Here is a 57,671-nt window from a genome sequence, read left to right on the forward strand (position 1 = left end):
ACAAGATGCCGGCCAACCAGTACTGGGAGGTCTGGGACAAGGCGCCCTGGGGCTATACCGCCTGGACGCACCGTCCCCTCGGCACCATGGTGCTCGGCCTGGGCTACCGCGCCGGCGTGCCCTGGAACGAGAGCGCCTACAACAACCCGAAGTTCGACGCCGCTCTCGACGATGCCGAGGCCACCCTCGACGTCAACGAGCGCAAGAAGAAGATGGCCGTCTGCGAGAAGATCCTCCAGGACGACGCCATCATTCCGCAGCCCTTTTGGCGCTCGGTCTTCAAGGCGGCCAACAAGCGGGTCAAGGGGCACCAAACCCATCCGACGCTGTACCACCAGTTCCACAACGTGTGGCTGGAGGGGTAACGGGCTAAGCCGCGGTGGCTTGGACAGGGGCGGCCGGCCGGTCGCCCCTGTCTTCCACGGCCGGATCGCGTACACCGGCCGACTCGCCCTGCCGAGCACCGGAGACCGACATGACACAACTGATTCTGCGGCGGGTGGGCATGATGCTCCTCATCATGCTGGTGGTGGCGCTGCTTCTCTTTCTCATGAACGAGGGCGACCCCCGGCTTATCGCGCGCAGCGTCCTCGGGCCCTACGCCCAGGACCAGCAGCTCGACGCCTGGATCGCCCAGCACGGCTACGACCGGCCGATCATGGTCCGCTACTTCGATTGGATCGGACGCGTGCTCTCCGGCGACCTGGGCGATTCCATCATCTACAAGCGGCCGGTGAACGAGATCTTCTGGGACCGGCTCGGCAACACCGGCATCCTCGCCGGCGTGACCTTCGTGGTCATGGTGGTGGTGGCGCTGACCCTCGGGGTGCTGGCGGGCATGAAGGAAGGCTCGGCGCAGGACCGGGTGATCTCGGTCTTTTCCATCACCACGACCTCGATCCCGGAATACGCCAGCGCGGTGCTGCTGGCCTGGATCTTCGTCTTCGGGCTCGGCTGGCTTCCGGGCACCTCGGCCATGACCGGGGGTTTCAACGTCGTCGAACTGATCCTGCCCGTGATGGTGCTGACGCTGTACGGTTTCGGCTACGTGGCGCGCATGACCCGGGCGTCCATGGCGGAGGTCATGACCAACCACTACATCCGCACCGCCATGCTCAAGGGGCTGCCGTACCGGCACATCATCATGAAGCACGCGCTGCGGAACGCGCTCATCGCGCCGTTCACGGTCATCATGCTGCAGATCAACTGGCTCCTGTCCGGGGTGGTGGTGACGGAGTTCGCCTTCGGCTACAAGGGGTTCGGCGCGCTCCTGCTGGAGGCGGCGCTGCGGCGCGACATCTTCGTCATCGAAGCCTGCGGGCTGGCGGCGGTGTTCGTGGCGGTCTTCACCCAGACCATCGGCGACGTCGGCTACACCTACCTGAACCCGCGGATCCGGTTCAAGTGAGGAGGGGAGCATGGCTACGAATTCCGACAGCACACCCCTCGTAAGACCGGATTCGACCATCGTGAACGCGGTCAAGGCCGCGGCCCTCCTGCGCGAGAGCCCGGTGGGCATGGTGGGCGCGTTGATCGTCGTCTTCTTCGTCCTGCTGGCGATCTTCGCGCCGCTGGTGTCGCCCTACGATCCCAACGCCACGATGCTGCCGTTCGCGTTTCCGGGCACGGCCGCGCCGGACGGCGGCGTGTTCCTGCTAGGCACCGATCACCTGGGCCGCGACATCCTCTCGCGCATCATCTGGGGCGGCCAGCGGGTGCTGTTCTACGCCACGATCGCGACGATCTCGGCGTACATCGTCGGCATCGTCATGGGCTTGGCGGCGGGTTATTTCCGCGGCTACCTGGATGAGATCATCTCGTTCTTCGCCAACGTGATCCTGTCGTTTCCCATCATGGTGCTCTACGTCCTGATCATCGCCAAGCTGGGCGCGTCGGGGCTCAACATCGTCTTCGCGGTGGTGTTCGCGTCCTCGCCGGGCATCATGCGCATCGTGCGCGGCGTCACCATGGACATCGCTACCCGAGACTACATCGCCGCGTCGCAGACACGGGGCGAGGGCCCCTGGTACATCATGCTGGTGGAGATCCTGCCCAACGCGCGCAGCCCGCTGATCGTCGACTTCTGCCTGCGCATGGGCTACACGACCATCACCATCGGCGCGCTCGGATTCCTGGGCCTGGGCCTGCCGCCGCCCGACCCCGACTGGGGCGGCATGATCACCGAGACCCGCGCCTTCGTCACCGGCGGGTTCCCGCACATGGCCATCATGCCCGCGTGCGCGGTGTCCCTGCTGGTGCTGGGATTCAACCTGCTGGCCGACGGACTGCGGGAAGTGTCGTTGAGAGACTAGGAGGAACGTGATGGCGGATCACAACGGCAACGGAGGCGGCGACGCGCCGGTGCTCGATATCTCGGGTCTCCGGCTCAGCTACTACACGCGCGCCGGGGAGATCCCCGCGGTGATGGACTTCGACCTCACCATCGCCAAGGGCGAATCCGTGGGGCTCGTGGGCGAGTCCGGATGCGGCAAGTCCACCGTGGCCAACGGCATCATGCGCTACATGGGCAAGAACGGCGGCATCGTCGGCGGCACCATCAAGTTTCAGGGCCGGGACATGGCGGAGATGAGCGAGGAGGAGATCCGGCGGGTGCGCGGCAAGGACATCGCCATGATCTACCAGGAGCCCATGGCCGCGCTCAATCCGAGCCTGACCATCGCCGCTCAGCTCATGGAAGTCCCCATGATCCACGAGGGGGTCAGCGAGGAAGAGGCGTTCCAGCGCTCCTTCGACATGCTGTCGGCGGTGCACATCCCGGACCCCAAGCGCCTGATGGACTCGTACCCGCACCAGGTTTCCGGCGGCCAGCAGCAGCGCGTGGTCATCGCCATGGCGCTCCTGTCGCGGCCGGCGCTCCTGCTCCTGGACGAGCCCACCACGGCGCTGGACGTGACCGTGGAGGCGGGCATCGTCGAACTGATCGCGGAGTTGAGCAAGGAATCCGGCACCTCGCTGCTCTACATCTCCCACAACCTGGGCCTGATGCTGGAGGTGTGCGACCGCATCTGCGTCATGTACTCCGGCGAGGTGGTGGAGGAGGGGCATATCAGCTCCATTTTCTCCTGGCCCAAGCACCCGTACACCCACGGCCTGTTCGGCTGCATCCCGCTGCCGCACGCGGACAAGAACGCGCGTCCGCTGAACGCCATCAAGGGCCAGCTTCCGCTGCCGCACCAGCGCCCCACGGGCTGCTATTTCGGGCCACGCTGCGACTTTTTCCAGGCCGGACGCTGCGACAGCGACCACATCCCCATGGAGGAAGTCTTCACCGACGACGACGACGCCCACCGGGTACGCTGCCTGCGCTGGAACGAGATCGATCACGACGAGGCGCGTAGCGTCGAGACGACGCGCGAGCCCATCGAGGTGGGCGATACGGTCCTCGAAGTCGACAACATGCGCAAGTACTACGAGGTCAAGGAGAGCACGCTGGCGGCGATGGTTTCCGGCGGCTCCGTGCGCCAGGTCAAGGCCAACGAGAGCATCAGCTTCGACGCCGGAGAAGGGGAGACGGTGGCCATCGTGGGCGAGTCGGGGTGCGGCAAGTCCACCTTCGCCAAGGTGCTCATGGGGCTGGAGACCGCCACGGAAGGGGAGGTGCGCCTCGACGGCACGGACCTCGGCAGCATCGAGGTCAAGAAACGCACTCCCGAGCAGCTCGCGTCGCTGCAGATGGTGTTCCAGAATCCCAACGACACCCTCAATCCGTCCCACAGCATCGGCTACCAGATCGGACGGGTGATCAAGCGTTTCGGCATCGAATCCGATCCCGCGAAGATCCAGGATCGGGTCCACAAGCTGCTCGATACGGTGAAGCTGCCGCGCGACTTCGTCAACCGCAAGCCGCGCCAGCTATCCGGCGGACAGAAGCAGCGGGTGGGCATCGCCCGCGCCTTCGCAGGCAATCCCAAGACCGTCATCGCGGACGAGCCCATCTCCGCCCTCGACGTCTCCGTGGCCGCGGCCGTGACCGAGCTGCTGATGGACATCCAGCGCGAGCACCGCACCACGCTCCTGTTCATCAGCCACGACCTGTCCGCGGTGCGCTATCTCGCAGACCGCATTGTGGTCATGTACCTGGGACAGATCATGGAGCGGGGGACCACGGACGAGGTCTTCGCGCCGCCGTACCACCCCTATACCGAGGCGCTGCTGTCGGCCGTGCCCATCGCCGACCCCGAGGTGGAGAAGCGCCGCATCGTGCTGGAAGGCAATCTCCCGAGCCCCCTGGACCCACCCAAGGGATGCCCGTTCTCCACCCGCTGCCAGCGCAAGGTCGGCGACATCTGCGACAACGAGCCGCCCCCGGTCCAGCTCGACGGCGAGGGCCACTCCATCGCCTGCCACATTCCGCTGGACGAGCTGCGCGAGGTGGAACCGGTGATCACCATCCCGGACCGGGACCTGGAAGCGCCGGCGCCGACGCAGGCGTAACAAAAGGGCAAACGGACGGCTCTCCAAGACGAGAGGTACCATGAACCGGCTTTTGTCAGGCTGGCGCGGCTGGCTCGCCGCGGGTCTGGTTGGCTGCACGACCGTCGCCGTGGCGTTGGCGATGCCGGTTCCCCTAACCGAGCCTCCCCCGACGGCTCCCCCGGCGCCGCTGCCGGTACTCTCCGACGAGGTGGCTGCGGTGGCGGCGAGAGACGACTTCAAGATTTTTCTCCAGAGCGCGCGCTGGGGCGACCACGGGCCGAGGACGCCAAAGCGCGCAGGCTCGCCCGCACCGGCCGCGCCGCCTGCTCCCACGACCAACCCTGAACTCGCCAGGATGAACTACGTGGGGTTGATCACCATCCATGACCAGCGAACCGTGTTGTTCGACGTGCCGGATGTGGGGGTTGTCCGGTACGTACCGGGTGACAGGCTCCCCGACGGCCGCGTACTGGTTTCGGTCACGGATGACAGTCTGACGCTCAGAGCGGATGGCCGCGCCGACGAAGTGCTCGTGCTGTTCCCGACCATAGAGAACAACACCCGGAACGCCGCGCCGAAATCCGACGAAACCGAAATGCGCTCCCGCGGCTCCAAGGGTTCGAGATGAACGTTTCCATTCGGTATTTCCGTACCACCCTGCTCCTGGCGCTGGCGTGCCTGGTGCCGGCGTGCGCGGAGGTTCAGGTGGAGCCGTTTCCCGAGCCGATCCGGCCGGCCAGGGAGCAGCCGCCCACGCCCGCCGTGGCTCCGCCGCCCGCGGACGAGATTCCCGCCCAAGACGGTACCCGCACATCCCGGGCTCCGGGTGTTGTCATCCAGCGGTCGGTGGCGGAAGGCATTACCGACCGGTTGGGCGAGGATCTTGTCGGAGATCCCATCCAGGTCAGCTTCCACAACATTCCTCTTGTGGCCTTCATAAACGAGATCTTCGGTGAAGAACTCAAGATGTCTTTCGTGATCTCGCCTGGCTTGCGCCAGAAGGTCGATCTGGTCACCCTCAAGCTGACCGAGCCGCTGGCGCCGCGCCTGCTGTTTGCAACCGCCCGCCGCGTGCTGCGGGAATTCGGCGTCGATATCGTCGCCACCGACGAGGGGATCCTCACTTTCGTCCTGAGCCAGGACATCGCCTCACGGGACGTGCCCCTGTTCGTGAGCGGCCGCGCCCTGCCGGATGTCCCGCCCAGCCATCGGGTGATCTTCCAGCTCGTGCCGCTCAAGGTGGTGCGCGGTCCGCAGGTGAGGGGATGGCTGAGCGCGGCATTCGACCGGCAGGACCTGGAGATCATCGAGGATCCGGACCGCAACGCCCTACTGCTCAAGGGCAACAGCGACATGCTGGTGCGGGCGCTCGCCATGATCGAGGTCTTGGACCAGCCGCTGCTCCGCGGGCGCTACGGCGTGATCGTCGAGCCGGTCTTCATGAGGTCCCAGGACCTGGCCAAGGCGCTGAACGAGGTTCTTCACGCCGAAGGATACCAGTCGAGCGTCGGAACCGCCGGGAAGGGCGGCTCGATCATTCTCCTCGCGCTGCCCGAGGTGAACAAGATGGTCGCCTTCGCGGGAGATCAGGCCACGCTCGACCATGTCGAGGAATGGGCCCGAATACTGGATACCGGCCGCAAGGAGTCCATCGAGACGGCGCTCTTCACTTACGAGGTTCGCAACACGCAGGCTGAAGAGTTGACCGAAACCCTGAACCGGATGCTCACTCTCGGCGTGACGGGGAAGGGAAAGGCGGCGCCTGCACCGAAGCCCGCGCCGGCGACCGGGGCCATGGGTACCCGGCGGGGGGCGCCGCCCCCGCGGCCGGCCGAGGCCGAGCCGCCCAGCGACCGCATCGTCGTCGACAAGAAACGGAACATGTTGCTCTTCCGCGGCTCCGGCAAGGAATGGGCGGAGATCCGAAGCGTCATCGAGAAACTGGATAAATCCGTGCCGTTGGCGCTGATCGAAGTGCTGATCGCCGAGGTGACGCTCACGGACCAGGAGAAGACGGGCATCGAGTATCTCTTCAGGGGCAGCATCAGTGACTACGGCCTTGTCGGCAAGCTGGGGGGGCTCGGTATCGGTGAATCAGGCCTGTCGGTGATTCTCGACAGCGCGGGGGAGACTCGCGCGCTGCTCAACCTGTTCTACCGTGACGACCGGGTCGTGATCCGGTCGCGGCCCCGTCTTCTCGTCAAGAGCGGTGAGACCGCCACCATCGACGTCGGCAACGAGATCCCTGTGATCACCCGTATTTCCGATGACAATCGTCAGAGCGCCAATTCGATCAACATCCTGCAGGACGTCACCTACCGGAAGACCGGAGTACAACTCGAGATCAAGCCGATCGTCCAGGCCAACGGACTGGTGGACCTTCAAATCTCGCAGCAGCTCAGCGAGGCCCGTCCGACGGCGGCGACGAGCCTGGCGGGCACGCCGACCATTCTGAACCGGCAGATCAGCACCAGCCTGACGCTCCGGGACGGCGGCTCCCTGTTGCTCGGCGGACTCATTTCCGGCAGTCAGAGCGCGGGTGAGACCGGTGTTCCCATCCTCGGACAACTGCCCCAGATAGGCCGGCTGTTTCGCGCCGATTCGGTCGAGAAAGACCGGACCGAGCTGATGATCATGGTCACTCCTTACGTGATCACGGATCACGAGGAGGGCTGGGAGCTCACCCGGCGGATTCGCGACCGTCTGGAACTGCATTCCGACATGGCTGGGGAACAGAAGAGCTCGCAGCGGCTTCAACCCGACAAGTGATACCGGCCGCGATGCGGGAAGCTCATTGCTGTCACCCAGCGGCCTTTCGGCTCGGACTTCCCAGTCTGATTCCTCTTCTTCCATGGGTTCTCAAGCGTGGCCGGTGCGGCTATTGCGGCGGGAGAGTTTCGCTGGCTGTCCCGTTTATCGAACTCGTCATGGTTGCGGTGGTGGTGTTGACGGCCGTGCAGGCGCAGGATATCGCGCACGTTGTCGCAAGCGGTCTCTTCGGTTGGCTCCTGATTGTGTTGATGGACACCGATCTCCGGCACCAGATTCTTCCTGACAGTCTGACCGCGGCGCTCCTGGCGAGCGGCCTTCTGGCGGCGCTGTTCTTGTCGGCGCCGGGCTTTGCCGAGGCATTTGCCGGCGCGGCGATAGGCGCCGGCAGCTTCTTCTTGCTGCGCTTCTTCTACTTTCGCTACCGCGGCATCGAGGGCCTCGGGCTGGGGGACGTCAAGTTGATGGCCGGGCTCGGCGCATGGTTGGGCGCGTCCTGGTTACCCTTGCTGGTCATCGTTGCCGCCGTTTCCGGGCTGCTGTCGGCATTCCTGCGGGCATGGAGCGACGGAGCCAGAGTCTCGGCGACGAGCGCGGTACCCTTTGGCGCCTACCTTGGCGGCAGCGCGCTTGTGCTCTCGTACTTGAGGGCGGCGGGCGTCTGGTAGTGATAGGCCGGTCCATGGCCACGTCCCTCCGGCAGGCGCCTCTCGTCAGGACGATGCCGCTTTTGATATGATACGGCGCGGGTTACGACAGGATCAGGTCCTCACGATGAACAAGATGCCGGAACCAAGACCGGACGCCGCATCGCAGGGCGCGTTTTCCGAAAAGCGTCTTGCCGAGTTGCTCGTCGAAAGAAACGACGTCCAGCAGGCGGATCTGGACAATGCTCTCCGGATTCAGCGCTCCGTCGGCGGCCGTCTCGACGTGTTGCTGCTCCGGACCGGGACGGTCTCGGAAGACCTGCTGCTGCAACGGCTCGCCGAACTCCAGGGCGCGACCTACCTCCGCAAGGCCGAGGATCTGCCGGACAGCCTCGAGGTGCACCGGTTCGTTTCCGAGTCGCCGATCAAACGGGAGTGGTTTCTGGACAACGGCGTTCTGATGTGGCGCCGGGACGGCCGTCTCTTCTGCATCGCCCGGGATATCCGCGATCACGGAGTGCTCGCCACCCTTTCCTACTTCTATCCGGGCGAGGCTGTGACCTTCTGCCTCACCGCCGGCCACCAGATCGACCGTCTGCTCGATGCCGTTGACGGGGGGCAGGCGGCCGAGCGCCTTCGTGCCGGCGATAGCGCCAGACAACTCGCCGAAGTGGCCGAGGAGGCTCCGGTCATCGAATTCGTCAACAACCTGCTCGCACAGGCCGTGGACCTGAAGGCATCGGACATCCACATCGAACCGGCTGAAGAGCAGTTCGCGGTCCGGATGCGTGTCGACGGCGTGCTGCAAACCAGGTTGGTGCAGCCGGTGGAGCGCTTCCCGGCCATCGCATCCCGGGTCAAGCTTATATCCGGCCTCGACATCGCGGAACGGCGGTTGCCCCAGGACGGCCGGATCTCGACCCGGATCGCGGGACAGGAGATGGACATCCGGGTATCGACGGTGCCCTGCGCGTTCGGCGAATCGGTAGTGCTGCGGATGCTGGCGAAGGAGCGGGCGGACCTCGTTCTGACGAATCTGGGCATGGAAACCGACCATCTCGCCCTGTTTCGAAGCTGGTGCCAGACGAGCAGCGGTATCGTGCTGGTCACCGGGCCCACTGGGTCCGGCAAGTCCACCACGCTCGCCGCGGCGCTCACCGAGATCGACGACGGCGTCAAGAAGATCATTACGGTGGAAGATCCGGTCGAGCACCAGATGCCCAACATCACGCAGATCCAGACCCATGCGGAGATCGGCTATACGTTTGCCCGGGCGCTGCGCGCCATTCTGCGTCAGGACCCGGACGTCATCATGATCGGCGAGATACGTGATCTTGAGACCGCGGAGATCGCCGTGCGCGCGGCGATGACGGGGCACCTGGTGCTGTCGACGGTCCATACCAACGATGCGCTGTCGAGCTTTACCCGCCTCATCGACATGGGAGTGGAGCCGTTTCTGGTGTCGGGATCGGTCCGCGGGGTCCAGGCACAACGGCTGGTGCGCAAGGCATGCTCGGGTTGTTCGATCCACACCGCCCCCCCGGAGGGTTTCCGCGCGCGCCTCGAACACCTTCCGCCGCACATGCTCGGCGATCGGTGGGTGGCTGTCGCCGGTTGCGATGCTTGCGGGGGCACCGGCTACAGCGGCCGGACCGGCATCTACGAACTCGTTCCCGTGTCCGGCGAGATCCAGGAACGGATCGTATCCGGGGCAAGACTCACGGAGTTGAAGACACTGGCGCTTCGTCAGGGCCATCGCACTCTGTTGGAGGATGGCCTCCTGAAGGCGTCTCATGGGTGCACCACAGTGGAGGAGGTTGCGCGCCTGGGGATCGAGGAATGACCGGCGATGCGGGAGTACGAGTACGAGATCATCGATCGTGACGACCGGGTCGTGAAGGGACGCGCCAAGGCGGCCTCGGTGAACGAGCTTGTTCGCGGCTTGAATGCCGAGGGCCATACCGTCGTCGAGGTGAAGGAACCCCGGGCCGCGCGGCCGTCGCCGTTCCGCCGCCGGCCCGGCGTACAGGACCGCATAGTGGCGCTTCACGAGTTGGCGACGCTGCTCGAATCCGGAGTTTCTCTGGGCAACGCCGTACAGGCCCAGGCCGACGGCACCCGGCACCCGGCACTGACGGCTTCCTTCGAGGCGATGGCCATGGCGCTGGTGCGTGGAGAGAGCTTTCTCCAGGCCCTTCGCGCCGGGCACCTGTCCCTCCCCGAGTATGTCTACCAACTGGTTGAAGCCGGCGAATTGAACGGTCAGCTTGCCACCGCGCTCCGCCAGGCCGTCGAGCAGATGCAATACGATCAACGTGTGGCCTCGGAAATCCGGGGCGCGCTGCTCTATCCGGCAATCCTGGTCGTTTCCGGCTGCACCGCGGTCCTCATCGTCTTCGTGTTCGTCATCCCGCAGTTCTCCGGCCTGCTGGAGAGCGGCAACGAGTTGCCGCTGCTCGCGGAAGCCGTGTTGCGCGCCGGACTATGGTTCGACGCCAACGGCTGGCTGCTTGCCGGCGTATCTGTCATCTTCGCCGTCGCCATTGCCGCCCTCTCACGCAGTGAAGGGGTACGCCAACAGGTACGGGACACGTTGTCCGCCTTGCCGGTCCTCCGTGACTGGTTTACCGAAGCCGATACCGCCAAATGGGCCTCGCTCATGAGCGCCATGCTGGCGAGCCGCGTCGGCATCATGGACGCCCTCCCCCTCGCCGCGCACAGCGTCCGGATTTCCCGCCGCAGGGCGACGCTGGAACAAGCCACCGGCGATGTCCGCGGCGGAGCATCCCTGTCAGAGGCGCTTGAGAAGCGCCGCGCGCTCACCCCCACCGGCTACAACCTGCTCCGGGTCGGCGAGCAGTCGGGCCAGCTCGCCGAGATGCTGCACGCCCTCGCAACCCTCTGTGACGAGAACGGCCGGCGGCGCATGAAGCGATTCCTTACCCTGATCGAGCCGCTGGCGGTCGTGCTGGTCGGCGGCTTTCTCGGTCTAATCATGATCGGGGTCATCCTTGCCATCACTAGTGTGAATGATGTGACGTTCTGATGTGTTGGTGCGATTCGTGATGCGCGAAATCGGCTCGGGGCACGTTTGCGGTCGTAGGGGCAGACGGAAACAACAGAGTTTCCCAAATCCAATCGTCCTTCCACTAGAGCAAAAAAATTCCTCTTTAGTTTGACCAGGGTGAGTCCGCAGTGGTAATTCTGTATCGTTTCGAACGCCGAAGGGCCGTCCAGCGCGGTATCGGCGAGGGTTGGAACGATGGATCTCCGAAGCCTGACGCGGGGCTTACGCAGGGCCTTGGTGTTTCCGCTGCTGCTTGGAGGCGCCATTTCGGTGCCAGCTCCGGTCCTATCGATGATGGGGCCGGTGGGCCACGGCGCGGCGGGCGAACCGGGGCTGGTCCCTGCGGCGATGACGGCGCCGATCACGGTTCCGTTCTTCACCCAATCCACCTCCACGGGTAGCGTCAGCTACCTGCGCATCATCAACCACTCAACAGAAGCAGGCACGGTCAGCATCGTGGCGTATGACGATGCAGGGACGAGGTACGGTCCCGCGACGCTGGAAGTGGACGCGGGCGAGTCGGTTCACTTCAATGCCGGGGACCTAGAGGCGGGGAATGCGGACAAGGGGCTGGGGGACAAGGACCAAGGTTTCAGGGAGGGAATCGGCACCGGCACGGGGGCGTGGCGGCTGGAGCTGACGAGCACTTTGGAGATCGAGGCATTTTCCTACAGCCGGACGGAGGGCGGGGTGGTGAGCGGCATGCAGGCGGTGGTGCCGCGGACGGGTTCTGGGCATTGGATCGGGCTCTTCAATCCGGCGAGCACGATAGGGCGGGAGAGCCGCTTGCGTTTGGTCAACCGTGGGGCGGCGCCTGTGGCGGTGACCATCGAGGGAGTGGATGACGCGGGCGAGTCAGGGTCCGGAGCAGTGCGTCTGACGTTGCCGGCATGGGGCGCACGGATCGTAACGGCGGAGGAGTTGGAGAGCGGTGAGGGCGAAGGGTTCACGGGAGCGTTGGGAGACGGGAGCGGGAGGTGGCGGCTGTTGGTGACGGCGGGCGGTGCGATCGAGGTGATGCACCTCTTGGCGAGCACAACGAGCGGAGAGATGACAAACCTGTCTGCGGGGCCGGTATCACCCGTGGACGGGGACGACGGGGCGACGACGATCCACAAGGTGGGGCTGTTTCCCGCGGCGTCGGAGGAGGGGTTGGAGGGAGTGCTGCGGATCGTGAACCGGACGCGGCAGGCGGGACGTGTGAGCATTGAGGCCATCGATGACACGGGAGCGAAGTTCGGTCCGGTGACGGTGTACCTGAGCGCTTTGAAAGGACTGGTTCTGACGTCTGGAGACCTGGAGGAAGGGAATTCGAGCAAGGGAGTGTTCAGGGGCACGGGAGCCGGGACGGGAGACTGGCGGCTGCGGCTGAGCACGAGTTTGGAGATCGAGGTGCAGTCCTATGTGTACCCGCTGGGTGTTCAGGACGGGCTGCTGTCGGCGATGCACACCCTGGTGTCGCGCGGGGCAAAGGGTCACCGGGTGACGCTGTTCGACCCGGGGGAGGTTGCGGGATCGAGCGGGAGTCTGCGGTTGATCAACCCGTCTGAAACGGAAGCGGCGGTGACGATCCGGGGAGTGGACGGCACGGGAGCGACACCGGGAGGAGAGGTGAGGCTTACGCTTGGGGCGGGCGAGTCGCGCGAGGTGACGGTGGCGGAGTTGGAGGAAGGGACTGGAACGGGGCTGGTGGGAGCGCTGGGGGACGGCACCGGTCAGTGGCACCTGTCGATAGAGTCAAACCGGCGGATTGGGGTGATGAGCTTGTTGTCAGGACCGGGGGGTCGGCTAGCTAACCTGTCCTCACCGCCGGGGGGAACCATGGCGGCGTTTCAGGATGCGCCTGCCGGGTCGGGGGACACGGCGACAGCGGCGGAGGTGTTCGGCGCACACATCTCCGAGCCGGTGGTGCACTCGCGCTGCATCTACTGTCACGTGGAAGAGGGGCGATCGGGCCACACTCGGCTGGTGTTCGAGGAGTCGACGACCGAGGATCACGAGGCGTTGAACCTGGCGGTCTTCGAGCACTTCCTGTCCGTAGTGGAGGGGGGAGCGTCGCGCATTCTGAACAAGATCCAGGGGGTATCGCACGGGGGTGGAGAGCAAGTGCCGGCGAACAGTGATGACTTCGCGCAGATGGAGCGGTTCCTGGCGGCACTGGAAGGGCCGCCGGAGCTGTTCAGCCGCCACATCTCGGAGCGTGTGGTGCAGTCGCGGTGCATCTACTGCCATGTCATGGGTGGCAGGTCAGCTCATACACGGCTAGTGTTCCAGCCGGAGACGAATCCGGACCACGAGGCGCTGAACTTGGCAACGTTCGAGAACTTCCTGGCGGAGGTGGGGGGTGGAGCATCCCGCATCCTGAACAAGATCCAGGGGGTCTCTCACGGGGGCGGGGAGCAGGTACCCGCGGACAGCGACGACTTTGCGCAGATGGAGCGGTTCCTCGGCCGGCTGGACACAGGGGTAGTGCCTGCGGCGATCACCGTAGATACGCTGTTCGACCCGGTACGGATGGCGCCGTTGCGGAAGACTTTGCGGCGGGCGGCGCTGATCTTCGCGGGGCGGGTGCCGACCGAAGAGGAGTACGCCTCGATCTACGGCGGCGGCGGGGCGTTTCGTGCTGCCATCCGCAACCTGATGACCGGGCCGGAGTTTCATGAGTTCCTGATCCGGGGGGCGAATGACCGGCTGCTGACCGATCGGGACGATGGCAATATCATCGACCACGACCAGTTTGTGGACTTCACTAGAGAGCACTATCGCCGGAAAAAGGCGGCCGTTGCCAGCGGGGACTTGAGCAGTTTCCGCTCTTGGTACCGCAACGTGGAACATGGTGCGCGCCGCGCACCCTTGGAGCTTATCGCACATGTGGTTGAGAGTGACTTGCCGTATACGGAAATCCTGACGGCCGACTACATCATGGCAAATCCATATGCAGCCAGGGCGTACGGGGCATCGACGACATTCGATGACCCTGACGATCCCCGTGAATTCAGACCGACAAAGATTGTCTCGTACTATCGAATGGGCGACGATTTCGAACGCGAACACGATCGCATCGTCGACGCCACCCGCATCATTAACCCTGGTTCTTTGCGTACGGACTATCCGCACGCGGGCATTCTAAACACGACCATGTTCCTCAGCCGCTACCCTTCCACGGCCACCAACCGCAATCGGGCACGGGCGCGCTGGACCTATTATCACTTCCTTGGCCTGGACGTCGAGAAGTCAGCGTCACGGACCACCGATCCCGTCGCGCTGGCAGACACCAATAACCCGACCCTGCATAATCCGGCCTGCACCGTCTGCCACAGCGTACTGGACCCGGTCGCTGGAGCGTTCCAGGACTACGGCGATGACGGATTCTACAAGGACCAGTGGGGTGGCATGGATTCGCTGCACCGGTTGTACAAGCAGGATCGTGGAACTCCACTGAATGTTGAAGTCGAATCCTGGCAAGATCGACAGACACTGACGTGGCCGCTGCTGCTGGCCGCGGGCACCCATACGGTGAAGGTGGCCTTCGTCAACGATTTCTGGGACGAAGCCACCCGTCAGGGCGGCGAAATATTCATCGACCGACTGGTGATCCTCGATGCTCAGGGTCGACAGGTAAGCAGCGTGGAGTTCGAGGACGTAGAACCGCCGGTCAAAGCCGATGGCGGCCGTTGCGGGCGCATTTCGCGTAACCCCGCCACCGGGCGCGAAGATCACTTTATTCTGACGAGTAGTAACCGGCGGTGTGTATGGCGTATCGATGTCGAGGTTCCGACCCTGGATGTCTATACGGTCGAGGTGGTTGCGTGGTCGAACGGGCATCGCGAGCACTACAGACCGGACGGCTATGCCAGGCTCGCCGTCAGTGCCAACGGCTATGAAGACGGCGACACTTGGTATCGCGACATGCGTATACCGGGCTTCAGTGCAGAACAGGCGCCCGAGGGCCAGGACAGTCTGCAGTGGCTGGCACAACAGATCGTCGACGACCGGCGCTTCGCCGAGGCGACGGTCAGGTTCTGGTGGCCGGCGATCATGGGGAGCGAGTTGGTGGAGCCGCCGGCGGAAGAAGGCGACGCGGATTTCAAGGGTAAACTGCTTGCCGCCAACGCACAGAGCGCGGAGGTGAGGCGGTTGGCGCATGGTTTCCAGCAGGGGTTTCATGGCGGGTCGGCGTACAACCTCAAGGATCTTCTGGTCGAAATCGTACTCTCGAAATGGTTTCGTGCAGATGTGCTGTATGATTCGGATACGGTACGCCGGGTAGCGCTCCGGTACGCCGGCGCGCGTCGGTTGCTGACACCGGAGGAACTGGCACGCAAGACCACAGCACAGACGGGCTACCAATGGGACCGGTGGTTCAACAAAACCTGTAGGTGGGACACTTGCGAGCCTTTGCCCAATCGTCTGACGCAACGTCTCAGGCTGCTGTACGGTGGAATCGACTCGGATGGTATTACAGAGCGTGCGCGGAACATGACGTCGGTGATGGCCGGGGTAGCCAAGCGGTACGCGGTGCGCACAAGTTGTCCGGTCGTCATGCGCGAGCTCTTTCTGTTGCCGGACGGAGGCCGGAAACTGTTCACGGGCGTCGACAGGAACGTGACGCCCGAACTGGACTTCCGCACCTCCTTCGAGATCGAGGCTGAAGAAGACTGGGAAAAGCTTTCTGTGGAGGGATGGTTACCCCAGGCTTCCAGAACGGTGCGATTGACGTTCCCTAACGACTGGTACGGCGGACGGGGCATGGACCGCAATGTTCGTCTTGACCGACTGGACCTTCAAGACGCTGCCGGCCGGGTTGTTGTCAGCTACGAGCTTGAGAGCCTGGAGCCGTTAAGTGATTGCAACCGTCCGGTGCACGATCACTTCGCATTGCACTGCCGTGGCTCATTGGACGTGATGATCGACATCCCGCGGGCAGGACGTTACACGATAGAGGTTGTCGCACGGGCCGACCAGGCCGGCGATGAGCTTCCGCGGCTGGAGGTTGCGGTTCTGGATGCAGAGCTTTCAAGTGCTGGCGCTCTCGCTATCAGGGAGAAGCTGGTCGAGTTGCACGAGAAACTCCTCGGCGTCGAGGTGACGCTCCATTCTCCGGACGTGGATGCCGCATTCAACCTGTTCGTGGAGGTCATGAAACGCGGACAGGGTTTGGATGAAGAACGCTTCCCGTGGTGGAGGTGTGGCTTCGACGATATGTACTATTTTGACGGAATCCGCGATGACATTGTAGTAGAAGGGAAGCACGATGACGGACGAACTTTCTATGACTACGACAAGGAACGTCAGGACGCCTTTATGTCCGGCGTCGACTTCACGGACATCCACTACGGCGCGCGCACCTGGGTTGTAGTCCTGGCGTATCTGCTGACGGACTACCGCTATCTGATGCTGTAGGGGAGGCGCGGACATGAGACGACGCACGTTTCTCAAGGCCCTGCTGGGGGTGGCCGCCATGGCACCCGGCTTCCGGCTGCCGCTGGTGCACGCCCAGGACGGCTACAGCGGCAAGCTGTTCGTGTTCGTCCAGGCGGACGGCGGCTGGGACGTGACGAGCTTCTGCGACCCCAAGATGAACACCCCGGGCGAGCCGATCATCAACCACTGGGCGGAACACGATGAGACCCGCCAGGTAGGCAATCTGAGTTATGCGCCCTTTGCCAAGAACCAGGAGTTTTTCGAGAAGTACCACCGGATGATGCTGGTCATTAATGGCGTGGATGCGCAGACGAACGCGCACACGGTGGGTATCGTGCACAACTGGAGCGGGCGGAACTCGGAGGGATATCCGACGCTGGGGGCGTTGGCGGCGGCGCATTTTGCTCCGGCGCTGCCGGTGGGGTACCTGAGCTTCGGGGGGTTCTCGAACACGTCGGGCCTGACGCGGTTCACGCGGCTGGACGATCCTCGGCTATTGCGGGAGATCGCGGAGCCACGGGCGGACATGGGACGTTTCATCAGCGACGCGGACTGGGAGGCGATGGGGCGGCACCGGGCGAATACGGTGGCGCGGTTGGCATCCGCCCCGGGTCTGTTGCCCGGGGACGAGGCTCACCTGGAGTTCTACCGTACGGCGTTCGCCACGGAGGGTCTGAAGGCATATGCGGATGCGATTCCGCCGGAAGACCAACTCGAGGATCAGGAAGAGTGGGAGGACTTCCGGAGTACCCTGCGTCGTCAGGCGCAGTTGACGGTGCTGGCATTCAAGACGGGGGTGGCGGTGTGCGCGGACCTGTGGCTGGGAGGGTTCGACACGCACACGAACCACGACCCTCCGCACGAGTGGCTGTTGGGGAACCTGACGGGCGGTGTGGACTACCTGTGGGACTACGCGGAGGAGCACGGGGTGGCGGACCGGATGGTGGTGGTGATCGGGTCGGACTTTGGGAGGACGCAGCACTACAACTCTGTGAACGGGAAGGACCACTGGCCGATCGGGAGCTACGTGGTGATGGAGAAGAACCAGAGTTGGACGGGGCAGGCGGTAGGGGAGACGGACGAGTTGCATTTTACGCAGAAGATGGATCCCGCGACGCTACGGCGGGATGACACGAACGGGACGATCATCTATCCGAAGCACGTACACAAGGCGTTGCGGGAGCATCTGGGGGTAGCGCAGACGGCGGGAGCGTTGCGGTTTCCTTTCAACAACACCGAAGACTTCCCCTTCTTCAGCTAGGGACGATGGGACCGAAGGAACACCGAAGCCGCACGTGGGGCTTTCGTTGGGTCCGAGTGTTTTCGCTGGCGTTGGCGGGCACTCTTTCGGTGGCGGCTCCGGTCCTATCGATGACGGGGCCGGTCGGTCAGGGTGCGGTGGAAAGACCGGGGTTGATTCAAAACACGGCGACTGCGCCGATCATGGTGCCGTTTTTCACCCAATCCACTTCCACGGGTAGCGTCAGCTACCTTCGTATCATCAATCACTCCGACGAGTCGGGTATGGTCAGCATCGTAGCGTATGACGACGCGGGGTCGAGCTACGGTCCTGCGACGCTGGAACTGGACGCGGGCGAGGCGGTTCATTTCAATGCCGCGGACCTGGAGGCGGGGAATGCGGCCAAGGGCCTGGGGGACAAGGGCAAGGGTTTCAGGGAGGGGATCGGCACAGGTACGGGAGCATGGTGGCTGGAGTTGACCAGCGCTCTGGATATCGAGGTGTTCTCCTACAGCCGGACGGAGGACGGAGTGGTGAGCGGGATGCAGGCTGTGGTGCCGCGGACGGGGTCGGGGCATCGGATCGGACTGTTCAATCCCGCGAGCACAGTAGGGCAGATCAGCCGGTTGCGGCTGGTCAACCGTGGGGCTGAGGCGGTGGTGGTGACCATCGAGGGGATGGACGACGCCGGGCGGTCACCGGGTGGAGCGGTGCGCCTGACGTTGCCGACGCGTGGGGCACGGATGGTGACGGCGGAGGAGTTGGAAAGCGGGGACGGTGAGGGGTTGACCGGAGCGCTGGGAGACGGGAGCGGGAAGTGGCGGCTGGTGGTGACGGCGGACGGACCGATCGAGGTGATGAACCTCTTGGCGAGCACGGCGAGCGGAGAGATGACGAATCTGTCTGCGGAGCCGGTGGCACCCGTGGACGGTGACGACGGAGCGACGACGATCCACGAGGTGGGGCTGTTTCCTGCGGCGTCGGAGGAGGGGTTGGGGGGAGTGTTGCGGATCGTGAACCGGACGCGGCAGGCCGGACGTGTGAGCATCGAGGCCATCGATGACGCGGGAGTGAAGTTCGGTCCGGTGACCGTGTACCTGAGCGCGTTGAAAGGACTGGTGCTGACGTCGAGGGATCTTGAGGAGGGCAATACAGGCAAGGGTCTCCATACCGGCACGGGAGCGGGGAGTGGGGACTGGCGGCTGCGGCTGAGCACAAGTCTTGAGATTGCGGTGCAGTCGTATGTGTACCCATTGGGGATTCAGAACGCACTGCTGTCAACGATGCACACGCTCGTCCCGCGCGGCGCGAAGGGTCATCGTGTGACGCTGTTCGACCCGGAGGAAGTGCCTGGATCGAGCGGGAGTCTGCGGTTGATCAACCCGTCTGCGACCGAAGCGGCCGTGACGATCCGGGGAGTGGACGGAACGGGGACGACGCCGGGAGGAGAGGTACGGTTGACGCTTGCGTCGGGGGAGTCACGTGGGGTGACGGTGGCGGAGTTGGAGGAAGGGACAGGGACGGGTCTGGTGGGAGCGTTGGGGGACGGGACCGGTCGGTGGCATCTGTCGATCGAGTCGAACCAGCGGATCGGGGTGATGAGTTTGTTGTCGGGACCGGGGGGACGGCTGGCCAACTTGTCCCTGCAACCGGCGGGCGCCCTCAGCGAGTTTCTGGAGGCCCCGGCGGGTTCGGGGGACACGGCGACGGCGGCGGAAGTGTTCAGCGCGCACATCTCCGATCGGGTGGTGCACTCGCGCTGTGTCTACTGCCATGTGAAGGGGGGCCGATCCGGCCATACGCGGTTGGTGTTCCAGCAGACGACGAACCCGGACCACGAGGCGTTGAATCTGCTGACCTTTGCGAACTTCCTGTCGACGGTGGAGGGCGGAGCGTCGCGCATCCTGAACAAGATCCAGGGGGTATCGCACGGCGGCGGAGAGCAGGTACCGGCAGACAGTGACGACTTCGCGCAGATGGAGCGCTTCCTGGGGCGCCTGGACGCGGACGTCGTGCCCGCGGCGATCACAGTGGAGACGCTGTTCGATCCGGTGCGGATGGCGCCGTTGCGGAAGACGCTGCGGCGGGCGGCGCTGATCTTTGCGGGGCGAGTGCCGACCGAAGAGGAGTACGCCGCGATCTACCGCGGGGCCGGGGCGTTTCGCGCCACCATCCGCTCACTGATGACGGGACCGGAGTTTCATGAGTTCCTGATTCGAGGAGCGAACGACCGTCTGCTGACAGATCGCGACGATGGCAATGTCATCCAAGGGTACAATTTTGTGGACTATACCAGAGAATTGTATCGGCGGAAGAAGGCCGGCCGGGTGCGCGGGGACTCACGAATCTACAACGATTGGCGCGATAATGTGCAGCATGGTGCACGCCGCGCACCGTTGGAGCTGATCGCGCATGTGGTTGAGAACGACTTGCCTTATACGGAGATCCTGACGGCCGATTACATCATGGCTAACCCGTTCACGGCCAAGGCCTACGGGGCAACGACGAGTTTCGATGATCCCGACGATCCTCGCGAGTTCAGACCCTCGGAGATCGTTTCGTACTATCGGGAAGGTGATGAATTCAAACGTGAATACGATTCCGATCTCCGTGCTACCCGCATAATCGACCCAGGACCTCTGCGAACGGACTATCCGCATGCGGGCATTCTGAACACGACGGTGTTCCTCAGGCGTTACCCCACCACCGCCACCAACCGCAACCGAGCGCGGGCGCGCTGGACCTACTATCACTTCCTCGGCGTCGACATCGAGATGTCTGCATCGCGGACCACGGACCCGATTGCTCTCGCGGATACCAACAACCCGACCATGCACAATCCGGCCTGCACCGTCTGTCACGGCGCTCTGGACCCGATCGCGGGAGCGTTCCAGGACTACGGTGACGAGGGGTATTACAAGGACCAGTGGGGCGGCGCGGATTCGCTGCACCGAGCGTACAAGCGGGATCGGGGAACCCGACAGAATGTGGAAGCCGAGTCCTGGCAGGATCGGGAGACACTGACGTGGCCCCTGTTCCTGGCGGCAGGCACCCAGACGGTGAAGGTGTCCTACGCGAACGATTTCAGTGGGGGCGGGAGAGTATATCTGGATCGGTTCGTACTGCTCGATGCCCAGGGCCGGCAGGTGAGCAGCGTGGAGTTCGAGGATCTGGAACCACCGGTCAGGGACGATGGTAGCCGTTGCGGACGCTTGTCGAATAATCCTGCAACAGGACGCGAAGATCATTTCATTCTGTGGAGCAGTAACCGTCAGTGTGCGTGGGGTATCGATGTCCAGGTTCCCGCACTGGATAGTTACACCGCCGCAGTGGTTGCGTGGTCGAACGGGCATGATGACAGGTACGAACCTGACGGCCGTGCCCAGCTCGCGGTCATCGCCAATCCGTATGAAGAAGGGGACACTTGGTATCGCGACATGCGGTTTCCGGGATTCAATGCCGAACAGGCGCCCGAGGGCCAGGACAGTCTGCAATGGCTGGCGCGGCAGATCGTCAACGACCGGCGTTTCGCCGAGGCGACGGTCAAATTCTGGTGGCCGGCGATCATGGGGAACGAGGTGGTGGAGCCGCCGGCGGAAGAGGGGGATGCGGACTTCGAGGGGCGGTTGCTCGCCGCCAATGCCCAGAGCGAAGAGGTGAGACGGCTGGCACATGGGTTCCGGCAGGGATTTCACGGTGGGTCGGCGTACAACGTCAAGGATCTTCTGGTGGAGATGGTGCTCTCGAAATGGTTCCGGGCGGATACGCTGGAGGATTCGGATCCGGTGCGCCGGGTTGCGCTCCGGTATGCCGGCGCCCGCCGGCTGCTGACACCGGAAGAGCTGGCACGGAAGACGGTTGCTCTGACGGGCTATCAATGGGGGCGCCGCATCAAGCCCAGGTGCCGAGGAAATTGCGATGCTTTTCCCAACAAACTGACGGACGAGTTTCAGATGCTGTACGGCGGCATCGACTCGGACGGGATTCCGAAGAGGGCACGGGACATCACGTCGGTCATGGCCGGTGTCGCCAAGCGGCACGCGGTGCGCACGAGTTGCCCTGTCGTCATGCGGGAGCTGTTTCTCCTCCCCAACGAGGACCGGCGCGTCTTCGGCGGGCTTGATCGGTCGGTGACGCCCACGGTAAACTTTAGTGCGTCGTTCGATATAGAGGCCGCGTCCCAGGCAGAGCGGGAGGTCCTTTCACTGGAGGGATCGCTGTCGGAAGGTTCCAGTACGGTGCGGTTGACCTTTCTCAACGAATGGCGGGGGGCCACGGATCGCAATGTCCGTCTCGATCGCCTCGACCTGCGCGACGCGACAGGCCGCGTGGTGGCCAGCCGCGAGCTTGAGTCTGTCGAGCCGCAGGATGGTTGCCAGAGGGCCGGCGACCACCTCCGGTTCTACTGCAACAGTTCGCTGGACGTCGCGATCGAGGTCCCGGTCGCAGGACGTTACACGATAGAGGTAGTCGCATGGGCGGACCGGGTCGGTGATGAGCTTGCGCGACTGGAGGTTGCGGTTCTGGATGCGGCGCTTTCGGGCGGCGGCGCCGTGGCGATCAGGGATAAGCTGGTCGAGCTGCACGAGAAGCTTCTCGGTGTCGAGGTAACGCCCTATTCCCCGGACGTAGACGCCGCATTCAGCCTGTTCGTCGATGTCATGGAACGCGGACAAGGTTCGGAAAAATCTGCCTTTCGTTGGTCGTATTGCGCCTACTACGAAGACATGTACTTCTTCAACGGAATCCTCGACGGCACCATTGTAGAAAAGCAACATGACTGGGGGATTGAATATGCATGGGACCATGACCGTGTGTATACCTCCATGTCCGGCATCGACTTCTCGGACATTCACTATGCCGCCCGCACCTGGGTTGTAGTCCTGGCGTATCTGCTGACGGACTACCGCTATCTGATGTTGTAGGCATGGTCGGGACGAAAGAACACCGAAGCCGCACGTGGGGCTTTCGCAGGGCCTGGGTGTTTTCACTGGCGTTGGCGGGCGCTCTTTCGATGGCGCCGCCGGCTGTTTCGATGACGGGGCCGGTCAACCAGGGTGCAGCGGCCGGACCGAGATTGATTGCAGCCACGGCGTCGGCACCGATCACGGTCCCGTTCTTCACCCAATCCACATCTACGGGTAGCGTCAGCTACCTGCGCATCATCAACCACTCCGACGAGTCGGGCACGGTGAGCATCCTGGCATATGACGATGCGGGGACGACGTACGGTCCTGCGACGCTGGAACTGGACGCGGGCGAGGCGGTTCATTTCAATGCCGAGGACCTAGAGACGGGGAACGCGGACAAGGGACTGGGGGACAAGGAGCAAGGTTTCAGGGAGGGCATTGGCACGGGTGCGGGGGCGTGGCGGCTGGAGCTGACGAGCGCGTTGGATATCGAAGTGTTCTCGTACAGCCGGACGGAGGACGGGGTGGTGAGCGGCATGCAAGAGGTGGTGCCGCGGACGGGTTCTGGGCATTGGATCGGGCTCTTCAATCCAGCGAGCACGATAGGGCGGGAGAGCCGCTTGCGTCTGGTCAACCGTGGGGCAGCGCCTGCGGCGGTGACCATCGAGGGAGTGGATGACGCGGGCGAGTCAGGGTCCGGAGCGGTGCGTCTGACCTTGCCGGCATGGGGTGCACGGCAGGTGACGGCGGAGGAGTTGGAAAGCGGGGACGGCGAGGGGTTGACGGGAGCGCTGGGTGACGGGACGGGGAGGTGGCGACTGTTGGTGACGGCGGGCGGTGCGATCGAGGTGATGAACCTCTTGGCGAGCACGGCGAGCGGAGAGATGACGAATCTGTCTCCGGGGCCGGTGGCACCGGTGGACGGGGACGATGGGGCGACGACGATCCACGAGGTGGGGCTGTTTCCCGCAGGGTCGGAGGAGGGGTTGGAGGGAGTGCTGCGGATCGTGAACCGGACAAGGCAGGCGGGACGTGTGAGCATCGAGGCCATCGACGACACAGGGGCTAAGTTCGGTCCGGTGACGGTGTACCTGAGCGCTTTGAAAGGACTGGTGCTGACGTCCGAAGACCTGGAGGAGGGGAATTCGAGCAAGGGCGTGTTCAGGGGCACGGGAGCAGGGACGGGAGACTGGCGGCTGCGGCTGAGCACGAGTCTGGAGATCGAGGTTCAGTCGTATGTTCACCCGCTGGGTGTTCAGGACGGGTTGCTGTCGGCGATGCACACCCTGGTGCCGCGCGGGGCAAAGGGTCACCGGGTGACGCTGTTTGATCCGGGGGAGGTTGCGGGATCGAGCGGGAGTCTACGGTTGATCAACCCGTCCGAGACGGAAGCGGCGGTGACAATCCGGGGAGTGGACGGGACGGGAGCGACATCGGGAGGAGAGGTGCGGTTTACGCTTGGGGTGGGCGAGTCGCGTGAGTTGACGGTGTCGGAGTTGGAGGAAGGGACGGGGACGGGCCTTGTGGGAGCGTTGGGGGACGGGACGGGTCGGTGGCACCTGTCGATAGAGTCGAACCGGCGGATCGGGGTGATGAGCTTGTTGTCGGGACCGGGGGGGCGGCTAGCCAATCTATCCGCCCAACCCAGGGGAACCATAGGCGAGTTTTTGGATGCACCTGCTGGGTCGGGGGACACGGCGACGGCGGCGGAGGTGTTCAGCGCGCACATCTCACCGAGTGTGGTGCAGTCACGTTGCATTAACTGTCACGTGCAAGGCGGCGTTTCAGGCCACACGCGGCTGGTGTTCCAGCGGGCGACGAACCCGGACCACGAGGCGCTGAACCTTCAGACCTTCGCCAACTTCCTGTCCACGGTGGTGGGTGGAGCGTCCCGTATCCTGCACAAGATCCAGGGAGTGTCGCACGGGGGTGGGGAGCAGGTGCCTGCAGACAGTGATGACTTTGCGCAGATGGAGCGTTTCCTGGCGGCATTGGAGGGGCCACCGGAGTTGTTCAGCCGCCACATCTCGGAGCGGGTGGTGCAGTCGCGCTGCATCTACTGCCATGTCATGGGTGGAAGGTCGGGTCATACACGGCTGGTGTTCCAGCCGGAGACGAACCCGGACCACGAGGCGTTGAACCTGGCGACCTTCGAGAACTTCCTGGCGGAGGTGGAGGGTGGAGCATCGCGCATATTGAACAAGATCCAGGGAGTATCGCACGGGGGCGGGGAGCAGGTACCGGCCGACAGCGACGACTTTGCGCAGATGGAGCGTTTTCTGGGCCGGCTGGACTCAGGGGTGGTGCCCGCTGCGATCACGGTGGACACGCTGTTCGACCCGGTGCGGATGGCGCCGTTGCGGAAGACGCTGAGGCGAGCGGCGCTGATTTTCGCGGGGCGGGTGCCCACTGAAGAGGAGTACGCCTCGATCTACGGCGGCGCCAGGGCGTTTCGGAAAGCGATTCGCTCACTGATGACAGGGCCGGAGTTCCATGAGTTCCTGATACGGGGGGCCAATGACCGGCTGCTCACGAATCGAAGAGGTGGCATCATCGACGGTGGCAGCGGTTTTGTCGACTATGCCAATGAAGAGTATGCGAGAAAAAAGATCGCACACGAGAGCGGCGATTGGGACCCATTCAATCAATGGTTGAACAAAGTACAATACGGTGTCCGCCGGGCACCGTTGGAGTTGATTGCCCATGTGGTCGAGAATGATCGGCCGTATACCGAGATTATGACCGCCGACTACATCATGGCTAATCCTTTTGCAGCCAAGGCCTACGGCGCAACGACGAGCTTCGATGATTCCGCGGATCCACGCGAATTCAAACCTTCTAAGATTACCAAACACTACCGCGAAGGCGACGGTTATGATGCAGAATACGATCCTGTAGTTGGAGCGACACGCGTCTTCGATCCCGGACCTTTGAAGACAGACTTTCCACATGCCGGGGTTCTCAACACGAACTCGTTCCTGTTCCGCTATCCCTCGACGGCCACCAACCGCAACCGGGCACGAGCGCGTTGGACCTACTATCACTTCCTCGGAGTGGACGTTGAGAAATCCGCGTCGCGGACCACGGATCCGGTCGCTTTGGCCGATACTAACAACCCGACGATGTACAACCCCGCCTGTACTGTTTGCCACAGTGTTCTGGATCCCGTGGCGGGGGCCTTTCAGGACTATGGCGACGACGGAGACTACAAAGACCAGTGGGGCGGCATGGATTCGCTGCACGAACTCTACAAGAGAGACTACGGAAAATCGCAGAACGTCTTAGCGGAATCCTGGCAGGATCGGGAAACCCTCACTTGGCCGCTGTTACTGACGGCCGGCATCCAACCGGTGAGGGTGACCTTCACTAACCATTTCTGGGATGAAGCTGCCCGTGAGGGCGGGGAACTGTATCTCGATCGCTTGGTGGTGCTCGACTCTCAGGGCCGACAGGTCGCCAGTGTGGAGTTCGAGGATTTGGGACCGTCCTTGGGGCAGTGTGGAGGTAGGCGGCAAAATCCCGCCACCGGACGCGAGGATCACATCGTGTTGTGGAGTGGCGCCTGGTGCCTATTCCGCATCGATGTCGAAGTCCCGGCGCTCGATACTTATACCGCCGAGGTCGTTGTTTGGTCTGACGGGCATGATGCGCGCTATGAACATGGCGGTTATGCAAGGTTGGCGGTCATTGCCAATCCCTATGAAGAGGGCGACACATGGTACCGCGACATGCGGGTCCCCGGCTTTAGTCACGAACAGGCGCCCGGGGCAGAAGACAGTCTGCAATGGCTGGTGCAGCAGATCGTCGACGACCGTCGTTTCGCCGAGGCAGCGGTCAAGTTCTGGTGGCCGGCGATTATGGGGAGAGAGTTGGCTGAGCCGCCAGCGGAGGAGGGGGACGCGGACTTCGTGGGGCAACTGCTTGCCGCTAATGCCCAGAGTGCCGAACTGAGACGGCTGGCGCATGGGTTTCGGCAGGGCTTCCATGGCGGGTCGGCGTACAACCTCAAGGATCTTTTGGTGGAGTTGGTGCTTTCGAAATGGTTCCGGGCGGATGCGCTGGACGATTCGGATCCGGCGCGCCGCGTGGCGCTCCGCGATGCCGGCGCGCGGCGACTGCTGACGCCGGAAGAGTTAGCTCGGAAAACGCTTGCCCTGACGGGTTATCGATGGGGCCGGCAAATCAGTACCGGTTGCTGGGACAATTGCGAGGCTTCGCATGACCCCTTGACGGACGACTTTCAGCTACTGTACGGCGGCATCGACTCGGACGGGATCACGAAGCGGGCACGGAACATGACGTCGGTGATGGCCGGGGTCGCCAAGCGGCATGCGGTGCGAACGAGTTGTCCCGTGGTCCTGCGCGAGGTATTCCTCCTACCTGACGAAGGCCGGAAGCTGTTCGCAGGTGTCCATGAGAATATGACGCCCCGTCTGGATTCAAGCACTTCCTTCGAGATCGCGTCTGAAGAGGACTTCGAAACGCTTTCGCTCACAGAATCGTTGCCAGACGGTTCCAGCACGGTAAGACTGAGCTTTATCAATGAAGGTTCGGGCCGACACATACGGCTTGACCGAATGGACGTTCGCGACGCGGGGGGTCAGATTGTCGCCAGCTACGAGCTCGAGAATTTGGAGGCGCCCCGTGATTGTAACCATCCAGTCCACGACCACTTCGCCCTACACTGTCGTGGGTGGTTGGATGTTCCGGTCGAGGTCCCGGCGGCGGGGAACTACACGCTGGAAATCATCGCAAGGGCCGATCGGGGCGGGGACGAGCTTCCACGACTGGAGGTATGGGCGCTGAATGCGACGCTCTCAGGCAGTGGCGCTGCTGCGATCCGGGACAAGCTAGTCGAATTGTATGAGAAGCTCCTCGGTGTCGAGGTCACGCCCCATTCCCCGGACGTGGACGCCGCTTTCAACCTGTTCGTGGAGGTCATGGAACGGGGACAAGGGTTGGACGAAACTCACTTTCTTTGGTGGGAGTGTGGCTTCGACGACATATATTACTTCAGCGGGCTCCGAGACGACATCCTGGTGGAAATTCAACATGGAGGGGGAAGCTACTATGATTACGACCATGCCCGTAAGGACGACTTCATGTTCGGCTTTGACTTCTCTGACATCCACTATTCTGCTCGCACGTGGGTGGTGGTCCTGACGTATCTCCTGACAGACTACCGCTACCTTCAGTTGTAGCCCTCCCCCTTTCTCACTTGACCGGCCCCTCCTTCACCCCCACGAAATACGACGAGACGATCAGCACCAGATAGCCCTCATTCGGCCCGTGGCGCTTCAAGTCGAGCCGATCGACGATCATCTTTTTCGGATGTGTCGAGAGCGCGTGGACGATGCGAAGCTCCAACCCCGGCCGGTAGCTGGCGTCGGCGCGGATCTGCACGCGCCAGACTCCCGGCAGGTCCGGCACGGGCCGGCTGGAACCGGTGCGGAGCCGGGTCTTCCGTAAGCCGAGACGGCTCAACAATCCGCCGAGAGCGGACTGGAGCTGTGCCTGCGCCAGCCCTTCGGTCTCGGCCTTCCAGAACATCGAGCTGATCCGGCGATGGGTCTCGCGTTCGGCGTCCAACAAGGCAAGGCTGTCCTTCTGCCCCAGCAAGGCCTCGGCTCTTGCCAGTTGCTCGGTCACGGCTTCGTAGTCGCGATGCGCCTCCGCCAGACGGTCGGACTGCCAGAGGATCGCGTAGCCGAGCAGCAGGCCCAGAATCAGCACGACCCCCCACCGCAGCCGTGCATTGGCGTCCAACTCGGCTGCCAGCGGATGAAAGAGGCGCGACGCGACGCTCATTCCCGCACCTTGAGGGTGAACTCGACGCGGTCACGGTTGCGATGCGGCTTGGCCTTGACTTGGTCGAACAGCGGCAGGGCTTCGAGTGAACGGATGTAGGAGATCGGGTCGGGGTTGCGGTCCTCGATCAACACCGAGAGTTCTCCCCGCTGATAGCGCCATTCCCGGAACTCGGCGTCCGGGCTGGGAATGGCGCGGTCGACGGCGTCCATCAAGCGGGCCTGCGACGGTTCCCGGAGCGCGTCCAGCAATGCCAAGTTGGTCCGGCGCAGGTTCAGCAAGGATCTCCGGGCCTCGAAGATCGGCGTGAGTTGTGCCTGCAAGGTGTCGAGTCCGCGTGCGGCTGTTCCCTCGAGATGCCGGATTTTCCAGTACCGTGCTTCCTGCCAAAGCAACACGACAACCAGCGGAAGGAGACATGCGGCGGCGAGAAGCCGCTGATTCGACGCCAGCCACTCCCGCGGATCGGCGGATACGGGCCACGGTTCCGGCGCCATGGTCCCGCTGGCCGCAGCCGGCATTTCACCGGCGGCAAGCGATGACGCATCGGCATCGCCTACCTGTCGCGCGAGGAACCAGCTTAGCTGGCTCGCCTGCGGTTCTTCCGGAAACCAGAACGAGTCGGCGAGCACATCGGCTCGCCAGTACTGGATTTCGAAACCCTCCACGCAGGGCTGTAGGTAAAGCCCGTCCGGTTTTCTCTCGTAGAAGACCGTCTCGGGAAGGATCCGGGGGCGCGGCGTCCGGTCGCCGCCCGTCGGCACCCTCGTGGCCGATTCCGCTCGGGCCGAGGCGACCTTGTCACTGTCCCAGAACCAGACCATGGCGACGCCGCCACGCCACGCGGCGTGGTAGCCGGTGTGCTCGAAGGGGCTCCAGAGCGGCAGCTTGAAGTCGAGCGCCGCACGGCGGCGGCCACGCGGGACCGCGGTGAAGTCCTCGCGGCGGTACATGCAGAGTCCGCGCCCGACGACCCAGTTGGACGAGGACGACCGGAATCCGAGCGGGCGCACGCCCGCCGCGGTCTGGATGGCGTTGGGTCTACCGAAGAAGAGGCGTCGCAGCTTCGAGAGGGCGATCACCGGGTGTTCTCGAATCGTTACGGTTACGGGCGGTGGCGGGTTCCGAGTACCGGTAATCTCTTCGCCACGGCGCGGACTTGCCGAGAGGCGTCAATTCAATACCGACGACGGTGCGAGGCCCCAAGGTATCATGCCAGACCACGAGCCTCAAGAAGTTGGACGGGACCACCGCCACGTCCATGGCGTCGATTTCCAGATGCTTTCCGCTCAACATGGCGACTTGGGTGAGTCGCGACAACGAGCCCTTGCGCCGTTCTTCCAAAACGCCGCGCAGCCCTTGCGTATCCAGATCGAGCAGGGCCGCCAACACCTCGGGGTGCATCGTGTTGAAGTTGTAGCTGGACACCGGACGCATGGTGAGCAGCGGTCGCAGCCGTGACCACTGCGCCGGCGCCACCAGCTCCTCGATGCCGAGAACCTCCATCAATTCAAGCGGGCTCGACATGAGCCAGTTGAGGGGCGGCTCCTTGCCCCGGAGCCGGTACTCGTGACGTTCCGCGCCGTTGAGGTTCAGGGAGTCATCGGAATCGATGTAGTCCTCGATGCGGGCGGTGATCTGCGCCACGTCCTCTTCGGGAACCCCCACCCGCCCGAGGAAGGACCCTAGCGGCGGGAACTTCGGCGTATTGACCGGTATGAGACCGCCCTCGTCCTGAAGCGAGAAACGCGCGCCGCCGAGGCCGGCATAGGCGGCGCCGGTCACTCGCAGCTCCCCGAGCGACCCGAAGCGCGACGCGGTCCGGTCCCGCCGCGGGTCGGAGAAACGCTGTGTCTGTTCCAGGATCAGCGCATGATGGTTCATGCGGCCGGTGGCGAGGAGATAGGTCACCGTGGCCTCGGTGTTGCGCCGCTCCAGTTCGGCCTCGAAGACGCGCTTGTCTTCGATGGCGAACTCGACGTCGGCCGTCACCACGTGGTTGATGTAGGCGCCGAGCAGCGCCAGCGCGGCGAGCGCCCACAGCGTCGTCACCAGCACAAAGCCCTTGGCGTTGCCGGGGCCGGCCATCAGAACTCCTCCCGGTAGTTCGGGACCGGCTCGGGGAACAGGTCGAAGCGCGCAAGCCACAGGACCCGGCCGTCGGCCGAGCGCAGACGGACCATGCGCGGGATGTGCTCCCCGCTCCTGTGGGGCGGCGGCCACCTCTCGTGCCACTCGCCCGAGGAACCGGCATATTGGAACCCGAGTGTCCGGTCATGCCGGCTCTGGACGGTCCAGGGTTGTGCGCCGCCCTCCGTGTAGAGGACACGGCCCGAGTCGATGGACCATCGGATCCGCACCGGCTGGCCTGCCCGGGCGGCCAATGGCTGCAGGGTAACGCCTTCGAAGGAACGATCGTCACCGGTGAAGCGTCTTGTCGCCAGACGGGACGGCACCATGGCCGCCACCGTCGAGAGGAACCAGTGCTGCCGAAGGGCCGCAAGGGATGACTCGCGGTGGATGCGCTTGACCGCTCCGTACTGGCCGAGGAAAAAGCCCGTGCCCTGGATAACGAGAGTGCCCAGCAGCGAGACCAGCACGAGGACCACGAGCATCTCGACCATGGTGAAGCCCCCAATGGTGTCGCCGCCGGTCGCGGCCTGGTGACGGCGCGTCATGGGGCCGGCTCCCGCACCTTCTCGTATCCCGGCACTCGCAAGCGCCAAGTGCCGAGAGACCGCCCCGCGTCTCGCAGCTCGAACTCGACCTCGTAAAGGCCGATCTCGAAGTACCCTCGCTCCCCGGTCACGGTCTGGCTCTGGCGCGGCGGTTCCAGCAGCCTCGCGGACCAGAGCAAGTCGATCCCGTCCAGCTCGGCTCGCCCCGCGCTCGCCTCGCGCGGATTGACGCCGGCGAGATGCTCGATCGCATGACGGGCGGCCGTCATCTGCCGCGAGGCGTCGTGTACGCGTCCCAGCGCCGTGAGATTCGTGTTGAAAAGCGCGTAAAGCGCCATGGCGGCGCCGGCGAAGACAACCATGGCGACCATGGTCTCCAGGAGGGTGAAGCCCGCGCACCGGGCCATTGCGGTGCTAGTCGCGGTTCTGGTCATCAGTGGCAACACGGCAGTAGGGTGGTTCGAGGGCGAGGCGGATGTCCACTCTGCCTTCGTGACGCAAGGTCAGTCCGGATCCGAGGCACACTCCGTTGGCCTTGACCAGCAGGGGCCGGCTGAGTTCCATCGACCATCCCGTCGGTAGATCGATGGTGTAGGGGTCGGCGTCCGGACCGAGCGGCGCGGCGGGCCGCGGTTCCGGCAATGCCCTTGATTCCGCGCCGGACGCCCGGTTGGACGAAACCACGTAGGTCCGTCCGTGGCTCAACGCGGTCCGGCCAAGGCCCGCAAACTGGTCCAGGATATATTCGCGTTCCGTCTTTCCCTGGATGCTCGTGTAGAGGCGCTCCAGATTAGGCGCCGCCAGGGCGGCGATCATGGCCATCAGCAACAGGACGACCAGCAGCTCCAGCAGGGTGAATCCGCTGGCGTGGGGCCGGGTGGTCCGAGCCCGTCTCCATTTTAACGGAATGCTGTCCATGGCGATCGAAAACGATCAGCGCGATGAAGGTGCTTTTGGAAGGTAGCCGATATCGGCATTGATGCCTTCTCCGCCATCCTTCGAGTCGGCGCCCAGCGAATAGAGCGCGAAACCCTGGAGGTTGTCGGCGGGATACTTGTATCGATAGGGCGTACGCCAGGGGTCGTCAGGGACCTCGTCGTCGAGATAGGGTCCGCGCCAGAAATCGGCGGCCTCGGGAGAAGGACGGACCAGGGAGGCCAGCCCTTCCGCCGTCGTCGGGTATCGGCCCAGGTCGAGCCGAAACGCCTGCAGGGCGCCGCGCAGCATCTTGATCTGCGTTTCGGCGGTCTGCACCTTCGATCTGTCGATCCTGCCGAACAGCCGCGGTCCGACCAGTCCCGCCAGCAGCCCGAGGATGACCAGGACGACCATGAGCTCGATGAGAGTGAATCCTGCCGTCCGGTGAGAACGCGACATTGTTGACACGGCCGATCCCAGAAAGCGTCGGTATTGCAACATTGTAACGAAACGATGCGGGTATGGCAGTGAGTGCCGGGATGTTACCACGGTCCACCAGTCATTCGCGGTATGCCCTGAAAACCCCGAGCAGACTCTCCACGCTGTCGAGCGATGTCGCGCCGAAGGTTCCGGCAACGGATCCGGGAGGCTCGACGAAGGAGACGGGGATGTCGGTGGTGGCAGGACCGTTGCCGTAGAACTGACCGCCCCAGTCGCCCTCCAGGTACTTCCCATTCATGAGGCCCCTCACCTCGCTTCCAAAAAAGGCGGCGTCGGCGGTTTGTATCGAAGCCTCTTCCAGCACCAGCCCCTCGAAGAGTTGCTCTCCGGTGGCCGCGTCTCTGCCGTCGGTTATCGTCCCGCCGATCGAATTCTCATCGAAGTCCGCGGTCAACCTGACGTCGGCGCCGAAGCCCCGAAACGCAGGAGACTCGTTGGAGGCCGCATAGAGTCCGTTGGCGGCGCCTTCGTACGTCGCCCGGCCTGAGACAGCCACGATGTGTCCCACCAGAAATGGATCGTTGCCGCTGGCGGCCGCGCCGACGAACGGCGTGCGAAAGCTGCCGGGACCCGGTATCCAGGCCCAATACCCGAGTGCCAGGTAGTCGGTGTCGGCGTTGTCTTCGATGTCCGAATAGTATGCGGAGTAGTATCTGCCTCCCGTGCGGGTGACGGCGAAATCCTCAACTCCCTGCCATTGAGGCGCGTCGGGCGTGACAGGTATCGGTTCGAGGTAACCGGGAGGTTCGGGTTCATCAATCGTGTGGTGCCTGAAACCCAGTTCCATCTGTATCCTCTCGAATACGAGCTTGCCGCGCACATACCGTGCGTTGATGGCCCTGTTGTCGACGGGGGAGGCCGGGTCCGAGTTGCCCGAGGCCTGTGTCACGCCGGTATTCCAGCCGCCCGCGGTGAAGGGCCGGACGTTGGTGGTGGAGGCCCTGCTTGAAACGACTCGCCGGACGGCAGCCACCGCCACCCTTCTCGCCACATTGTCCTTGACCCGTCCGGAATAGTCGTTGAGGGCCGCGACCATCGGGCTTGTGTAACCGTCGCCGCCATCGAGCGGTGTGGGCCGCTCGGGGACACCGGTCGGCTGTTCGTCGCGATGAGCGCCGAACGCGCCAATCAGGTACGCGTTCGGATCGTACCTGGGCGCGGCGTCGAACACCCCCGCGACGGACCCCGGCATGGCGGATGAAGCGGCGTTGCCGAAGAACTGACCGCCCCACTCGCCGCGGAAATACTGCCCGTCGACGATGCCGGTGGCACGGCTCCGAAAGAATGCGGCCGGATTGGACTCTATGTCGTCGCGTTCCAGGAGGAGGGTCCCCGGTATGGGCTCGTTGGAGGCCGGGTCCGTGAAGTCGGTGACCGCACCGTGAATGTCGTCGCGGTCGAAGTCGGCGGTCAGCCTGACGTCTGCTGTGAAGTAACGGAAGGCCGGACTCAGGCCCTTTGCAGCATACAGGCCGGCCGCGATGCCCACATACGCCGCCCGGCCGGCGAGGTGCACGATGCTCCCGGCCCGGAACGGATCGTTGCCGCTCGCGGCCGCTCCGGCGTAGGGTTTGCGGGCATCGTCAGGGTCGGTGAGATCTGGCAGCCAGACCCAGAAACCCAGGGCCAGATAATCGGCGTCATCGTTGTCCTCGATGTCCGAATACAAGACGTTGTGGATCCATCCGTCGGTGTCTGTGACAAGGGAGTGTTCGACACCCTTCCATGGTGAGCCGAGTATGGATGTTGGTCGGCTGTAACCCGGCGCGGTCGGCTCGGTCGCCGTGCTGAATTGGTAGTCGTCGGTCAAGTCCCGCCAGTCGAAAGCCAGCGTGTTATCGACGTACCGCGCGTTGATCGAGACGTTTCGAGCGATTCGTGCCGGCATGCCGGACATGGGGTCCGTGTTGAACCGGGACTTGGTGACGCCGGTGTTCAGACCTTCAGTGTCAACGGGAGTGGCGGCGCTGGAAACCACGTTCCGATACCGCCCGGCCACCATCCCCGCCGTCACACGGTCTTTCTCCGGGTCCGAAAGGGCGTTGAGGGTGGCGGCCATCCGGCCTGCCGGCGGGTCCTCGACTGCGGGTCCGCCGCCGACAGAGCAAGCCGACAACGCAAACACGCACAGCCCCGCAAGCACCGTTCGCAGACACTTGGCGGTCGGTATCGTGTCGCCCTCCGGATGAGGTGTTCCGCGTGGAATCATGAACTGTCCGTTTCGGAAACGTATACCAGGGAACCTCCGATCAATTGCCATAGTTCGGCTTTGGAATAAAGGGGTGGGAATCCGGGTCTTGCATGGAAGAATTGGCTTTCCGGGCCGAAGGTGGTAGTTTCCCCTGTTGAAACACGTGCCGAAAATCACGATCGAGGGAGAAGAACATGGGTAAGATCGATTCGTCCGTCAAGGTGATCGACGCGGACGCGCACGCGCGCGACAACGACGATCTCGTCAAGCCGTTCCTGGGCGAGGCCTTCCAGAACCGGCGTCCGCCGTTCATTCCGCGGGAGACCTACGACCGCAACCTCGGCGGGACCCTCGGGCACTCGGGCATCAAGCACGAGGAACGGCTGGCGGCCATGGACACCCAGGAGATCCACACCGCGGTCATGTACCCCACCAGCGGGCTGGGCATCGGGCGCATTCGCGAGCCCGGCTACCAGACGCAGTTGTGCCGCGCTTACAACGAGTTCATCTCCGACTACTGCAAGGCGTCGCCGCGCCTCAAGGCGGTGGCGAACCTGCCGGTCAACGCCCCGGCGGCCGCGGCCGAGGAGTTGCGCTATGCCGTCCAGGAGCTGGGACTGGTGGGGGGCATGATGGCGGCCCAGGCCCACAGCAAGAACTTCGGCTCGGCCGAGTTCTTTCCGCTGTACGAGGAAGCGCAGAAGCTCGATACGCCGCTGGCGATCCACGCCTTCGGCGGCGACGAGCCGGGCAGCGAGATCTTCGACCAGTTCATCTCCATCCACACCACCGGCCACCCGTTCCCGGTGCTGCGTCAGCTCACGGGCATGATCTTCGGCGGCATCCCCGAGATGTTCCCCGACCTCAAGATCGGCTACCTCGAGATCGGCTGCGGCTGGATTCCCTACTGGTCGGACCGGATGGACGAGGAGTGGGAGAAGCGCGGCGCCGTGGAGGCCCCGGAGTGCAAGCACGAGCCCAGCCACTACATCACCAGCAAGAACGTGTTCTACGGCTGTGAGCCCGACGAGAAGACCATCGGCTACGTGGTGGGTGAGATCGGCTCCGAGACCATCATGTACGCGTCGGACTATCCCCACTGGGACATGAGCTGGCCGGAGTCCGGTTCCTTGATCTGGGAGCGGGACGACATTTCGCTGGAAGCCAAGCAGAACATACTGGGGGACAACGCCCGACGCTTCTACGGCTTTGACTGAGCACCGCGCGTCAACCCACGGGTTGCGATCCGTCCGGCTTTCAAGTAACTAACTGACTTCGTTGAAGGAATCCCTTCAGGTTGCCGGCGCCGCCGGCAACGGAGACCTTCAACGAGATTCCACGTAATACAGGGAGCAGATTCGATGGCTCTATCCGGCGAAGACTTTGTTCAGGAAATACAGGAGGCGGTCCGCGCCAAGCACTCCAAGGACAACCCGCTGATCGGGATGATCGAACGGGGCGAGATCGATCGAGAGGCGCTCAAGGGGTTCGTGGGCCAGTTCTACCTCTTTTTCCCCAAGCCCTTTCCCAAGCCCATCGCGGCCATGCTGGGGCGCTGCCCCGACGATCCCGACCTGGAAAGGATGTGGATCGAGAACGTGGTGGAGGAGGGCACGGGCGAGATCTCCGGCACCGACAGCCACCGCGGCCTCTTCATCCGCTTCGCCATGTCCTGCGGCTACGAGTCCAAGGCGGAGCTGGATTCGGTCCAGCCGTTGCCCGAGACCTCCGCGTTCCTGGACTGGAGAGAGCTGCTGATGTACCAGCGTTCGTGGCTGGAGCTCTTTGCGTGCCAGGGCTTTTGCCTCGAAGGCACCGCCAGCGAACGCATGGCCCGCATCGTCACCGGCCTGACGACGCACTACGGCTTCGACCGCGAAAGCGAGGACATCCGCTACTGGACGCTCCACATGGGGGTGGACGAAGAGCACATGAAAGTGGGTCCGGAGGCGGTGCGGAAATACGCCGTCACCGATCAGCAACAGGAGACGGTGCGCCAGTCGATACACAAGACCCTGGACCAGTTCTGGCTGGCCTTCGACGGCATCAAGCGGGCGTTCGTCGACAAGGATCCCGTCTACGCCGCTTGGCGCAACGGGGGTTCGGCCTGACGCCCGGCCGGGCGTTTCTCACGCTTCAGGAACACGACCATGTCCATGATCGATCTCTCACGGATTATCTACGACGGCATGCCCAAGATCCCGGTGCTGCCGGACGTGCACGTGCAGCGGTTCTTCGACCTCGGCAAGGGGCATCCGCTCAACGTCACCGAGATCAACCTGCCGTGCCACGCCGGCACCCACGTGGACGCGCCGGTGCACATCGTGCCCAACGGCAAGTCCATCGAGGAACTGCCCCTCGACGCCTTCGTCGGTCCGGGCGCGGTCATCTCGGTGCAGACGGGCGGCGGCGAGGAGGTCACGGCGGCGGATCTCGAAGGGTCCGGGGTCGCGGTCAACCGCGGCGACATCCTCATGCTGCACACCGGATGGGACGAGAAATTCGAAAGTGAAGAATACAACATGCATCCCTATCTGTCCGTGGATGCAGCGGAATGGATCGTCGAACGCGGGGTGAAGCTCTTCGGCATCGACTGCATCACGGTGGACCTGCCCACGCCGCTTCGCCCCAAGGGATTCGACTTTCCGGTGCACCGGACGCTGCTGGGCAACGACGTACTGATCGCGGAGAACGTCACCAACCTCGGCGCCATCGCGGGCCAAAGCTGCCGCATCATGGCGCTGCCCCTGAAGGTGCAGGGCAGCGACGCGGCGCACGCGAGGATCGTCGCGGAATTGCAGTAAGAAAGCTGGAGTGAGGGATGCTGGCTAGCCCCATCAGAGGAATCATCGGCGCGGCGCTGACTCCGTTCACGGACGACGGGCAGGTGGACTACGATGCTCTCGCGCGCGAGATCGAGTTTCTCGTGGCCGATTGCGACGCCGTCTCCATCGCCGCGGTGGAAGCGTCGGAATACACGGTCCTCTCGCTCGAGGACCGCAAGGAAGTGATGCGGCGCGCCACCGAGATCGTCAACAAGCGCGTGCCCGTCATCCTCGGGGCATCGAGCCACTCCATCGACACGATCCTGGATCTGGCGGAACATGCCGCGGCCGTGGGCGGCGACCTCATCCAGGTGCTGATGCCCATCCGTCCGTGGGGCGGTCAACCTACCATCTCGGATCTGATTCAGTTTTTCACCGAGGTGGCGTCGGCCAGTCCGTTGCCCATCGTCGCCTATCACAACCCCGGTCCCGGCGCGGATCCGCCGCTGGACGCGTTCGTGCGCCTGAGCGAGTTGAACAAGGTCGACTACTTCAAGGAAAGCTCGAGGGACATCACCAAGATTACGCGACTCATCGAGCAAATCCAGCTTGCCGGCAAGGCCAACTACTTCACCACCATGCAGCCGCTGCTGACCACCCTCATGATGGGAGGCGCGGGCGCCACCATGCCGCCGCCGGGCACACGCATCGGCGCACGAGTCGTACGTGCGTTCCGGGAGGGCGACATCGACAGGGCGCGCTACTGGCAGCGCTGCTTCACCCTCTTTCCGGGCAAGTGGGGCGCCTACGGGCTGCCGCCGATCATGAAGTCGGCCCTCAAGCACTTCGGGGTGGACATTGGCGACCCTGGCCGGCCGTACTCGCCGGTGAGCCCGCGGGACCACGCGCAGATCGGCCAGTTCCTGAGCCAGATCGGAATCCTCGGCGACGGAGAGCCGGACGAAGCCGCCTTCGACCAGGCCGCGGTGCAGCTTGCCCAGGAAGACACCTTCCTGCGTTAGACGGAGCCATGTCCGGCGGACTCTTCACATGGTTTGCGGAGCGGGTCAAGGAGTGCTCCGATTATCTGGTGCTGCTTCTGATCCGCGGCACTTCACGATTTGAATCCGAGCTGACCGACGAGGGGCGGCAGGAACAGCGCATGTGGCGCGACCGGCGCATGCGCAATCTCAAGGGCCTCGCCCTGCGCGCCAAGCGGCGGCAGCGGGAAGCTTCCTGACGACGGGGACGACAGGGTTCAGGGATGCACTACCACAACGGAAGGAAACAGATCGTCGTGCTCGGAGGCGGGAGCGGCGGCGTGGTGGCGGCCACCAAGCTCGGCCGCGCGCTGGGGGCGGACCACGACATCACGCTCATCGACCGCCGCACCGATCACGTCTTCATGCCTGCTTTCCTGTTTCTCATGGTCGGGCAGCGCCGTCCCGAGGACATTTCCCGGAAACTGAAGCGTTTGGAGAAGCGCAACATCAGGGTCCTTCAAGCGGAGATCCTGGGAATCGACCCCGGCCGCCAGCAAGTGATTCTCGAGAGCACGGCCATTCCCTACGACTACCTGGTGGTGTCCCTGGGGCTGGAAGTGAGACCCGACCTGCTGCCGGGCTTCGCGGAAGGGGCGCATCATCCGTGGGAAATGGACGCCGCGCTGCGCCTCAAGACTACCCTGGAGAGCTTCCGCGAGGGGCGCGTCGTGGTGGGCGTGCCGCTGGGCCCCTACCGCTGTCCGCCGGCGCCGTACGAGGCCCAGTGGATGCTGGACAGCTATTTCAAGGAACGGAATATCCGCGACCTGGTGGACATCCAGTACTTTACCCGCGACCCCGAGCCCGCGGGCGAGGAACACATGCCGTCGGTGTGGATGGACGCCCAGAGCAAGAAACGCAACGTCACCATCCACTACGACTTCGTCATACAGTCCATCGATCCGGAGAAGAAGCGGGTCCACGGCCTGTACGGCTACGAGCTTTCCTACGACCTGCTCTTCATGGTGCCGCCGCACCGGCCCTCCAAGGTGCTCTACGACTGCGGGCTGGTCGACAACGAGACCGGCATCCAGGTGGACTACGACACCCTGGAGACCAAGTGGGAGAACGTCTACGCCATCGGCGACTGCGCCAACATGCCCGCCTCCAAGGCCGGCGGCGTGGCGCACCAGGAGGCCGACGTGGTGGCGGACAACCTGGTAGCGGAGATCACCGGGGAAGGGGAGTTGTCCACCCTGCACCTGCACACCATATGACTGCTCTCCTGCGGCGCGGGACGCGCCGCCGCCAACCGCACCACGTACCCTCAAGGATGGCCGCCTTTCGGTGTCACCGATTCACGCTCGTGGGGGCCGTCCCGGGCCATCTACTGGAGCAAGGTCCTGTTCGAGAAATGGTGGCTATGGCGTTATTTTTGAGTTTGTGAAGGCCGGAAACGAACGGAGAGTCGGGCGCATTTCCGTTCGTCCTGAGCGTAGCGAAGCGAAGTCGAAGGACCATGATCCTGCGCGAACTGAACGGAGAAAGCTGCAAGACCTACCTGATAGCCGACGAGGGCAGGGGACGCGCCGTCCTGGTGGACCCGCTCTACGCCCACGTCGAACGGTATCTTGCCGTGCTCGCCTACCACCGCCTGGAACTGGACCTGGCCATCGACACCCACACCCACGCCGACCACCTGAGCGGCTGTACCCAGTTGCGTTTCCTGGTCGGTGCGCCGTTCGCCATGCAGAAATGGGCGCCCAGCCCGGCCGTCGACATCCACCTGGAAGACGGTGAAGAGTTTTCCGTCGGCGACCTCACCGTGCAAGTGCTGCACACCCCAGGGCACACCCCTGACGGCATGAGTCTCGTGGTGGAAGGGCACGTCCTCACCGGCGACACCCTGTTCATCGGAGGTTGCGGCCGTACCGACTTCGCGGGTGGCGACGCCGGCGCTCAATACGATTCCGTCACGCGGAAACTCTTCACGCTGCCGGAGGAAACCGTCGTCCACCCCGGCCACGACTACCGCGGCAACACCACCTCCACGATCGACGCCGAGAAGAGCACCAATCCTCGACTCGCCAACCGCACGCGGCCGGACTTCATCGACCTGATGAACAACCTCGGTCTCTCACCACCTCAGAACATCCAGGAGGTGCTCCAGCCCAACCAGTCCGCCCTTGGAAGAGACGAGATCAACTTCCCGGACTGGAGCGAGCTCAAGCTGGTGCAGGTTGTCGATGTCGCGGAACTCCGGACGATGCTGGTCTCCGACAAGCCGCCGTTGCTGGTGGACGTGCGCGAGCCCGCCGAATACTCGGGGGAACTAGGCCACTTGCCCGGCAGCGTCCTGGTGCCGCTGCGAGAGCTCATGAACCGCCTGGACGAGATCGAGGCACACAAGGAAGCCCCGGTGGTAACCGTCTGCCGGGCCGGCATGCGCAGCGCCACGGCCGCCGCCATCCTCGGCAGATCCGGCTTCACGGACGTCTCCAACCTAGCCGGCGGCCTCGTCGCCTGGAATGAAGCGGGCCTGCCGGTTGAACGCTAGGCACCGGCACTGCATGATCGGAAAACATTTCGTACAGACCCTCCAAACAACCCCTGCCGATCATGTCAAAGCAGTCCAAAAGCCGCCGCCGCTATCCCGAGTGGGAAAACACCTGCAACTACTGCCTCTACCTGCAACCGACACCCGGCAGCCCGGGTGCCGGAAACTGCACCTACCATCGCCAATGGATCCGGCGCTCCGCGCTCACCACGTGCAGCGACATGAGCTCCCAACCCCTCGCCGAGGGCATCTACACTCTCAGCGACAACGCCTACGGCGCCTGGAGCTACCACCGCCGCCGAGAGCACGTCCGGACCCGCCTGTTCGTCCTCCAGGGCGGCCGGGCCAGCCCAACCCCCCAGGAAACCGAAAAACAAACTCCCGCCAAGAAGCGGATGACCTGACGGGACCCAACCTCACCCCTGGATTCCCGCTTGCGCGGGAATAACGGTATAGGAGGGGCGGGGCGGCAGCTACCAGCCGTCGATTCCGCACCGACGGTGGGAATCTCCGGATATGTTATGTCAGCTTTCGTATAGCGAGTCTGCCGCTATGCGAAAGTTGACATAATATACATTATCAGACGTTTGGGGTTTGAGTCGGATTGCCGCCGAAGCGCCGGCGACACGCGGGATCGAATGAGATGTCTTAAGGGGTGGCGGGTTTGCCGGACGTGCCTTCCAATTGTTGCAGCCGCAGAGCGATTTCCACGGTTTCCGCTTCGGGGAATTCCTTGAGGTAGGCCTTGTAAGTCTCTGCAGCGTCCGCGGTTTTGCCGAGTCGAGCGCTGCAGCGCGCTTTCCCCAGCATGGCTTCCTGGCGCAACGGCCCCGGTCGATCCAGGGCGCGGTTCAGGGTCGTGAGGGCTTCCTCACAGGCTCCGTTCATTTCCTGGGCCAGCCCCAGTGTCACCAGCATGACCTGGCCCACGAAACCGTCGCCGTCCGCGCCGGCGACGCCTTCCAGCACCTCCACAGCCTTGGCGGGTTGCTCCAGGGCGATGTAGCTGTTGGCAACGTAAAGATTCGCGAGTTTGTCGTAGGGTGCTTCCCCTTTCGCCCGGAGGTTTTCGAAGGCTTCCAGAGCGGCCTCGTAACGGCCTTCCTGGTACTCGACGAGAGCCTTGCTGTACTCCCGCACCGCCAAGTCTTGCCGGTAGCCGCGGTAGTACTGCCAGCCGACGACCGCAACTACCACCACCACGATGGCGGTGCCCGCGCCGATCAACTGCCGCCGGTAGGCCTTGACCCAATCCAGGACCAGGCCGGTCCACACCATGAACCGGTCGGGCTGGCGGATCTCCTTTCGTAGAATGCGTTTTCTCGGCGCGGCCATTCAGACAAATTCTCCAGTGCTTCCTTACATCTTGTACTTGAAGTCGTCAGGCGACATCTTGTCCAGTATCTCGCCCCATTTCTCCTTGGAAACGTTGGCGAAGTCCGGGTCCTTTCCTTCTTCCGTCTGTTGCAGCACGCTGGACTGTTCCAGTACCTCCCGCGCCACGTATATCGGAGTCTTGCTCCGCAGCGCCATGGCGATGGCGTCGCTGGGACGCGAGTCCATGGTGACCTCCCGGTCGCCCACCATCAGCGTAATGACGGCGTAATAGGTATTCTCCTTCAACTCCGTGATGGCGACGCGCTTCACCGTGCCGCCCAACTCCCCCAGCAGGTTCTTCATGAGGTCATGGGTCATGGGGCGCGCCATCTTGATGCCTTCCAGCTCGGTGGCCATGGCCGTGGCTTCCAGGAGCCCGATCCAGATGGGTAGCTGGAGCTTGTTCTCCGAATCTTTCAACACGACGATGGGGGTCCGGGTCACCTGATCGAGCGTCAGCCCCGCGACCGTCATTTCAATGGCTTCCGGACTCTTCATCACATGGTCTCCCTTGCTTCGATGGCCTCGCCGACCAGGGAGTTCGGCGTGGCGTCCACCACCCGTACGCACGCCATCTCCGCGGGCACAGTGGCTTCGTTGGGCGTGAAGTTCACGATGCGGTTGGTTCGGGTCCGCCCCATGAGCTGTGCGCGGCCGAGTCTGGAAGGCCCTTCCACCAGGATTTCCTGCTCCGCGCCGATCAGGCTCCGGTTCTTCTCGAGGGAAATGCTCTTTTGCAGTTCCTGCAGCCTGTGGTACCGGTCGGCCTTGACCTCGTCCGGGACGTCGTCACGGTACACCTTGGCCGACACCGTGCGGGGCCGCGGCGAATACGTGAAGGTGAACATGTCGTCGTACCCGATCTCGCGAACGGCGGACAGAGTCTCCTCGAACTCCTCGTCGGTCTCGCCCGGAAAGCCGACGATCATGTCCGTCGTGATAGCAACCTCGGGCCGGCGCCGGCGCAGCTCGTTGATGCGCTCCATGTACTCCCCGAGCCGGTAGCCCCGGCGCATGCGCGAGAGCACGGCGTCGGAGCCCGACTGGAGCGGCAGATGGAGGTGCTCGCAGAGGTTCTCCAGCCGGACGAAGGCATCCACGAGCTCCGGAGAGAGATCCTGCGGATGAGACGTAGTGAACCGGATGCGCTGGATTCCGGGGACCTGGTTGATCCGCTCCAGCAACTCGGCGAAGGACCTCTCCCCCGCCACCGTGCGGCCGTAGGAGTTCACGTTCTGCCCCAGCAGCATCACCTCCTTGACGCCGCGGCGCACCAACTCCTCCACGTCCCGGACGATGTTCTCGCTGGCCCGGCTCACCTCGCGTCCGCGCGTGCGCGGAACGATGCAGAAGCTGCACACCTTGTTGCATCCTTGCATGATGGTGAGGTAGGCCTTGGCGCCCTCCACCTCCGGCGGCCCCGAGGGGTCCTCCAGATAGAACGGATCGCGGTAGAAGGCCGTCTCCACGGAGCGCCGGGCCGTCTCCCGGGCCTCCTCCACCATCTGCGGCAACTTGTGCATGTTGTGGGTGCCGAAGACCAGATCCAGGTGCGGCGCCCTGCGCAGCAACGCCTCCCCTTCCTGCTGCGCGACGCAGCCCCCCACACCCAGCACGGTGCCGTTCTCCTCCTTGAGCTTCCGCCACCGCCCCAGCGCGCTGTACACCTTCTGTTCCGCCTTGTCGCGCACGCTGCAGGTGTTCAGGATGATCAGGTCGGCCTCTTCGACGCGGTCGGTGGGCTCGTAGTCCGCGGACTTCATGAGCTGGACGATCCTCGCCGAGTCGAGCTGATTCATCTGGCAGCCCCAGGTTTGCACGTAGAGCTTCATGGGTTTCGCGTTACGCTGTTGGCGGGGAAACGGTGGATTTGCCGCAACTTGCGTTTCTCCGCAACGCAAACGCAGTATCCCACATATCGGGGGCTTTCGCTATACTGCACGGCTCTGGTGCATGCTCAACCGCGCTATGTCGGGCAACGCCGTGCTTGAGAGGATGCCCCTTCACTGCGGACGAATGGAGACCGAGATCGTCGGTCATGGCGGAAAGAGAACTGAGGCGGGTGGTGCTGTAAGCAGGTGAATTGTCTGTTGACTACCGAAAAGTCGTGACTTTTCATCAGTTGGCCGATGCCGAGGTTCAATTCGGGGTGACGGCGGGATGTTGAGAGCACCCCCGCTTGGCCGAGCCATCACCCGCACCGCACATGCGGTTCCATTGCTGGTGTGAGCAGGGGCTATTCCGCGCACTGAGCAAACCGGACTCCGCCGGCACCTCTCGTCAGCGAGCAGCTATACCCCCCTCTCCTACAATTAGCCAACGCATCCAACTCAGCTGCAGATCTTGTTGCGCCTAACCCGGACTGCACACTGCAGCGTCCGTTACTGTCTTCGCCATGTGCAAGCGCGCCACATTCGTTACCAGCACCGTAGGCACTACCAAATACACTGACGCCGCAGTTTAGTCCACCCGCCTGGAGACATCCATTGAGGGCTGCGAACTCAGCTTCAACGCGGTTGGTGTGATTGGAAACTATGAAGGCGGCATATCCCCCTGAACATTCGTATTGGTCGTTGTTCCTCCTATTGCCAAACGCAATCGCGCCAAAGTAGCGCCTGGCAGGAGCAGAAACGTCCAAAATCCGGAAGCTGAGCTCGGCTGTTGCGCCGTGCGGATCGCGCGCCGTTACGGTGATCCTTACCTGGCCGCTCGAGAACGCCTGAACGGCGGTGAACGTGAGCCTACTGCCCGACATCGAGACCTGCACAAAGTTGGTCGCGCTCGACCTCGCGGAATAGGTCAGTGTGTCCCCATCGGGATCGGAGAAATTATTCGAAACATCGGCGGACCTGCCTTGCCCCACGGTCATGCTGGCCACGTCCTGTATCCCACGCCGCACAACCGGAGCGCGGTTGCTCGGTGGCCGGAATGTTGTCGTCAACCTGAAGCTTTGCGACGCCGTGAGGCCACCGGGATCCGTTGCGGTTACGGTAATGGTTGCGACCCCATCGAGCCCCGACGTCACGTTCAATTGGTTGCCCGTTACCCGAACCGCGGCAAAGAAGACATTGGTAGTCCTCGCAGTGTAAGTCAGCGTGTCGCCGTCCGGGTCCGAGAAAAATGAGACCAGGTTGAAAGTCCATGTCCTGCGCTGATCTTCCTGCGAGGATACCGTATGCGTCAGATCCTGAAACCGGGTCCTGACGACTGGTGCCTGGTTGCGCGATGTCGTTTGCCTCACTGTTACCCGGAACTGTTGTCTGGCTGTAAGCCCACCGGGGTCTGTAGCGGTGACCGTGATGGTCGCGGTACCTCCGCCTTGGGCCTGTACGATCACTATTTGCGGCGAACCAAGCACGACCTCCGCGACGTTGCGATTACTCGTGCTTACGCGATACGTCAGCGAGTCGCCATCCGGATCCGAGAAGTACGCATCAACTGTTTGTGGCGAACCCCATCTAAAGGAGCTGCCTATCTGGAGCGTCAGGGTTATGTCTGTAAAGCGTTGTACTATTACCGGCGCGCGGTTACCAGGCGGCAACACGATCGTCCCATTGCGACCTCCCCCGCCGTCACCGCCTCCACCACAAGATGCCAGCCCGACTGACATGATGCCGGCAACCACAAGGATCAATGTTATCCGCGAGAAAGCAATCCTATGCATCGGGCAAACCTTTCGATTGGGTGCGGCGGTGTTTCGTCCTCACGAAGCCATGGATACGGTGGCGCCCAAGCTCCGCGGCTGCTCCATGTTGTCGTTCCGGAGAAGCGTGATCGAGACGGTGCTGCTCGCTGTACCCTTCGGAATCCTGGTCTCGACGGGCTCGTCAACGAAGTCCTCACCCGCCACTGCGGGATTCTCCCCGTCTCCCGGAACGAGCCGCACCACCACCCGAATGTCTTCGGGCGCGGCAGCCGGCAACAAGACCTCCAACCGGACCGCTTCGCCGCTGCCGACGGCGTCCTGCAGGAACCGGACCCGCGCTTTTTTCACGAGGGCGGACGCGCTTTGCCGCTTGGCGACCCTGATCGGGCCAATGTCCTCGATCGGCCGCCACAAGTCCTCGGTCTTTGGACGTGAATAGTCCGCGGCCACACCCAAACCTTCCCAAGCCGGCTTCTCCGACGGACCGCCGAACGGTAAGTGAAGCGCCACTTGAAAGCTGGTGGAACGCTTGCCCTCGCCGATGCCGTCGTAGTTAGCGCCGAACTTGAACCACGGGTGTGGGCGCCAGTCGAGGCCCACGCGGGTGCCCGTGTTCCACTGATTGGAACCGTCCTCGGCCCGCCAGCGGTAACCGACCGTGTTGAGTTGAAGAGTTGTGGTCAGATCGAAGCGCATCCCGAGTTCCATCCCTTCAAGGGCACGCTCCTGGTATCCCGAACTGCCCCGGCGCCAGTCTGTGGCGGGAACAAAGTAGCGGAACGAACCGATGCCCCACCTTCCGGTGTAGTCGATCCCCGGCGCCAGCACTCTGTGTCCACGCTCGGCGTTCAACAGGTGGAACGCCGAAATTCCGACGATGTCAGCGTCCGGCGCGCTCGAAACCCGGAAACGACGCACCACACCGTGCCGCAGATCGTTGCGGAACAGTCCGGAGCCGGATCCGTCCCACCAGCGGGTAACGCCCTGCTGGAAGAAGAACGAGGAAACGCCGTTCCTGTTACCGGACGATCCCGCGCCAGCGAACGGAAGCACCATGTCGATATCACCGTCGATCCCGAACTTGTGCGATACAGGGGAATAAGACAGGTTGCCGGCAACCTGGAAGTGCGGCCCGAACCTCCTTTTCCCGTATGCGTCCGCGAAACGCAGACTCTCCTCCACGAAGAGCTTCAATCCGTTGCCCAAGAGACACCTTGTGCCTTCCGACGCCGTATCGTTGAGCGCGGCCTGACATCTGCTCGCGTGAATGAGGTAATCGCTCCAGAACCCGTTGCCGGACTCCGCCCGTGTGACGGAGGGACTCGAAACAAGCCCGATCATCAGCGTGGCGACGCACGCAGCCCGCCGGACATGGCGGAGACGAGACAACTTGCCGCGAACCTTGGGGATTCTGTTCTCTATCATCGGGTTCCTCCGTATCCCACGACACACCGCCATCCCAACTCCGTCACCAGCGTGAGTTCCCGTTGCTGCGCTACTCCAGGACCTGCCACAACTTTCCGTTCTTTGAGGCGACCTTTAGACACCTGAGCAATATCAGCTTCGTTTCTGCTGCCGTCTTTTTCGCGCCTTCGCTCATGGAACCGACCAATCCCGTCACGAGCCCCACACTTGCGCCGATGCCTGCCGCTTCCCCGATCTTGACGCCTCCGACACCCGCCATATCGAAAATTTGTCCCATCCGGGTGGCCATCGCGGCCCCTTGCACCGTGGATTGAGCTGTATCGGTGAGGGTTGCGAGTTGTGCCTCTTGCGCGGCAGTCATTTGGCGGTTGTTGGCGACATTTCGACAGATCCCCAATACCTGCTTGTACTTTTCCTCTTGTCCCGGCTCCACGAAAACGGACGGTATGTATTGGCCGGAACCAAGCCCGCTGGAATCGACAACTCCCTTGTAGGCGGACCCACAGCCTGCGAGAAGAAACAACGACAGAAGAGTTATAATCACCAGTAGTCCACGCATTTTGTGCTCCTCCTCACGGTCCACCCAGTAAATCGTGCAGTCATTGCCGGAGTCACGCTCGCTCCGTCCAACTCGAGATGCCAGAGCGAGACCAAGAAGGAATTGCGAACTTCAAGGCAATCCGCGTCATCGCGCCTTCTCCGGAAGTTTGACGAGGTTGGTGTGACGGACCCCAAGTGCGAACAAGCCGACATTGCCGAGGTACCGGACATCGATTACTTGGGAAGCGCTCGTTTGGCCTGGTCGCAAGCTGCCTGCACGAAATCGACCCCCATTGTCGGACTCTTCACCGTTTGTTGGCCGAATGCCGTGCCGTACTTGGCCAGAAGCTGCGACAAGACGGACATCGCCTCTTCAGACCCCCAGTCGCCTCCGCCGGAAAGCGTGGTCTGCATGGCGCTGTCAGCCGCCTTGAAAGCCGCCCTCACCCGGTCCACCTCGCCTTTGCTTTCGCTCAATGCCATTCCGTCAAAACCGAGGTTCTTTAAAACCAAGGATAAGACGTAAAGGGCTTCCTTGAGACTCCACTCGCCAGGGCTCACCAGTTCCGTCCGAAGCCGGCGCCCGGTCGTTGCCCGGCTTCCATTGCCACTTATCGAGACCACTCCGGTTGGACGGTCATCCAGTACGAGAGCGGTCAGTTCCAAATTCAGTGCCCTTGCAAGAGCGAGAGCCGAATGGAGCCGGGTTCGGCTACCACCCTGTTCGATCCGTCGTACCGTCCGTGCATCCAGATCAGATTTTTCTGCCAGCTCTTCGGGCGTCCAACCCAACTCCAAGCGCGTCCGGCGAAGCAAATCGTGATCGATTCGGATCATGGTCAACCTCTTCTTCGCGGCCCGTCACTCTTTCGCCTCTTCGCGATTTCGTATCAAACTAGGAACAGCATTAGCTACGCTATAATCTGGCGCAACTGGACATGTAGCGACGTTTCCCGGACACAAAGGGTCGAACAATTGCAGGAGTGCCTTCCTACGTCCTTGGCGGGTCCCGAACTCGTCAGGACTTCGAGTGCGGCTGACCCTTGCGGCAGAAGTCGATCTTCGACTCAAGAGAGTTCTGTCCGTTGTCTCCTGTCAGGATGTTGGTGGCAACCGAAAATGTCCCATTTGTGTCAACCGAAAATGGCACACCTTGAAGTTGCTGGACGAGGTGCGGTGTTCCACGCTGTTGGCTAAGTCAATGGGAACGAGCGACGAACCGATGCACGGATGGGAGACGTATCCGTACAAGGAGATCATCGAGACGCGACTGGAGGAGTTCCCCCGGTTGTCGGCGAAGCGGCTGTACGACGAGATTCAGGCGGCGGGCTACACGGGCGGGTATGGCCGTGAGGGACTACGTTCGGGCAGTGCGGCGGTGGGAGTCAGTGGAGGCGGTGGTGCGGTTCGAGACGCCGGTGGGGCGGCAGGGGCAGGTGGACTTCGCCACGTTCTCGCTTCCTGGGGGCGGCGGCATGCGCTGGTGATGGTTTTGAGCCATTCGCGGCGGTTGTGGCTGCGGTTCTACCGCCGGCAGACGATGGCGGTGCTTATCGAAGGGCTGGAGAGTGCCTTCGGGCTGCCGCTGGCGAGCGGCTCCTTATCAGTGAGGTGTCCTCTCCGTTAAGATTGAGGCCTTTGTCGGTCTAAGTGTCCAGCACGCTCGGATGAAACAACTTCTCCACCGGGTACGGCGCCTCGATCAACGTCTGGTCGGTCAGGTACTTCATGAAGCGTTCGATGCTGGCGCGGTTGGCGGCAAGCCCGGACGGCCAGATGTCCGTGCCGAACAGGGTCCGCTCCTCCTCGAACTCGTTGCGCGCGAACGCAAGCTCGGAATAGCCCGGGTCGTCGTAGAATCCCGCCGCCTGGGTCTTGGAGTCTTCCCACATGTCCATGAGCGCGCGCGGCAGGTCGGGGTGACGGTCGGCGATTTCCTGCTTGTAGACCAGCACGTGCATGATCGGATAATCGCCGTACTTCTTGAAGTAGCGGGCGCATTCCGCCTTGGTGTCGGGGAACAGCCGCCGCACCGATCCTTCGCGCACACCCTCCAGCAGTCGCTCGGGCGGATGCGGGTGGATCATCATGGCCAGCTCGCCCGCGATCAACGCGTCCGGGGCGCTGGGCTCGTCGATGGTGGTCAGATTGGCGGCCTCGCGGCCCGGCCAGTCGACGAGTTCGGTGCTCATGGTCTGCCAGTCGAGATCCTGCCAGGGCACGCCGTACTCGAAGGCGAGGTCGCCCTTGGCCAGCACCGACATGGTGGTCTGGAAGCTGCGGCAGCAGACTTTCTTGCCGATCAGGTCCGTGGGCTTGTCGACGCCGGCGGCGGTGCTGACGAACATGTGGTTCTGGCTGAACAGGCGACGCGGGAACACCGGCGTCGCCGTGTAGTTCAGGCCGCGGCTCTTGGCCGTCAGGTAGGATGAAACCGACATCTCGCAGATGTCGAATTCGTCGCCGACCATGAAGCGCCTGTGGCGGTCGATGCCGTCCCGCCGCGGCGGCGCCATGCCGACCTCGAGCACCTTGAGGTCGATGCCCTCCGGGGGCGAGACCATTCCCATGAAAAACGGTACGTGCCGGTCATATCGCTCGAGCGCGATGGTCAACTCGGTCGCCATATCAAGTTCTCCTGCTTGAAGGGTCACGATGCGTGTCTTCGCACCGGACCGGGCCATGGATCAAACCCCCCGCGCATGTGCTCAGGGGGTCTGGTATTCGGACAGAAGACTATCACAGGAGGAGAAATCCGTCAGGATGCGCAGACACGCAAAGGTGGCGAAGTCCAGGGTCAGGGCGCCGTCGCGCCACAGCAGCAACGCCTTGTCTGGAGCGTGCCACACGGAACCGGCACCGCGCAGGTCGCCCGGGACCTTGACCAGGAAGAACCTCGTGGCGTCACCCGAACCCGGCTCGACCCATTGGGTGAAGAAGGACAGCCGGCCCAGGTCGCAATGCAGTTGCTCCCGGTTCAAGAAATCGGCGAAGTCCACTCCCCTGCCGCTCACGAGGTGACGTTCACGGGGAGGCACCTTTCGGTGCACTGGACTGCGGCCTTCTCCCTCGACCGCGAAAAGAAGCCCCGTGGCGGCCAGGAGGACCCTGGCGGCCGCGACCCAGCATCCCATGGCGTACGCCGGGCTCATCCCGGACCCCAGCAGCCGGCGCGCCTTGGCGGCCTCCAGGCCGTGGCATTGCCGCAGGGTCGCGGGCGCGTGGTCGCCGATGTCGATGCGCTCCGCGGGAAACGACGCGTTTCCAGTGCCGGCGCGTACGGCCGGGGCGGATGCCGGCGACAACAGCACCTGAAGACCGAAGCGGGGGTTGTCGCGCACGGCCACGAGCCCGACCCGATCGCCCCGCTCATCCGTGGGCATTGAGACGCAAACCCTGCCTGTCCCGGTATTCAAGCGCGGGAGGCCCGCTCAAGCCTTCCATATGGGCAGCCACAAGGGTTCCGCCAGCACGTAGTCCTTTTGCGCGATACGCTCCAGGGCTTGGCGCAATTGGCCCACGCTGGTCTCTTCCAGGGTGATCACGAACGGCAGGATCTCGTGAGCCTCGGTTCCGCCCTTCCCCGGCGCCACGAGCGACTCCAACTCTTCCTCCGTGTGCTGGAGTTGCCAGATCTCGGATACGTTGATCTGTTGGTCCCCGAAAATCTCGCAAAGCTCGCCGGCGATGCCGCTCTGGTCGCGCACCACGAAGCGAACGTAGAAGGAGGCTCGAAGATCGTCTTGCGGACGCACCGTGTCCACCCCCGAGACGATGCTCTCCACCGGCAGAAAAGGCGCATCACCGGAACGCGCCACCAACTCCTGGACGTCGCCGAGAACCGCAACGGCCGTGGCGCCCCCACCCGCCCCGGGGCCCGCGAACACGTAGTCCCAGTCACCCGCGCCGGGCGCGCCGCCGTCGCTGACCTGCCCCTTGAAGAACAGCGCGTTGGTGACGCCGTCGATGCCCGCGATGGGATGGCGTTCCGGCACCACCATGGGACTCACCATGGCCTCCAGGGCGCCGTCGACTCCGCGCGCCAGGGCCACGGACTTGATGGTGGCGCGGCCCTTGCGCGCCGCATAGAGGAAGTCGATGGCGTGGATCAGTTCGATGCCCTTTCGGTGGATCGCGCCGGGCATGAGGCGCGCTCCGAATGTGACGGACGCGAGCAGCAGAAGCTTGGCCTCGGCGTCGCGGCCGCTCACGTCGGCGTCGGGGTCGGCCTCGGCGTAGCCCAGCGCCTGGGCGGAGGCCAGCGCATCCGCGTAGGATCGGCCCCGTTGCGCCATCTCCGTCAGGATGTAGTTGCTGGTGCCGTTCAACAGGCCGTAGACGGCCGCGGGCCGCTCGGCCGCGAGGCTCTGGGTGAGAGGTCCGATGATCGGGATACCGCCGCCGACGCAGGCCTCGAAACGAACCGCCCGGCCGCTCTCCCGGGCCGCGGCCCAGATCTCCGCGCCATGGGCCACGAGCAGCGCCTTGTTGGCGGTGACCACCGGCTTGCCGTGGCGTAGCGCATCGACGACCCAGTCCTTCTGGGCGCGCAGGTCCTCGGCCGCGCCGGCTCCGAGCACCTCCACCACGATGTCGACGTCGGGGTGACCCGTGACCGCGGCCGGATCGGTCGTGAAAAGCTCCGGCGCCGCCGCGTACCCTGGCTTGCCCTCGGGCCTTCGCGTGAACACCTTGACCACCTCGGCGTCCACTCCGAAACGCGCCAAGTGCCCCTTGGCCACCAGATCGTGAACGGCGCCGCCGACGGTGCCGGCGCCGAGGATGCCGATGCGGACCGGGGACCCCATGACCTTGCGCTATTCGGGCAGCACGCCCATGGCGTTGCGGATGGTGCGCACCGCCTGTCGGGTACGGTGCTCGTTCTCGATCAGGGCGAAGCGCACATGCTGGTCGCCGTACTGGCCGAAGCCGATGCCCGGGGAGACCGCCACCTTGGCCTCGTTGAGCAGGAACTTGGAGAACTCCACCGAGCCCATGGAACGGTAGGGAGCGGGGATCTCGGCCCACACGAACATGGTGGCCTTGGGCTTGCGGATCATCCAGTTGAGCCGGGCCAGGCCGTCCACAAGCGCGTCGCGCCGGCTCCGGTACTTCTCGGAGATCTCGTGCACGTCGTCGTCCTGGTGGTTCAGGGCATGGATGGACGCGATCTGAACCGGCTGGAAGATGCCGTAGTCCATGTAGCTCTTGAGCCGCGCCAGGGCGTGGATCATGGTGGCGTTGCCCACCGCGAAGCCCACGCGCCATCCGGGCATGTTGTAGCTCTTGGACATGGTGAAGAACTCGACGCCCACGTCCTTGGCTCCCGCGGCCTGAAGGAAGCTGGGAGGCTCGTACCCGTCGAAGGTCAGGTCCGCGTAGGCCAAGTCGTGAATCACCAGCATCTCGTTGGCCTTGGCGAACTTCACGATGCGCTCGAAGAACTCCAGGTCCACCACCTCGGTGGTGGGATTGTGGGGGAAGTTCAGGATCAGCAGCTTGGGACGCGGCCACGTCTGCTTGATGGCTTCCTCGAGCTGCTCCATGAACCCCTCGCTGGAGACCAGCGGGATGCTGCGCAGGTCGCCACCGGCGATGACCACCGAGTACTGGTGAATGGGATAGGTGGGACTGGGGCACAGCACCACGTCGCCGGGATCGATCATGGCCAGCACCAGATGCGCCAGCCCTTCCTTGGAGCCGATGGTGACGATGGCCTCGTCGTCCGCGTCGATGGAGACGCCGTAGCGTCGCTGGTACCAGTCGGCGATGGCCAGCCGCAGCTTGTAGATGCCGCGCGACACCGAGTAGCGGTGGTTCTGCGGCTTCTGCACCGCCTCCACCAGCTTTTCGACGATGGGCGCCGGCGTGGCCATGTCCGGGTTGCCCATGCTGAAGTCGACGATGTCCTCTCCCCTCCTCCGGGCCTCCTGCTTGAGGTCGTTGATGGTGTTGAAGACGTACGGCGGCAGCCTCTTGATTCGGTTGAACTCCACTATTGCTGTCCCTCTCGTCCCTTCCGGCGCGGCCATATAGGGGGTTTCCGGACCATCGCGAGGTCCGCATGGTCCTTCATCGGCCGTGAAAACAGCCGGAATAACCATGAGTTATAAGCCATTCCCCCTACCGGCGCAACGATTCGGCCGATTGCGGCTCCCGTCGCTGCGCTGCTCAATCGGCCCACGCTCCCAATTCCATGGCATTTCCCCAACGGCGTCGAAGTTCCCGCCGAACGCGCCGGGACACGTCGCTCTCCCGGCGCGGGTTCCGTGTGAGCCAGTCGCGGGCCTCGCGCCGTGCCTCTTGCAGCACCTCGTGGTCGCGCACGAGATGGGCGGTGCGGAATCCCTGAGATCCCGCCTGGCGGGTGCCAAGGATCTCTCCGGCGCCGCGGAAACGGAGGTCGGCCTCCGCCACCTCGAATCCGTCCGTATGTCGTTCCAGAACTTCCAGCCGCTGTCGTGCGTCGTCGTCCCGCGCGCCATAGTGGATCAGCACGCAATAGGATTCGTCCCGGCCCCGGCCGACCCGACCCCGGAGCTGGTGCAACTGCGCCAGCCCGAACCGCTCCGCATGCTCGACCACCATGAGTGTGGCGCCGGGCACGTCGATGCCCACCTCGATGACGCTGGTGGCCACCAGTACCTGGATCCCTCCTTGCCGGAAGCGGCGCATCACCTGGTCCCGTTCGGCTGCGGGCATCTGGCCGTGAACCAGGCCCAGGCGCAGCCCGTGCATGACCGTGCCGGAGAGTTCCCGCGCCATGCGCTCGGCCGCGGCCAGCGGTATCTTGTCGGAATCTTCCACCAGCGGATAGACGAGATACGCCTGGCGGCCGTCGGCCACCGCGGCGCGGACCCGTTCGTACACCTGCTGTCGCCGGGCTCCCTGCACCACCACCGTGCGCACCGGCGTCCGTCCCGGCGGCGGCTCGTCCAGAAGCGACACCTCCAGGTCGCCGGAAAGCACCATGGCGAGACTCCGGGGTATGGGCGTCGCGCTCATCAGGAGCAGATCGAGCTCGGGCGCCGCGTCATTCGCGTCATCCCGGGCAGCCAGCCGCGCGAAGGCGGTGCGCTGGGACACGCCGAACCGGTGCTGCTCGTCGACGATGCCCAGCCCCATGCGCGGCACCCGGACGCCCTCCTGGAACAGGGCATGGGTGCCCACGACGAAGTCCACCGCGCCGCTGCGGATGCGCTGGATGATGTCCTTCCGGGCGCCCGGACGGAGCGAACCGGAGAGCAGCGCCGCGCGCACGCGGAGTCTTTCGGCATAGGGACGGAGCCTTTCGTGGTGCTGCTCCGCGAGCAGCTCCGTGGGCGCCAGCAGCAGCGCCTGGCGGCCGTTCTCGATGGTCCGCAGAGCGGCGAGCCACGCGATGACGGTCTTGCCCGAACCGACGTCGCCTTGCAGCAGGCGGCGCATGGGGCTCGGCGACTCCATGTCCGCGTGGATTTCCCGCAGCACCCGCTCCTGCCCGCCCGTCAGACGGTAAGGCAGGAGGTTCCGCATGCGGTCGGTGAGGGAGCCTGCCCGCGCGGGGAAGGAGAAGCCGGGCGTGTCCAGGCGCTGCCGTTGCCGTAGCGCCAAGGCCAGTTGGAAGTAGAAGAATTCGTCGAAGGCAAGGGAACGGTGTGCCAGAATGCCGGCTTCGTCCGTGAGCGCCGGGGTGGGCGCCAAGGACGGTCGGTGGAGAGTCTCCAGCGCCTGCTCCAGGTCAACCAGCTTCTGCCGCAAGGCCACTTCAGACGGCAAGAAGCTGGGCAGGAAACCACCGAAACGCTCCAGCGCTTGCGCTATCCAGCCACGTAGACTCGACTGCGGCACGTCACCGGGCTTCGCGTATATTGGACGGACCTCCGGTTCGCGCTCGGCGTCGCCTTCGAGCACCTCGAACTCCGGATGGGGCAGGCTGAGGCGCCCGCCCCGTTCGCCCGCGACCCTTCCGTACACGGAAAGCCGCTGGCCCACGCGCAAAGTGTCGGTGAGGTACCGCGGCGGATTGAACCAGACCAGCTCCAGGCTACCGGTGTCGTCGGTCAATGTGCCCGTGAGGATGCGGCGCCGGCCGCGCAACCGTCCGGCCCTGAGACTCGTCAGCCGGCCGACGAAGGCGCCGCCTTCCCCGGCCACCGCATCGCGGACGGCCGCTGCGCCGCGCCGGTCCTCGTAGCGGAAAGGCAGGTGGTAGAGCAGGTCCTCGATGGTGGCGAGACCGCGTGCGGCAAGCTGCGCGGCCCGTACCGGGCCGATGCCTTTCAGCACGCTCAGAGGAAGCTGCAGTGCCTCGCGGCAGTCGGCGGGTTTGATGGGATTGACGCGATACGAAGGAGTCACGGCCGCGAGCTATCGGTTTTCGTATCCGGGTGGAGGCACGTTTGGCTACATTCTGTTCCGCGCATGCCGCTGGTATTCCTGGAGCGGTTGCACGGTCAACTCGCCGGCCTTGAGGAACTCGATGGCCTCGACCGCGGCTTCCGCGCCGGCGAGGGTGGTGAAGTACGGGATCTGGCGATCCAGGGCGTTACGCCGCACGAGGTAGCCGTCGTTGCGGTAGCTTTCGTTGGCGTGAGTGTTGACGACCATGGCCACGGCCTTGCGGCGCAGGGTGTCCTCGAGGTCCGGCACTGCTTCCACGAGGATGCCGGCGGTCTTGAAGCTGTCGACGGTGCCGCCGGTGGCCGCGATATGGAAGCCCAGCGCCGCCAACGCCCGGGCGATGCCGGCAGCGCCCTGCCGGTGCTGGTCGGGCAGGCTGAACAGAGCCGTGCCGGAATCGGGAAGGCGCATGCCGCCGGCCATCTGCGCCTTGGCGAAAGCCTTGCCGAAGGTCTGGTCGATACCCATGACCTCCCCGGTGGACTTCATTTCCGGTCCCAGCAGCGTGTCCACCCCGGCGAACTTGTTGAACGGCAGCACGGATTCCTTGACCGAGACGTGGGGCGGGACGATCTCCTCCGTGAAACCCAATTCGTGAAGCGTCCGCCCCGCCATGACCCGGGCCGCCAGCTTGGCGAGGGACACGCCGATGGCCTTGCTGACGAAGGGCACGGTGCGCGACGCCCGCGGGTTCACCTCCAGGATGTAGACGTCCTCCCCCTTGACCGCGAACTGGACGTTCATCAGGCCGCGTACCTTGAGGGCGGTTGCCAGGGCCGCGGCCTGCCGCCGGATCTCCGCCTGCACGTTCGCCGACAGCGTCCGGGGCGGGATCGAGCAGGCGCTGTCCCCGGAGTGGACGCCTGCCCGTTCGATGTGCTCCATGATGCCGCCGATGACCACGCGCTCGCCGTCGGCGATGGCGTCCACGTCCACCTCGGTGGCATCGTCCAGGAACTTGTCGATGAGCACCGGGTGCTCCACCGAGGCCTGGAACGCCGATACCAGGTATTCCCGGAGCTTGGCCTCCTCGTAGACGATCTCCATGGCGCGCCCGCCGAGCACGTAGGACGGCCGCACCAGCACGGGATAACCGATGCTCTCCGCCACCCGCAGGGCTTCGTCCGTGGATCGGGCGGTGCCGTTCAGCGGCTGGCGCAGGTCCAGCTCTTCCAGCAGGTCCTTGAAGCGTTCCCGGTCCTCGGCCAGGTCGATGCTGTCCGGCGACGTGCCGATGATGGGAACGCCGGCCCGCTCCAGCGCCAGCGCGAGCTTGAGCGGCGTCTGCCCGCCGAACTGGACGATGACCCCGTCGGGCCGTTCCTGCGCGGCGATGTTGAGCACGTCTTCCAGCGTGAGGGGCTCGAAATACAGCTTGTCGGAGGTATCGTAGTCGGTGCTGACGG

The 57,671-nt window shown here is 63.9% G+C and carries 42 protein-coding genes (1 of these 42 running past the window's edge); 22 read left to right on the forward strand and 20 right to left on the reverse strand.

All coding sequences use genetic code 11. The features are described from left to right. From OXU42_09855 to OXU42_09915, 13 genes are all read left to right on the forward strand, one after another. On the forward strand, positions 1-365 hold a 365-nt coding region (locus OXU42_09855; GenBank protein ID MDE0029688.1), incomplete at its 5' end, for an ABC transporter substrate-binding protein. A 110-nt stretch (positions 366-475) separates the two neighbouring features. After that, positions 476-1,408, forward strand: a complete 933-nt coding sequence (locus OXU42_09860) for an ABC transporter permease (protein ID MDE0029689.1) — start codon at positions 476-478, stop codon at positions 1,406-1,408. Positions 1,409-1,418: 10 nt separating this feature from the next. Continuing rightward, positions 1,419-2,312 carry an ABC transporter permease gene (locus OXU42_09865; GenBank protein ID MDE0029690.1) on the forward strand — a complete coding sequence of 298 codons (894 nt, stop codon included), beginning with the start codon at positions 1,419-1,421 and terminating at the stop codon, positions 2,310-2,312. A 10-nt stretch (positions 2,313-2,322) separates the two neighbouring features. Then, positions 2,323-4,455: an ABC transporter ATP-binding protein gene (locus tag OXU42_09870; protein MDE0029691.1), complete on the forward strand. Its 2,133-nt coding sequence runs from the start codon at positions 2,323-2,325 to the stop codon at positions 4,453-4,455. A gap of 40 nt (positions 4,456-4,495) precedes the next feature. After that, entirely contained in the window at positions 4,496-5,065 is a 570-nt protein-coding gene (locus OXU42_09875) for a hypothetical protein (protein MDE0029692.1), read from the forward strand. Beyond that, positions 5,062-7,206 (forward strand): hypothetical protein, encoded by a 2,145-nt coding sequence (locus tag OXU42_09880; GenBank protein ID MDE0029693.1) that lies wholly within the window; start codon positions 5,062-5,064, stop codon positions 7,204-7,206. Before OXU42_09875 ends, OXU42_09880 begins: the two co-directional genes overlap by 4 nt. Before the next feature lie 11 nt (positions 7,207-7,217). Continuing rightward, positions 7,218-7,874: an A24 family peptidase gene (locus tag OXU42_09885; protein ID MDE0029694.1), complete on the forward strand. Its 657-nt coding sequence runs from the start codon at positions 7,218-7,220 to the stop codon at positions 7,872-7,874. 115 nt (positions 7,875-7,989) lie between these two features. Further along, entirely contained in the window at positions 7,990-9,696 is a 1,707-nt protein-coding gene (locus tag OXU42_09890; GenBank protein MDE0029695.1) for an ATPase, T2SS/T4P/T4SS family, read from the forward strand. Between the two features lie 6 nt (positions 9,697-9,702). After that, entirely contained in the window at positions 9,703-10,899 is a 1,197-nt protein-coding gene (locus OXU42_09895) for a type II secretion system F family protein (GenBank protein ID MDE0029696.1), read from the forward strand. 258 nt (positions 10,900-11,157) lie between these two features. Continuing rightward, a complete protein-coding gene (locus OXU42_09900) occupies positions 11,158-16,323 on the forward strand; it encodes a DUF1588 domain-containing protein (GenBank protein ID MDE0029697.1) in 5,166 nt (1,721 codons plus the stop codon). 13 nt (positions 16,324-16,336) lie between these two features. Beyond that, positions 16,337-17,605, forward strand: a complete 1,269-nt coding sequence (locus OXU42_09905; GenBank protein MDE0029698.1) for a DUF1501 domain-containing protein — start codon at positions 16,337-16,339, stop codon at positions 17,603-17,605. Positions 17,606-17,715: 110 nt separating this feature from the next. Beyond that, positions 17,716-22,509, forward strand: a complete 4,794-nt coding sequence (locus OXU42_09910) for a DUF1592 domain-containing protein (GenBank protein ID MDE0029699.1) — start codon at positions 17,716-17,718, stop codon at positions 22,507-22,509. A gap of 152 nt (positions 22,510-22,661) precedes the next feature. Next, a complete protein-coding gene (locus OXU42_09915; protein MDE0029700.1) occupies positions 22,662-27,695 on the forward strand; it encodes a DUF1588 domain-containing protein in 5,034 nt (1,677 codons plus the stop codon). 13 nt (positions 27,696-27,708) lie between these two features. On the opposite strand, the gene OXU42_09920 is transcribed toward OXU42_09915, so the two are convergent. From OXU42_09920 to OXU42_09955, 8 genes are all read right to left on the reverse strand, one after another. Then, positions 27,709-28,302 carry a hypothetical protein gene (locus OXU42_09920; protein ID MDE0029701.1) on the reverse strand — a complete coding sequence of 198 codons (594 nt, stop codon included), beginning with the start codon at positions 28,300-28,302 and terminating at the stop codon, positions 27,709-27,711. Beyond that, entirely contained in the window at positions 28,299-29,255 is a 957-nt protein-coding gene (locus OXU42_09925) for a hypothetical protein (GenBank protein MDE0029702.1), read from the reverse strand. The genes OXU42_09920 and OXU42_09925 overlap by 4 nt, the downstream gene beginning before the upstream one ends. An 88-nt stretch (positions 29,256-29,343) precedes the next feature. Further along, positions 29,344-30,390 carry a type II secretion system protein GspK gene (locus OXU42_09930; protein MDE0029703.1) on the reverse strand — a complete coding sequence of 349 codons (1,047 nt, stop codon included), beginning with the start codon at positions 30,388-30,390 and terminating at the stop codon, positions 29,344-29,346. Next, on the reverse strand, positions 30,390-30,980 hold the full coding sequence (locus OXU42_09935) for a prepilin-type N-terminal cleavage/methylation domain-containing protein (protein MDE0029704.1): 591 nt from the start codon (positions 30,978-30,980) through the stop codon (positions 30,390-30,392). The genes OXU42_09930 and OXU42_09935 overlap by 1 nt, the downstream gene beginning before the upstream one ends. Further along, on the reverse strand, positions 30,977-31,387 hold the full coding sequence (locus OXU42_09940) for a type II secretion system protein (protein MDE0029705.1): 411 nt from the start codon (positions 31,385-31,387) through the stop codon (positions 30,977-30,979). Before OXU42_09940 ends, OXU42_09935 begins: the two co-directional genes overlap by 4 nt. Positions 31,388-31,394: 7 nt before the next feature. Further along, the gene (locus OXU42_09945) at positions 31,395-31,898 is read right to left on the reverse strand and encodes a prepilin-type N-terminal cleavage/methylation domain-containing protein (GenBank protein MDE0029706.1); all 504 of its coding nucleotides are present in this window, start codon (positions 31,896-31,898) and stop codon (positions 31,395-31,397) included. Positions 31,899-31,913: 15 nt separating this feature from the next. Next, positions 31,914-32,357 (reverse strand): type II secretion system major pseudopilin GspG, encoded by a 444-nt coding sequence (gspG, locus tag OXU42_09950; GenBank protein ID MDE0029707.1) that lies wholly within the window; start codon positions 32,355-32,357, stop codon positions 31,914-31,916. 100 nt (positions 32,358-32,457) lie between these two features. Beyond that, entirely contained in the window at positions 32,458-34,458 is a 2,001-nt protein-coding gene (locus OXU42_09955) for a hypothetical protein (GenBank protein MDE0029708.1), read from the reverse strand. 326 nt (positions 34,459-34,784) lie between these two features. On the opposite strand from OXU42_09955, the gene OXU42_09960 reads away from it, so the two are divergent. From OXU42_09960 to OXU42_09995, 8 genes are all read left to right on the forward strand, one after another. Continuing rightward, positions 34,785-35,807 carry an amidohydrolase family protein gene (locus OXU42_09960; GenBank protein MDE0029709.1) on the forward strand — a complete coding sequence of 341 codons (1,023 nt, stop codon included), beginning with the start codon at positions 34,785-34,787 and terminating at the stop codon, positions 35,805-35,807. A 144-nt stretch (positions 35,808-35,951) separates the two neighbouring features. Continuing rightward, on the forward strand, positions 35,952-36,701 hold the full coding sequence (locus tag OXU42_09965) for an iron-containing redox enzyme family protein (GenBank protein MDE0029710.1): 750 nt from the start codon (positions 35,952-35,954) through the stop codon (positions 36,699-36,701). 39 nt (positions 36,702-36,740) lie between these two features. Continuing rightward, positions 36,741-37,394, forward strand: a complete 654-nt coding sequence (locus OXU42_09970; protein MDE0029711.1) for a cyclase family protein — start codon at positions 36,741-36,743, stop codon at positions 37,392-37,394. Positions 37,395-37,411: 17 nt separating this feature from the next. Then, positions 37,412-38,377 (forward strand): dihydrodipicolinate synthase family protein, encoded by a 966-nt coding sequence (locus OXU42_09975; GenBank protein ID MDE0029712.1) that lies wholly within the window; start codon positions 37,412-37,414, stop codon positions 38,375-38,377. Positions 38,378-38,385: 8 nt separating this feature from the next. Next, positions 38,386-38,595 (forward strand): hypothetical protein, encoded by a 210-nt coding sequence (locus OXU42_09980; GenBank protein MDE0029713.1) that lies wholly within the window; start codon positions 38,386-38,388, stop codon positions 38,593-38,595. Between the two features lie 24 nt (positions 38,596-38,619). Next, positions 38,620-39,615, forward strand: a complete 996-nt coding sequence (locus tag OXU42_09985; protein ID MDE0029714.1) for an FAD/NAD(P)-binding oxidoreductase — start codon at positions 38,620-38,622, stop codon at positions 39,613-39,615. A gap of 242 nt (positions 39,616-39,857) precedes the next feature. After that, positions 39,858-40,895, forward strand: coding sequence for an MBL fold metallo-hydrolase (locus tag OXU42_09990; protein MDE0029715.1), 1,038 nt, complete (start codon positions 39,858-39,860; stop codon positions 40,893-40,895). 62 nt (positions 40,896-40,957) lie between these two features. Beyond that, positions 40,958-41,299 carry a hypothetical protein gene (locus tag OXU42_09995; protein MDE0029716.1) on the forward strand — a complete coding sequence of 114 codons (342 nt, stop codon included), beginning with the start codon at positions 40,958-40,960 and terminating at the stop codon, positions 41,297-41,299. A 244-nt stretch (positions 41,300-41,543) separates the two neighbouring features. Here the strand turns inward: OXU42_09995 and OXU42_10000 are convergent, their stop codons facing one another. The 6 genes from OXU42_10000 to OXU42_10025 form a co-directional block, all read right to left on the reverse strand. Beyond that, entirely contained in the window at positions 41,544-42,230 is a 687-nt protein-coding gene (locus OXU42_10000) for a tetratricopeptide repeat protein (protein ID MDE0029717.1), read from the reverse strand. A 24-nt stretch (positions 42,231-42,254) separates the two neighbouring features. Next, entirely contained in the window at positions 42,255-42,770 is a 516-nt protein-coding gene (locus tag OXU42_10005) for a bifunctional nuclease family protein (GenBank protein ID MDE0029718.1), read from the reverse strand. Then, positions 42,770-44,104: a tRNA (N6-isopentenyl adenosine(37)-C2)-methylthiotransferase MiaB gene (gene miaB, locus OXU42_10010; protein ID MDE0029719.1), complete on the reverse strand. Its 1,335-nt coding sequence runs from the start codon at positions 44,102-44,104 to the stop codon at positions 42,770-42,772. The genes OXU42_10005 and miaB overlap by 1 nt, the downstream gene beginning before the upstream one ends. Before the next feature lie 1,871 nt (positions 44,105-45,975). Next, a complete protein-coding gene (locus OXU42_10015) occupies positions 45,976-47,343 on the reverse strand; it encodes an inverse autotransporter beta domain-containing protein (GenBank protein MDE0029720.1) in 1,368 nt (455 codons plus the stop codon). Between the two features lie 70 nt (positions 47,344-47,413). Continuing rightward, on the reverse strand, positions 47,414-47,902 hold the full coding sequence (locus OXU42_10020) for a hypothetical protein (protein ID MDE0029721.1): 489 nt from the start codon (positions 47,900-47,902) through the stop codon (positions 47,414-47,416). A 215-nt stretch (positions 47,903-48,117) separates the two neighbouring features. After that, complete coding sequence (locus OXU42_10025) at positions 48,118-48,720, reverse strand: helix-turn-helix transcriptional regulator (GenBank protein ID MDE0029722.1); 603 nt, start codon at positions 48,718-48,720, stop codon at positions 48,118-48,120. Positions 48,721-49,232: 512 nt separating this feature from the next. Here OXU42_10025 and OXU42_10030 point away from each other — a divergent pair. Continuing rightward, entirely contained in the window at positions 49,233-49,370 is a 138-nt protein-coding gene (locus OXU42_10030; protein MDE0029723.1) for a hypothetical protein, read from the forward strand. Between the two features lie 159 nt (positions 49,371-49,529). On the opposite strand, the gene OXU42_10035 is transcribed toward OXU42_10030, so the two are convergent. The 6 genes from OXU42_10035 to carB all read right to left on the reverse strand — a co-directional run. Continuing rightward, positions 49,530-50,510 (reverse strand): taurine ABC transporter substrate-binding protein, encoded by a 981-nt coding sequence (locus tag OXU42_10035; protein ID MDE0029724.1) that lies wholly within the window; start codon positions 50,508-50,510, stop codon positions 49,530-49,532. A gap of 81 nt (positions 50,511-50,591) precedes the next feature. Beyond that, entirely contained in the window at positions 50,592-51,266 is a 675-nt protein-coding gene (locus OXU42_10040) for a hypothetical protein (GenBank protein MDE0029725.1), read from the reverse strand. A gap of 48 nt (positions 51,267-51,314) precedes the next feature. Continuing rightward, positions 51,315-52,691 (reverse strand): homoserine dehydrogenase, encoded by a 1,377-nt coding sequence (locus OXU42_10045; GenBank protein ID MDE0029726.1) that lies wholly within the window; start codon positions 52,689-52,691, stop codon positions 51,315-51,317. Between the two features lie 9 nt (positions 52,692-52,700). Then, on the reverse strand, positions 52,701-53,882 hold the full coding sequence (gene alaC / locus OXU42_10050) for an alanine transaminase (GenBank protein ID MDE0029727.1): 1,182 nt from the start codon (positions 53,880-53,882) through the stop codon (positions 52,701-52,703). A 172-nt stretch (positions 53,883-54,054) separates the two neighbouring features. After that, positions 54,055-56,223 carry an ATP-dependent DNA helicase RecG gene (recG, locus tag OXU42_10055; protein ID MDE0029728.1) on the reverse strand — a complete coding sequence of 723 codons (2,169 nt, stop codon included), beginning with the start codon at positions 56,221-56,223 and terminating at the stop codon, positions 54,055-54,057. A gap of 45 nt (positions 56,224-56,268) precedes the next feature. Continuing rightward, positions 56,269-57,671 carry the final stretch of a carbamoyl-phosphate synthase large subunit gene (gene carB, locus OXU42_10060; protein ID MDE0029729.1) on the reverse strand. 1,861 nt of this gene lie beyond the right edge of the window, so 1,403 of the gene's 3,264 nt are visible here — the last part of the coding sequence; its start codon lies off the right edge, out of view; the stop codon is at positions 56,269-56,271.

Source organism: Deltaproteobacteria bacterium (genome assembly GCA_028818775.1).
Taxonomy (GTDB): Bacteria; Desulfobacterota; Binatia; order UBA9968; family JAJDTQ01; genus JAJDTQ01.

Bases quoted from the DNA above. Each gene is read 5' to 3' on its own strand.
- OXU42_10020 (MDE0029721.1), bottom strand. From the start codon at position 47,902: ATGCGTGGACTACTGGTGATTATAACTCTTCTGTCGTTGTTTCTTCTC.
- OXU42_09905 (MDE0029698.1), top strand. From the start codon at position 16,337: ATGAGACGACGCACGTTTCTCAAGGCCCTGCTGGGGGTGGCCGCCATG.
- miaB (MDE0029719.1), bottom strand. From the start codon at position 44,104: ATGAAGCTCTACGTGCAAACCTGGGGCTGCCAGATGAATCAGCTCGAC.
- OXU42_10000 (MDE0029717.1), bottom strand. From the start codon at position 42,230: ATGGCCGCGCCGAGAAAACGCATTCTACGAAAGGAGATCCGCCAGCCC.
- OXU42_09860 (MDE0029689.1), top strand. From the start codon at position 476: ATGACACAACTGATTCTGCGGCGGGTGGGCATGATGCTCCTCATCATG.
- OXU42_09955 (MDE0029708.1), bottom strand. From the start codon at position 34,458: ATGGCCGCCACCCTCAACGCCCTTTCGGACCCGGAGAAAGACCGTGTG.
- OXU42_09945 (MDE0029706.1), bottom strand. From the start codon at position 31,898: ATGGACAGCATTCCGTTAAAATGGAGACGGGCTCGGACCACCCGGCCC.
- OXU42_09880 (MDE0029693.1), top strand. From the start codon at position 5,062: ATGAACGTTTCCATTCGGTATTTCCGTACCACCCTGCTCCTGGCGCTG.
- OXU42_09885 (MDE0029694.1), top strand. From the start codon at position 7,218: ATGCGGGAAGCTCATTGCTGTCACCCAGCGGCCTTTCGGCTCGGACTT.
- OXU42_09920 (MDE0029701.1), bottom strand. From the start codon at position 28,302: ATGAGCGTCGCGTCGCGCCTCTTTCATCCGCTGGCAGCCGAGTTGGAC.
- OXU42_09930 (MDE0029703.1), bottom strand. From the start codon at position 30,390: ATGGCCGGCCCCGGCAACGCCAAGGGCTTTGTGCTGGTGACGACGCTG.
- OXU42_09970 (MDE0029711.1), top strand. From the start codon at position 36,741: ATGTCCATGATCGATCTCTCACGGATTATCTACGACGGCATGCCCAAG.
- OXU42_09935 (MDE0029704.1), bottom strand. From the start codon at position 30,980: ATGACGCGCCGTCACCAGGCCGCGACCGGCGGCGACACCATTGGGGGC.
- OXU42_10025 (MDE0029722.1), bottom strand. From the start codon at position 48,720: ATGATCCGAATCGATCACGATTTGCTTCGCCGGACGCGCTTGGAGTTG.
- OXU42_09870 (MDE0029691.1), top strand. From the start codon at position 2,323: ATGGCGGATCACAACGGCAACGGAGGCGGCGACGCGCCGGTGCTCGAT.
- OXU42_09975 (MDE0029712.1), top strand. From the start codon at position 37,412: ATGCTGGCTAGCCCCATCAGAGGAATCATCGGCGCGGCGCTGACTCCG.
- OXU42_10005 (MDE0029718.1), bottom strand. From the start codon at position 42,770: ATGAAGAGTCCGGAAGCCATTGAAATGACGGTCGCGGGGCTGACGCTC.
- OXU42_09995 (MDE0029716.1), top strand. From the start codon at position 40,958: ATGTCAAAGCAGTCCAAAAGCCGCCGCCGCTATCCCGAGTGGGAAAAC.
- OXU42_10040 (MDE0029725.1), bottom strand. From the start codon at position 51,266: ATGCCCACGGATGAGCGGGGCGATCGGGTCGGGCTCGTGGCCGTGCGC.
- OXU42_09925 (MDE0029702.1), bottom strand. From the start codon at position 29,255: ATGTACCGCCGCGAGGACTTCACCGCGGTCCCGCGTGGCCGCCGCCGT.
- OXU42_10045 (MDE0029726.1), bottom strand. From the start codon at position 52,691: ATGGGGTCCCCGGTCCGCATCGGCATCCTCGGCGCCGGCACCGTCGGC.
- OXU42_09965 (MDE0029710.1), top strand. From the start codon at position 35,952: ATGGCTCTATCCGGCGAAGACTTTGTTCAGGAAATACAGGAGGCGGTC.
- OXU42_09940 (MDE0029705.1), bottom strand. From the start codon at position 31,387: ATGGCCCGGTGCGCGGGCTTCACCCTCCTGGAGACCATGGTCGCCATG.
- OXU42_10015 (MDE0029720.1), bottom strand. From the start codon at position 47,343: ATGATAGAGAACAGAATCCCCAAGGTTCGCGGCAAGTTGTCTCGTCTC.
- OXU42_09910 (MDE0029699.1), top strand. From the start codon at position 17,716: ATGACGGGGCCGGTCGGTCAGGGTGCGGTGGAAAGACCGGGGTTGATT.
- OXU42_09875 (MDE0029692.1), top strand. From the start codon at position 4,496: ATGAACCGGCTTTTGTCAGGCTGGCGCGGCTGGCTCGCCGCGGGTCTG.
- OXU42_09865 (MDE0029690.1), top strand. From the start codon at position 1,419: ATGGCTACGAATTCCGACAGCACACCCCTCGTAAGACCGGATTCGACC.
- OXU42_09990 (MDE0029715.1), top strand. From the start codon at position 39,858: ATGATCCTGCGCGAACTGAACGGAGAAAGCTGCAAGACCTACCTGATA.
- OXU42_10035 (MDE0029724.1), bottom strand. From the start codon at position 50,510: ATGGCGACCGAGTTGACCATCGCGCTCGAGCGATATGACCGGCACGTA.
- OXU42_09985 (MDE0029714.1), top strand. From the start codon at position 38,620: ATGCACTACCACAACGGAAGGAAACAGATCGTCGTGCTCGGAGGCGGG.
- OXU42_09980 (MDE0029713.1), top strand. From the start codon at position 38,386: ATGTCCGGCGGACTCTTCACATGGTTTGCGGAGCGGGTCAAGGAGTGC.
- OXU42_09895 (MDE0029696.1), top strand. From the start codon at position 9,703: ATGCGGGAGTACGAGTACGAGATCATCGATCGTGACGACCGGGTCGTG.
- OXU42_09890 (MDE0029695.1), top strand. From the start codon at position 7,990: ATGCCGGAACCAAGACCGGACGCCGCATCGCAGGGCGCGTTTTCCGAA.
- gspG (MDE0029707.1), bottom strand. From the start codon at position 32,357: ATGTCGCGTTCTCACCGGACGGCAGGATTCACTCTCATCGAGCTCATG.
- OXU42_09960 (MDE0029709.1), top strand. From the start codon at position 34,785: ATGGGTAAGATCGATTCGTCCGTCAAGGTGATCGACGCGGACGCGCAC.